Annotated in this window: 47 protein-coding genes, 1 tRNA gene and 1 pseudogene (1 of these 49 running past the window's edge); 20 read left to right on the top strand and 29 right to left on the bottom strand. The window is 62.7% G+C overall.

Features of this window, described 5'->3' with window-relative positions; all coding sequences use genetic code 11:
* Window positions 1-259, bottom strand: a 259-nt coding sequence (locus B8446_RS16425; RefSeq protein WP_048849526.1) for a hypothetical protein, incomplete at its 3' end; no start/stop codon positions are given.
* 88 nt (window positions 260-347) lie between these two features.
* Window positions 348-3,581: a glycosyltransferase gene (locus B8446_RS10955; RefSeq protein WP_241767748.1), complete on the bottom strand. Its 3,234-nt coding sequence runs from the start codon at window positions 3,579-3,581 to the stop codon at window positions 348-350.
* A gap of 360 nt (window positions 3,582-3,941) precedes the next feature.
* On the opposite strand from B8446_RS10955, the gene B8446_RS10950 reads away from it, so the two are divergent.
* Both B8446_RS10950 and B8446_RS10945 read left to right on the top strand, forming a co-directional pair.
* Window positions 3,942-5,258, top strand: coding sequence for a beta strand repeat-containing protein (locus tag B8446_RS10950; RefSeq protein WP_048849525.1), 1,317 nt, complete (start codon window positions 3,942-3,944; stop codon window positions 5,256-5,258).
* Window positions 5,259-5,467: 209 nt separating this feature from the next.
* Window positions 5,468-8,314, top strand: a complete 2,847-nt coding sequence (locus B8446_RS10945) for a glycosyltransferase (protein WP_084712273.1) — start codon at window positions 5,468-5,470, stop codon at window positions 8,312-8,314.
* On the opposite strand, the gene B8446_RS10940 is transcribed toward B8446_RS10945, so the two are convergent.
* The 3 genes from B8446_RS10940 to B8446_RS10935 all read right to left on the bottom strand — a co-directional run bounded on the left by B8446_RS10940 (window position 8,277) and on the right by B8446_RS10935 (window position 9,653).
* Window positions 8,277-8,552, bottom strand: coding sequence for a hypothetical protein (locus B8446_RS10940; protein WP_048849523.1), 276 nt, complete (start codon window positions 8,550-8,552; stop codon window positions 8,277-8,279). The two genes, B8446_RS10945 and B8446_RS10940, sit on opposite strands and share 38 nt — an antisense overlap.
* A 195-nt stretch (window positions 8,553-8,747) precedes the next feature.
* Window positions 8,748-8,879 (bottom strand): hypothetical protein, encoded by a 132-nt coding sequence (locus tag B8446_RS16725; protein ID WP_264921738.1) that lies wholly within the window; start codon window positions 8,877-8,879, stop codon window positions 8,748-8,750.
* 285 nt (window positions 8,880-9,164) lie between these two features.
* Window positions 9,165-9,653, bottom strand: a complete 489-nt coding sequence (locus B8446_RS10935) for a DUF2721 domain-containing protein (RefSeq protein WP_048849555.1) — start codon at window positions 9,651-9,653, stop codon at window positions 9,165-9,167.
* Between the two features lie 88 nt (window positions 9,654-9,741).
* Between B8446_RS10935 and B8446_RS10930 the strand changes: the two genes are divergently transcribed.
* Both B8446_RS10930 and B8446_RS10925 read left to right on the top strand, forming a co-directional pair.
* A complete protein-coding gene (locus B8446_RS10930; RefSeq protein ID WP_048849521.1) occupies window positions 9,742-10,536 on the top strand; it encodes a creatininase family protein in 795 nt (264 codons plus the stop codon).
* Between the two features lie 428 nt (window positions 10,537-10,964).
* Window positions 10,965-12,092 carry a YVTN family beta-propeller repeat protein gene (locus tag B8446_RS10925; RefSeq protein ID WP_048849553.1) on the top strand — a complete coding sequence of 376 codons (1,128 nt, stop codon included), beginning with the start codon at window positions 10,965-10,967 and terminating at the stop codon, window positions 12,090-12,092.
* A gap of 599 nt (window positions 12,093-12,691) precedes the next feature.
* On the opposite strand, the gene B8446_RS10920 is transcribed toward B8446_RS10925, so the two are convergent.
* The 6 genes from B8446_RS10920 to B8446_RS10895 all read right to left on the bottom strand — a co-directional run bounded on the left by B8446_RS10920 (window position 12,692) and on the right by B8446_RS10895 (window position 17,557).
* Window positions 12,692-13,534 (bottom strand): NADPH-dependent oxidoreductase, encoded by an 843-nt coding sequence (locus tag B8446_RS10920; protein WP_048849520.1) that lies wholly within the window; start codon window positions 13,532-13,534, stop codon window positions 12,692-12,694.
* Entirely contained in the window at window positions 13,531-14,136 is a 606-nt protein-coding gene (locus tag B8446_RS10915) for a GNAT family N-acetyltransferase (RefSeq protein WP_048849517.1), read from the bottom strand. Before B8446_RS10915 ends, B8446_RS10920 begins: the two co-directional genes overlap by 4 nt.
* Before the next feature lie 7 nt (window positions 14,137-14,143).
* Window positions 14,144-14,671 carry an adenine phosphoribosyltransferase gene (locus B8446_RS10910; protein ID WP_048849551.1) on the bottom strand — a complete coding sequence of 176 codons (528 nt, stop codon included), beginning with the start codon at window positions 14,669-14,671 and terminating at the stop codon, window positions 14,144-14,146.
* Between the two features lie 169 nt (window positions 14,672-14,840).
* A complete protein-coding gene (locus B8446_RS10905) occupies window positions 14,841-15,233 on the bottom strand; it encodes a response regulator (RefSeq protein WP_048849550.1) in 393 nt (130 codons plus the stop codon).
* A 29-nt stretch (window positions 15,234-15,262) separates the two neighbouring features.
* Window positions 15,263-16,726, bottom strand: a complete 1,464-nt coding sequence (locus B8446_RS10900; protein ID WP_241767747.1) for a multidrug effflux MFS transporter — start codon at window positions 16,724-16,726, stop codon at window positions 15,263-15,265.
* A 174-nt stretch (window positions 16,727-16,900) separates the two neighbouring features.
* A complete protein-coding gene (locus tag B8446_RS10895) occupies window positions 16,901-17,557 on the bottom strand; it encodes a TVP38/TMEM64 family protein (RefSeq protein ID WP_048849515.1) in 657 nt (218 codons plus the stop codon).
* Window positions 17,558-17,669: 112 nt separating this feature from the next.
* Here B8446_RS10895 and B8446_RS16265 point away from each other — a divergent pair, with 112 nt between their 5' ends.
* Window positions 17,670-17,957, top strand: a complete 288-nt coding sequence (locus B8446_RS16265) for a putative quinol monooxygenase (RefSeq protein WP_048849513.1) — start codon at window positions 17,670-17,672, stop codon at window positions 17,955-17,957.
* Window positions 17,958-17,968: 11 nt separating this feature from the next.
* Here the strand turns inward: B8446_RS16265 and treF are convergent, their stop codons facing one another.
* Window positions 17,969-19,927 (bottom strand): alpha,alpha-trehalase TreF, encoded by a 1,959-nt coding sequence (treF, locus tag B8446_RS10885; RefSeq protein ID WP_373277147.1) that lies wholly within the window; start codon window positions 19,925-19,927, stop codon window positions 17,969-17,971.
* Here treF and B8446_RS16620 point away from each other — a divergent pair.
* The 3 genes from B8446_RS16620 to B8446_RS10870 all read left to right on the top strand — a co-directional run bounded on the left by B8446_RS16620 (window position 19,872) and on the right by B8446_RS10870 (window position 22,841).
* On the top strand, window positions 19,872-20,459 hold the full coding sequence (locus tag B8446_RS16620) for a hypothetical protein (RefSeq protein ID WP_241767751.1): 588 nt from the start codon (window positions 19,872-19,874) through the stop codon (window positions 20,457-20,459). The genes treF and B8446_RS16620 overlap by 56 nt on opposite strands.
* 728 nt (window positions 20,460-21,187) lie before the next feature.
* Window positions 21,188-22,639 carry a metalloprotease TldD gene (gene tldD, locus B8446_RS10875; RefSeq protein ID WP_048849507.1) on the top strand — a complete coding sequence of 484 codons (1,452 nt, stop codon included), beginning with the start codon at window positions 21,188-21,190 and terminating at the stop codon, window positions 22,637-22,639.
* Window positions 22,629-22,841, top strand: coding sequence for a hypothetical protein (locus B8446_RS10870; RefSeq protein WP_048849505.1), 213 nt, complete (start codon window positions 22,629-22,631; stop codon window positions 22,839-22,841). The genes tldD and B8446_RS10870 overlap by 11 nt, the downstream gene beginning before the upstream one ends.
* A 10-nt stretch (window positions 22,842-22,851) precedes the next feature.
* On the opposite strand, the gene B8446_RS10865 is transcribed toward B8446_RS10870, so the two are convergent.
* Window positions 22,852-23,805: a metallophosphoesterase family protein gene (locus tag B8446_RS10865; protein WP_048849502.1), complete on the bottom strand. Its 954-nt coding sequence runs from the start codon at window positions 23,803-23,805 to the stop codon at window positions 22,852-22,854.
* 57 nt (window positions 23,806-23,862) lie between these two features.
* Window positions 23,863-24,171, bottom strand: a complete 309-nt coding sequence (locus B8446_RS10860; protein WP_241767746.1) for a YggT family protein — start codon at window positions 24,169-24,171, stop codon at window positions 23,863-23,865.
* A gap of 165 nt (window positions 24,172-24,336) precedes the next feature.
* Between B8446_RS10860 and B8446_RS10855 the strand changes: the two genes are divergently transcribed.
* The 3 genes and pseudogenes from B8446_RS10855 (at window position 24,337) to B8446_RS10850 (ending at window position 26,340) form a co-directional block, all read left to right on the top strand.
* Window positions 24,337-24,412: transfer RNA gene (locus B8446_RS10855), tRNA-Ala, on the top strand.
* Between the two features lie 101 nt (window positions 24,413-24,513).
* Window positions 24,514-24,705, top strand: a pseudogene (locus tag B8446_RS16780) (DUF6538 domain-containing protein); the annotation flags it as partial.
* Window positions 24,706-24,723: 18 nt separating this feature from the next.
* Window positions 24,724-26,340 carry a site-specific integrase gene (locus tag B8446_RS10850; protein ID WP_048849497.1) on the top strand — a complete coding sequence of 539 codons (1,617 nt, stop codon included), beginning with the start codon at window positions 24,724-24,726 and terminating at the stop codon, window positions 26,338-26,340.
* An 86-nt stretch (window positions 26,341-26,426) separates the two neighbouring features.
* Here the strand turns inward: B8446_RS10850 and B8446_RS10845 are convergent, their stop codons facing one another.
* The 10 genes from B8446_RS10845 to B8446_RS10800 form a co-directional block, all read right to left on the bottom strand.
* Window positions 26,427-26,705 carry a hypothetical protein gene (locus B8446_RS10845; RefSeq protein WP_048849495.1) on the bottom strand — a complete coding sequence of 93 codons (279 nt, stop codon included), beginning with the start codon at window positions 26,703-26,705 and terminating at the stop codon, window positions 26,427-26,429.
* A gap of 40 nt (window positions 26,706-26,745) precedes the next feature.
* Window positions 26,746-26,931, bottom strand: a complete 186-nt coding sequence (locus B8446_RS10840; RefSeq protein ID WP_158507576.1) for a hypothetical protein — start codon at window positions 26,929-26,931, stop codon at window positions 26,746-26,748.
* Window positions 26,932-26,986: 55 nt separating this feature from the next.
* Window positions 26,987-27,811, bottom strand: a complete 825-nt coding sequence (locus tag B8446_RS10835) for a hypothetical protein (RefSeq protein WP_048849491.1) — start codon at window positions 27,809-27,811, stop codon at window positions 26,987-26,989.
* Window positions 27,811-28,140 carry a hypothetical protein gene (locus B8446_RS10830; protein WP_148505953.1) on the bottom strand — a complete coding sequence of 110 codons (330 nt, stop codon included), beginning with the start codon at window positions 28,138-28,140 and terminating at the stop codon, window positions 27,811-27,813. The genes B8446_RS10835 and B8446_RS10830 overlap by 1 nt, the downstream gene beginning before the upstream one ends.
* Before the next feature lie 184 nt (window positions 28,141-28,324).
* Window positions 28,325-28,582, bottom strand: coding sequence for a hypothetical protein (locus tag B8446_RS10825; protein WP_048849488.1), 258 nt, complete (start codon window positions 28,580-28,582; stop codon window positions 28,325-28,327).
* The gene (locus tag B8446_RS10820) at window positions 28,579-28,791 is read right to left on the bottom strand and encodes a hypothetical protein (RefSeq protein WP_048849486.1); all 213 of its coding nucleotides are present in this window, start codon (window positions 28,789-28,791) and stop codon (window positions 28,579-28,581) included. The genes B8446_RS10825 and B8446_RS10820 overlap by 4 nt, the downstream gene beginning before the upstream one ends.
* A gap of 193 nt (window positions 28,792-28,984) precedes the next feature.
* Window positions 28,985-29,323: a hypothetical protein gene (locus tag B8446_RS10815; RefSeq protein WP_148505952.1), complete on the bottom strand. Its 339-nt coding sequence runs from the start codon at window positions 29,321-29,323 to the stop codon at window positions 28,985-28,987.
* A 155-nt stretch (window positions 29,324-29,478) separates the two neighbouring features.
* Window positions 29,479-30,738 carry a hypothetical protein gene (locus B8446_RS10810; RefSeq protein ID WP_048849481.1) on the bottom strand — a complete coding sequence of 420 codons (1,260 nt, stop codon included), beginning with the start codon at window positions 30,736-30,738 and terminating at the stop codon, window positions 29,479-29,481.
* A 278-nt stretch (window positions 30,739-31,016) separates the two neighbouring features.
* Complete coding sequence (locus B8446_RS16070) at window positions 31,017-31,415, bottom strand: hypothetical protein (RefSeq protein ID WP_148505951.1); 399 nt, start codon at window positions 31,413-31,415, stop codon at window positions 31,017-31,019.
* 513 nt (window positions 31,416-31,928) lie between these two features.
* Window positions 31,929-32,501 (bottom strand): recombinase family protein, encoded by a 573-nt coding sequence (locus B8446_RS10800; protein WP_048849477.1) that lies wholly within the window; start codon window positions 32,499-32,501, stop codon window positions 31,929-31,931.
* 204 nt (window positions 32,502-32,705) lie between these two features.
* On the opposite strand from B8446_RS10800, the gene B8446_RS10795 reads away from it, so the two are divergent.
* From B8446_RS10795 to B8446_RS10780, 4 genes are read left to right on the top strand one after another with little or no spacing between them, the layout of a single operon-like run.
* Window positions 32,706-34,550: a type I restriction-modification system subunit M gene (locus B8446_RS10795; RefSeq protein WP_241767745.1), complete on the top strand. Its 1,845-nt coding sequence runs from the start codon at window positions 32,706-32,708 to the stop codon at window positions 34,548-34,550.
* Window positions 34,547-35,866, top strand: coding sequence for a restriction endonuclease subunit S (locus tag B8446_RS10790; protein WP_084712269.1), 1,320 nt, complete (start codon window positions 34,547-34,549; stop codon window positions 35,864-35,866). Before B8446_RS10795 ends, B8446_RS10790 begins: the two co-directional genes overlap by 4 nt.
* Window positions 35,866-36,765, top strand: coding sequence for a GIY-YIG nuclease family protein (locus B8446_RS10785; protein ID WP_048849474.1), 900 nt, complete (start codon window positions 35,866-35,868; stop codon window positions 36,763-36,765). The genes B8446_RS10790 and B8446_RS10785 overlap by 1 nt, the downstream gene beginning before the upstream one ends.
* Window positions 36,762-39,863: a type I restriction endonuclease subunit R gene (locus tag B8446_RS10780; RefSeq protein WP_048849471.1), complete on the top strand. Its 3,102-nt coding sequence runs from the start codon at window positions 36,762-36,764 to the stop codon at window positions 39,861-39,863. Before B8446_RS10785 ends, B8446_RS10780 begins: the two co-directional genes overlap by 4 nt.
* A gap of 355 nt (window positions 39,864-40,218) precedes the next feature.
* Here the strand turns inward: B8446_RS10780 and B8446_RS10775 are convergent, their stop codons facing one another.
* The 4 genes from B8446_RS10775 to B8446_RS16260 form a co-directional block, all read right to left on the bottom strand.
* Window positions 40,219-40,560, bottom strand: coding sequence for a DUF1488 family protein (locus B8446_RS10775; protein ID WP_084712268.1), 342 nt, complete (start codon window positions 40,558-40,560; stop codon window positions 40,219-40,221).
* A 608-nt stretch (window positions 40,561-41,168) separates the two neighbouring features.
* Window positions 41,169-42,716, bottom strand: a complete 1,548-nt coding sequence (locus B8446_RS10770; protein ID WP_048849468.1) for an ABC transporter permease — start codon at window positions 42,714-42,716, stop codon at window positions 41,169-41,171.
* The gene (locus tag B8446_RS10765) at window positions 42,713-43,495 is read right to left on the bottom strand and encodes an ABC transporter ATP-binding protein (protein WP_048849466.1); all 783 of its coding nucleotides are present in this window, start codon (window positions 43,493-43,495) and stop codon (window positions 42,713-42,715) included. Before B8446_RS10765 ends, B8446_RS10770 begins: the two co-directional genes overlap by 4 nt.
* Before the next feature lie 3 nt (window positions 43,496-43,498).
* Window positions 43,499-44,476, bottom strand: a complete 978-nt coding sequence (locus B8446_RS16260) for an ABC transporter substrate-binding protein (protein ID WP_206742560.1) — start codon at window positions 44,474-44,476, stop codon at window positions 43,499-43,501.
* A 339-nt stretch (window positions 44,477-44,815) separates the two neighbouring features.
* Here B8446_RS16260 and B8446_RS16255 point away from each other — a divergent pair, with 339 nt between their 5' ends.
* The 5 genes from B8446_RS16255 (at window position 44,816) to B8446_RS10740 (ending at window position 51,851) form a co-directional block, all read left to right on the top strand.
* Entirely contained in the window at window positions 44,816-45,043 is a 228-nt protein-coding gene (locus B8446_RS16255) for a hypothetical protein (RefSeq protein WP_048849462.1), read from the top strand.
* A gap of 97 nt (window positions 45,044-45,140) precedes the next feature.
* Window positions 45,141-45,992, top strand: coding sequence for a shikimate dehydrogenase (gene aroE, locus B8446_RS10755; RefSeq protein WP_048849460.1), 852 nt, complete (start codon window positions 45,141-45,143; stop codon window positions 45,990-45,992).
* Between the two features lie 320 nt (window positions 45,993-46,312).
* Window positions 46,313-47,500: a TolC family protein gene (locus B8446_RS10750; protein WP_053053823.1), complete on the top strand. Its 1,188-nt coding sequence runs from the start codon at window positions 46,313-46,315 to the stop codon at window positions 47,498-47,500.
* A gap of 125 nt (window positions 47,501-47,625) precedes the next feature.
* The gene (locus B8446_RS10745) at window positions 47,626-48,726 is read left to right on the top strand and encodes an efflux RND transporter periplasmic adaptor subunit (RefSeq protein WP_206742559.1); all 1,101 of its coding nucleotides are present in this window, start codon (window positions 47,626-47,628) and stop codon (window positions 48,724-48,726) included.
* A gap of 11 nt (window positions 48,727-48,737) precedes the next feature.
* Window positions 48,738-51,851, top strand: a complete 3,114-nt coding sequence (locus B8446_RS10740; protein WP_048849543.1) for an efflux RND transporter permease subunit — start codon at window positions 48,738-48,740, stop codon at window positions 51,849-51,851.
* 35 nt (window positions 51,852-51,886) lie between these two features.
* Here the strand turns inward: B8446_RS10740 and B8446_RS10735 are convergent, their stop codons facing one another.
* Window positions 51,887-52,036 carry the final stretch of a hypothetical protein gene (locus tag B8446_RS10735; protein ID WP_048849457.1) on the bottom strand. 921 nt of this gene lie beyond the right edge of the window, so 150 of the gene's 1,071 nt are visible here — the last part of the coding sequence; its start codon lies off the right edge, out of view; the stop codon is at window positions 51,887-51,889.

The following is a 52,036-nucleotide window of genomic DNA, read 5'->3' as shown; positions in this document are numbered from 1 at the left end:
GCCAGCCCGGGCCGCCCCATCCGGGACCGCGCCAGCCGCCCGGGCCGCCACCCCAGCCGCCGCCACGGAAACCGCCGCCACCAAAGCCACCGCCGCCGTGGAAGCCGCCACCGCCGAAGCCGCCACCACCACCATGGAAGCCACCGCCGCCGAAACCACCGCCACCGCCGCCATGAAAGCCGCCACCGGGTGCGGCCAGAGCCGTGCTGCTGCCCGCAAGGGCCGCCATCAAACCGAAAACATGCAAGGACCGACGCATCGGAGGCTCCTCCTGAAAATCTTTGTCATGATCGTCGCCGATTGCGGCGGCTTCGCGGCGTTAATGCAACGCACCAGATGCCCATTTGTCACATCGGCGCCGACCCGGAATCAGCCGGTCCGGCCGCCACTCTCAGTCGCGCCTCGGCCGCAACCAACCGCGTCCAAGGATGGCGACGCTCGATCAGGGCCACGACACGCGCCTTGTGTCCGCTGCGTTCCGTCACGGCATTGGTCATCGAACCTGCATGCATCCGGTACTCCGCAAGAACCTCATCGACATGATGTCCGAGCAGGCCCCGCTCGGCGAAGCTGCACCACAGATCGTAATCCTCCCAGCCCATCGCATCGCGCGCGACATAATAGCCGCCCACCGCGGCCCATGCCCATTTCGCGACCAGAGCCATGGCATCAACATGGTTTCCGGACACCATGTTCAAAGGGTGGAACGCCAGATCGCCGATCGGTGCGCGAGACGCCGCCGCCTGTCCGTCCGCCTGCCGCCCTGAAGCATCGAAGGCCTGCAGCGTCGGATAGACGAACGCCGTCTCGATGGTCGTGGCAGCCAGAAGCCGCTCACATGCGGGGGGCAACAGCCGGTTGTCGGCATCGAGCTGCATCGCGAACGGGGTCTCGACAGCGTCCATGCCGATGTTGCGGGCCCCGCCCAGACCGGCATTTCTGACCGACCGCACAAGCAGCAGCCGATTGAACCGATCGGCATGCAGTTCCATCCAGCGCCGTACCCGCTCGACCGACCCGTCTGTCGATCCGTCATCGACGACGATCAGATCGAGCTCATCCAGCGTCTGCGCCTGGACCGAGTCGAGCGCGTCCAGAACGTAATCGGCATAATTGAAACAGGTAATGACGACGGTGACGCGGGCTTCGCCGAACCGGTCCTGAAAGAACAGCCTCTCGCTGTCCGGGACGACAGGGATCGCGCATCGGGGGCGGGCCGCCCGGGCGATCGTGATCTCCCCGGCATCGGCTGCTCCGGTGTCGTTCTGCAGGCCGCCGAGAATGGTGCGCATCCGCTGCGCCTGCATCCAGGGGCCGAACGGGCCCAGGATGTCGTGATAGGCATCGCGTCCCATCCTGGCCCGACGATCCGGATCGTCGATCAGCATCAGCAGTGCCGCAGCCCAGTCATCCGTGGAGCTCGCCAGTATGCCGGTCTCGCCATCGCGGACGCTTCGGCGGAACGGGCCGGTGGGCGAGACGATACTCGGCACGCTGGCGAGCGCTGCCTCGAAATATTTGATTTCGCTCTTGGCCTCGCAGAACACGTTCCCGGTTTCGAGCGGCGCGATGGCAATGTCCACGCGTGCATATTCCGCAGGCAGGCGCGCCAGAGAGACCATGTCACGCCACTCGATACGGTCGGCGACGGGGATGAGTGCTGGAAACTCGTCCATGATCAGGACGGGACGATCCGTCCCCGCCTCACGGAACAGCACGAGACGCGCCTGCGGCCGGGCCTGCAGGACGCTGGCCAGAACCGGGGCAAGCTGGGCGAAATCGCGCTGATGCGTGCGGGATCCGGTGGCATAGATGATCCGGACCAGCGGATCGCCCGCCGGACGCTGGCGTCGCTCGGATCGCGCCAGCGCCAGCGACGCTTCATCGAATGTATTGGGAACGAGGTGAACGAGGGGATGGCTCAGGTGCATGGCCTGCACCAGTTCGCGCGTCGTCGTGAATCCCATGTCGCACCGCATCATCGTGCGGCGCATGTCGGCAAAGCAGCGCTCGATCCGCTCCTCGGTCGCGCCGATCGACCGGATGCCATCAATGATGTCGACCCGCGCCAGATGCGGCATGAACACGATGTCGTCCGCATCGAACACGGTCACCGCGTCGCGTTCTTCCGCCAGTCGCAGCAGCGTGTCGACATGTCCCGAGAACTCGACGCGCCAGAGGACTACGATCTGGGCCCAGTCCATATCGTCGCCATTGACCAGGGCGCACGGTATGACACGCGCTTCGTATCCCGCATCGCGCGCGGCGGCGGCATTGCGATCGCACCGATAGGCAACACCCGGCGTATCGGGCTCGCCTGCAATGAACAGGATGTTGCGCCGTGAAGCATTGCTGCCGGACAGCGCGGGTTCCGGTGCGGCCACCGCGGGAGCCTGATCTGGCGCCGCATCAAGGGCGTGAAACCACGTATCCCAGATATTCTGGTCATCGTGATCGGGAAGCGGGCGCCGCACGGCAGGGACCGGGCAGAGGGGGAGGGCATCAGTCTCCGGCAGCGGCGGCGTGTCCGGAATGAAGGGCACGAATGGTGCACGCAATGCCCGTGCCACCCGGCGTGCCCGGCTGGCAGGTGTGTTGACGAACGTGCGCAGTGCGTCCAGCGCCTGTTCATGATGTCGCATCACGTCGACATAGGCCATGCGAGCCGCCTCACGTCTGGCGGTTTCGGCCGTGACGGCATCGGCCCAGCTCCGCAGGGCCGCGAGCTCGTCATTGGCCTGGAGAAGCTCGGCTTCGGCGGCCAGACGCCGATGCCGCTCTGCACGGGCGGCGGCCACGACATCCCGGATCAGGGTCCGACTGCGACCTGCCACGTCGCCCTCTGACGTGCGGGCGACCTTCAGTTCGGCTTCGAGCGATCTGACGCGGGATGCGAGCGCACGATTGCTGACGAGTTCAGTATTCGCACGTGTGAAGATTTCGTTACGATCGGATTGGGCTTCCTTACATTTCGAGTACTGTCGCCAATACAGAAGAGTACGACCCAACAGATGCCGGTAGCTGGCGCGAACCGGATTACCATTCGTCGGGCTGTCGGTGCTGCAGAGAGGCGCAAACGGCGGCGGCGGGGAAGATCCCACGGCCACGATTGCAAGATCGTCGGAGACGATGAACACTCTTTCCTCGACATCCAGAATGTCGGCTGCAAGCGTTAACGGTCCTGTCACGATCATCAGGCCGTTCTTGCTCATCGAGTCGCGGCGTGCGCGCCAGATGGCGTAATATCCGGGAATTTTGAGGTCGCGGGCGCTGACCCAGAACAATGTGAGTGGTTTGGTGGTCCGGTCCGTGACGATCTCGCAGCGCCGGTCGAGGATTGGCTGTTCGAGCAGGTCCGGCAGTGCCTGCATAAGCGCCTGAATGTCGGGTGTTCCAGCAATTACAACAGGTTGTGCGGTTAGGGACTGTCTCGCGATCCAGTTGACGACCGGCAGGTACTCGTGCCCGTGGCGACCTGTGACTGCTTCGGGCAGGTCCCCGAAGAGCGGCAGGAGGTCGGTGACAGGCTCGATCGAGTCTGCCTGATGGGACATTTCGACCCCGGAAATACGACTGGACATATCTTTCCGCTAAAAAATCGTTATTATCGACCTGCGCTGCGGATGCGGCGCCTTCACATGAGGCGTCAATATAGCCCCGCTGTCGATGGGTGGCGGGGAACTTTGACCCCCGGCGGCGGTTTGCCGTCTCGCGGACTCGTGCAACAAGTGCTTTTGCTGAGTTCTTCAATGCCAATTGTTTCAGTGCACATGGGTTGCCCCGGGTACTGGAAAGAAAAACGATTGTTCTGCCGGTACTGAGCAGAAGAAAGATTGCCAATCGTCGAGGCGGTTTGGTAAGGGTGATGAAACCCTCGATCAGGTGGGTGGTCGTAGCGGCCGCCTGTGCGGGACCGTAAGCAAGATTAAGGAGCGCATAGTATGGCTGTTGTGACTGTGGTTGGTGCCTCTGGCCTGACCGTGCAAGTTACCGTATCGGGCGGGCAGGCGGAAAGCCTCGCAAGTTCGTTCTCGGCGTCCATCCAGAACGCGATGACATCGTCGTCGCTCACCAGCGTCGGCCTCACGTCCGGTGCCAACTCGAGCATGACGGGCGCCAGCGGCACCGTTCAGGGCGTCGTCACCGTCGGTGGTACGTACTCGATCTCGGGCGACTACAATGCGCTCGTCGTCGGTTCGGCCGACACGATCAATGGCGCGGCATCGGGTTCGACGGTCATCAATGCGACCGGCGTGACGGCAAGCTCGATCGACGTGCTCGCGGCTGCTTCGGGCGGCACCGTCTTCCTGGCGGGCAACCAGAGCGGTTCGTTCGCTGCCACGACGGGCGACAACACCTTCGTCGGTGGCAACACCACGGGTGACTGGACGATCGCCACGGCCGGCGGAAACGACACCATCTATGGTACGGCCGGCACCAATCACATCTCTGATCAGGGTGGCAGCAGCCTGATCTATCTCGGCAACGGCACGAATTTCGTGAATTTGACCGGCCAGGACACGATCGACGGTACCGGCGGCGTGGACAGCGTCAATCTGTCCGGCACCAACTCGCTCGTCTCGCTCGGTGACAAGGCGTTCGTCTCGGATACGGGTTCGAACAACACGATCTCCGTCGGTAACAGCGGCGTCGTCGCTGCGGGCACGAACGACACGATTTCGGCTGCTGGCAACCTTCAGGTCATTCACGGCCAGAACAGCGACATCAGCGTCAGCGGCTCGATGAGCTTCCTGAACGGTTCGGGCACCTCGACGATCACGGCCGGCAACTCCACGATCTTCGGCGCTTCGGGCCTGGATCTGATGCTGAACTCGACGTCGGCTTCCAGCCTGTTCGTCGCGGACGGCACCAACGAGACCGTCAACGGTGCGTCCTCGCTGCATTCCTTCCAGGCGTTCGCGAACTCCGGCAACATCACGATGATCGGTGGTTCGGGCTACGACACCCTCGTCGGTGGCACGGGCAGCGACACGATGACCGGTGGTTCGGGCGGTGCGATGTTCGCCATCACCGACGGTCATGCCGGCGGCAGCTACACGATCACCGACTTCGGCAGTGCGGCTGGCAACCTGATGGCCCTGTATGACTACGGCCTGCAGAACAACAACGGTCTGCAGTCCGTGCTGAACAGCGCGACGGTTGCGGGTGGCAACACCACCCTCCAGCTGGCTGACAACTCCAAGATCACCTTCGTCGGCGTAACCGACCTGAAGGCCTCGGACTTCACGCTGAGCTGATCGCTCTGGCATCGGCATATTGCCGCCTGCCCGCGAGGAGCCGGACTCGAAAGAGTCCGGCTTTTTTCGTTCTGGTTTGTGGCTGTCCGGAGCGTCAGACGATATGTCGCGATTGATGGACACCTGTTCCGCCAGACTCTCTTTCAGACACCTGCCGAAATGCGGTAGATCCCACCCATGTGTGAGCTTGATGTCCGCCCGGTGCAGTGATGGCTGATTTTCCGGAACTGACCACGACGTCCGAATCGCCTGATGACGTGTCCCGCAGCGAAGTCGATCGTCTGAATGCGTTGGTTGACAGCTATCGCAGCGCAGCACGCCTTCACGGCATGCGATCGGATGGGTTGCAGGGCGAGATCGCGCATCTCCGGTATCTCATGTCACTGCGAGAGAAGTCGCTGTCCTGGCGGATCACCTTTCCGCTAAGGGGTATCCGGGCATTATCGCTCGGCAGGCTGCCGGATGGGCAACCCTTCAGTGCGCTTCCGGAGCGGCTGAAGACCGCCTGGCGGCGGGAAGGCATGCTTTTGCCGCTGCACATGATGCGCCGGCGCCTGGCCAAGCGCCCATCATTACCGGCCAAGGCGAGACCCATCGAACGACCGTCGACGGTTCCGGGTCCGATCGGCGCAGAGGCGCCTGCTTCTGGTGCCGTTCCGATCCGAAAAGCGAGAACCAGTTACGACGAGGCTGTCTATGATGACACCCCGCAGACCATTCCCGTCGGATCCGCTCGCCAGTTCCTGATCATTGCCGAGCTGTCGCTGCGACAATGCGCGAAATACCGCGTCTGGCAGAAGCGGGAGATGCTCGAACGACTCGGGTGGCGGGTGCAGGTCGTCGACTGGCGCGATACCGACGCTGCGATGTCCGCCCTGCAGTGGTGTGCACAGGTCATTTTCTACCGGACCCCGGGTTTCGAGTCCGTCATGGGACTGGTGCAGGAGGCGCATCGCCTGAAGCTGCGTCCCTGGTGGGAAGTGGATGACCTGATCTTCGATGCCGACCAGTATCGGCAGAACGGTAATCTTGTGTCGCTTCCCAGATCGGAGCAGGCGACACTGCTGTTCGGCGTCAAGATCTTCCGGGCATGCATGCTGGCCTGCGGTCGTGCGATCGCGTCAACGGACGCTCTTGCCGATGCCATGCGACAGGCAGGCGTGGACGATGTGCAGGTGATCGAGAACGCGCTCGACGGCGAGACGCTGTCGGCGGCCGATGACATCCGCGCGACGATCCGACCGCGTGACGATGGCCGGATCGTCATGTTGTACGGCTCGGGCACCAATACGCATGACGCTGATTTCCGGCAGGCTGCCGAGGGACTCGTCGCTGCCATGCAGGCGGAGCCGCGGCTGTGCCTGCGTATCGTCGGCGAGCTGACCGTGCCCAGGGAGCTGGCCATTTTCGGCGACCGGATCGAGACGATCGCCGGCATGAGCTACCGGGCTTATCTCGCCTTGCTGGCGGATGCCGACATCGCGCTGGCGCCTCTGGAACCGACGCTCTTCAACGATGCGAAGAGCAACATCAAATATCTCGAGGCCGCAAGCGTCGACGTCGCATCCGTCTGTTCGCCGCGGGCGGCGTTCAGGGTCATCATGTGCGACGGAACGAACGGCATGATGGCGGATACGCCCGCGCAATGGCGCGATGCCGTGCTCGCGCTTGCACGGGATTCGGACAGACGCGCGGCAATCGGGCGTGAAGCACGGATCGACGTTCTGGCGCGCTATGCGCCCGAGGCCGTTGCCGTGGATCAGGTGCGCCCGGCGCTTGGCGTTCCGCCGGCCGGAGATCGAAAAGACGTCTTTCGCGCGCTGATGGCCAATGTCTATTTTGCGCCCCGTTCGTTCGGCGGTGCGACGCTGGTCGTCGAGGAAATGTGCCGCCGGTTGCAGGCACGCGGTCTGGACATCGGCGTTTTCACGTCGCGGCCGCATCTGCACGGCCGGGCCAATGGCACGCTGCGTTATGACGTGGACGGCATATCCGTCCTCTCGGCGATCATCCCGCCCGATTACGATCAGGTCGCCTATCTCGACAATCCGAAACTCGCTGAATATTTCGGGGCCTGGCTCGACGCGTTCCAGCCGGACATCGTGCATATCCATGCCCTGCAGGGTCTGGGCACGGCTCTTCTTCGTCTGTGTCAGGAACGGTCGGTGCCGTATGCGATCACGCTGCACGATGCGTGGTGGCTGTGCGACCGGCAGTTCATGGTGCGTGGCGACGGGAAGTACTGTTTCCAGACGAGGATCGACCTGCGCGTCTGCCAGGAATGCCTGCCGGGCGCGCGTCATCTGCAGGACCGCGCGACGCTCATGCGACAGGCGCTGATGGGCGCATCGCTTCTGATCAGCCCGTCCGAGTCCCATCGGGCGCTCTATCTCGCCAATGGCGTTGCGCCCGAGCGGATCGTCGTCAATCGCAACGGGTTCACGTGGCCTGCTCGGCCGCGTGCGCCGCGGCCGGCCGGCGCGCCACTGCGTTTCGGCTTTGTCGGTGGCACCGAGGCGGTCAAGGGATATCCGCTGATCCGCAAGGCATTCGAACGACTGGAGCGCGCGGACTGGGAACTCGTGCTTGTCGACAATAAGCTCAACCTTGGTTTCCATTCCATTGACGTCGCGGCCTGGTCAGTCAAAGGAAAGATCCGTGTCGTGCCCGCTTATACCAGCGAGACGATGGACGATTTCTTCGACAGTATCGATGTGATGCTGTTCCCGTCGCAATGGAAAGAGAGCTACGGCCTGACGGTGCGAGAAGCTCTCGCGCGAGACGTATGGGTTGTGACGACGGCGCCAGGCGGACAAGCGGAAGATGTCCGCGACGGTATCAACGGGACGCATATACCGCTCGCGGCGTCCGAGCCGGCATTCTTCCAGGCGATCGAGGCCCTGCTCGACGATCGGGAGCGTTTTGTTGCCGGTTACGTAAATCCCCACAAGGATGATCTGCCGGATTTCGATACGCAGGCTGAGGAACTTGAGCGTCTTCTGAAGATGGCGGCGCAGCTTACCCCACAAGCGAAGATGGCGCCGCTGACGTGCTGACATAACCGGGCAGGCTGGTCCTGATCCGGCGTGGCGCACGTCGGAGCAACAGGTCTCTCTGCCGGCTGTCGAGCGCGTTCCACACTGCATTGGGTGTACGTGTCTGCTGGGGAAGCCAGTCGGGGCGGCCGAGCAGGAGCGCGACCATGATCCGTTCGCGCGGTGTGGCGATTTCCCACAGGCTTTCGACGGTCATGCGACCTGTCGAAATCATCCGTGCTGCTTCAATGACACGCATCGCCAGTCTCTCTTCTGTGCCTTCCGAGGCGGGAAGATCACCGAAGTCCGGATGGCCGGGATGCCGGTCTGCAGAGGCAACGGTGATGACACCGTTATGCAGGCGAAAAGTTTAGAAGTTCTTAATTACAGGACGCCGATCAGCGTCCGCACCGGACCAGAGGCCATTTCATGGCCCGTGGTCCCATATCCGGCATCAGGCCGTGCGGTCGGCTGCGACGAGTGCGACGAGAAGCGTGGCAATTGCCGGCAGGAACAGGAACATTGCGCATTCCGAGAGAAAGTCGACGGGCTGCGCAAGAAGCGAAGTGAAAAGCGTAGTCATCATGGTCTCGGTCCTTGGTTTTCGATTTGCGGCGTATAGACTGCAAATCAGGACGCGCTGCAACAACAGTCGCAAAGACTCAGCCACGCAAAAAGCGCATAAATAAATTAGAAACCTATTTCGACGCCTTCATTTTAGGCATTCGCAATATTTCGCATCAGTCGATTCCACGCCGCATCAATATAGTGACCAAGTATTGGGCAAAGGCCCGAACAACATCGCCAACCCTTCATCGACCTGACATGATCCTGCCGCAATGCCTAAAAATTAGGCAAAGGTGCATTGCGTCTAGTGTTTGGCTGATATGCGCGGCAATGAGCCTTCACTGCGCAGACCATGCCATCCAAGCACGGAATCGATGAAGAATGCGGCCAGCGATCCGATCGTGCAGCACAGCGCGGCACCGAACAGCGTGACCAGGACGACGGCCAGGGAAGAATCGCGAAGGCTGCCCAGGAACAGCATGAACGCGGCGCCACAGGTCGAAGCGCCCCCGACGGCGCCCAGCAGGATTGCCGTATCCAGCGAAAAGACGCGGCGATGCAGCCGCTCCTGATGGCGGAGCAGGACATTGCGCGCATCGTCGGGTGGATCGTCGTCAAGACGGTGCGCGATCTCTTCCAGATGATCCGAAACGCGCGCGAGGCGCGTATTGAACAGGTTGAGCAGCGTGCCGATGCCAGAGAGCATGAAGACGGGGGTCAGCGCGGTCTGGATCAGATGAGCGATCGAGCCGACGGGATCGGTATCGGACAGGCCCGGAAGAGGAAGTGACATGGGGCCACGGTTAAGCATTTGTGCTGCATCCGTCGAGGGCGCCATCCGCAGGTGACGGCAGAACAGCGTCGGGATACAGGATCTGCCCATGACAAGACGCGCCCTTCTCCTGCTGTCCCTCATGCTTGCTGTCGGGACGGCGCAGGCTGAACCCGATGTTCGCTTCGCAGATTTCACATGGACCGAAATCGCTGGCGCGGTGAGCCATGGCACGGATACGATCATCATTCCCGTCGGCGGCACCGAACAGAGCGGACCGTATCTCGCCGTGGGAAAGCACGACTTCCGAGCCGAAATTCAGGCGGACCGCATCGCGCAGGCTCTCGGCCACGCAATGGTGGCGCCGGTCATCGCCTATGTTCCGGAAGGGGGCACCTCACCCCGCACGAGCCACATGCGCTTCCCAGGCACGATCTCAATCCCGCCCGATGCGTTCCGCGGGCTCGTGACCGGCGCTGCCGAAAGCTTCCACGTTCAGGGATTCCGGACAGTCGTGTTCCTGGCCGATCACGGCGGCTATATCCGTCAGCTCGAAGCGGCGACCGATGCGCTGAATCGCGCGTGGCGCGGGACGGGCGCACGGGCGCTCTATGTCGCGCCGTATTACGACGTCGTCTATGGCGCGTTTGCTGATCGCGTGCGCGGCATGGGCCTCGGGGCCGACATCGGAACGCATGCGGACCTGATCGATACCGCGCTGACCATGGCCCTGAAGCCCGATGCCGTGCGGAGCCGGGAACTCGCATCGGCGCCGCTTCCCGGCCCTCGGGATGGTGTTTATGGCGGCGATCCCCGTGCCGCGACGGCGCGGATCGGAACGATCGGTGCGGACATGCAGGTCAATGCTGCCGTCGCGGCCATTCGCGCCGCCCGCGGAAACTGAGGGCGGTCCGGGTTCAATCCCGAAAGCATGGGTGAAGCAGGCGAACTGCGGCTCGTGGATTGGACCGGCTGGCCGGAAAAACCCTGAACTTGCGAACAGCCTGGTATCGGCTGCGTGAAACATGAAGTTTGGACGGGCACGGATCGTCAGGTGGGCGTTTCACCTGAGTATTGTTTTTCAGGAACCCGGCCGTGTGGTCATCTGGCCTCGCAACAATTCGACCTCGAGCCATTTTGCGCCGTATTGAGATTTTTCTTCGATGGCAAAACCATCGTTTGATGGCCGCGAGGGGCGATGACCGGCCAGCGGCGGTGTGATAGGGCTCGCGCCGGAGCTATCGTAGAGTGCGCTGCCGGACGACTCCAACAGGTTCGGGGCCAAGTTTCTCAGGAGTGGGTATGACGTTCCCTCGCATGGCCTGTGCGGCAATGCTGACCGCGGGCCTCGGTCTTCACGCGGCGGCCGCCCAGACGGGCACAGCGGTCCAGACCATCCCCGGCATGCCGGCGGTGGTCGATCCGCACAACATCTACAGCGAGACGACGGCGGGCCATATCAGCCCCGCGATCGCATCCGATCCGGCACGGGTCTATGTGCCGAACCTGCGCGGCAACAGCGTCTCGGTGATCGATCCCGCGACATTCCGCGTCGTCGACACGTTCAAGGTCGGCCGCAGCCCGCAGCATGTCGTCCCGTCATGGGACCTGCGCACGCTGTGGGTCACGAACAATTCCGAAGGCCGCACCGACGGCAGCCTGACGCCGATCGACGCGCACACGGGCAGGCCCGGCCCAGCCGTCGCGGTTGACGATCCCTACAACATGTATTTCACGCCTGACGGGAAGTCCGCCATCACGGTCGCCGAAGCGCGCGAACGTCTCGATTTCCGCGACCCGCACACGATGGCGATGCAGGGCTCGGTCGAGGTGCCGCAGTGCAAGGGCGTCAACCACGCCGATTTCTCGATCGACGGACGCTACGCGATCTTCACCTGCGAATTCGGCGGCTATCTGGCGAAGGTCGACACCGTCAACCGCAAGCTGATCGGATACATGAAGCTGTCGAAGGGCGGCATGCCGCAGGACATCCTGACGGCGCCCGACGGCCACAAGTTCTACGTCGCCGACATGATGGCCGATGGCGTGTTCGTGGTCGACGGCGACAGCTTCAGGGAAACCGGCTTCATTCCGACCGGTATCGGAACGCACGGCCTGTATCCGAGCCGTGATGGCAAGGTGATGTACGTCGCCAATCGCGGTTCGCATCGCGTTCATGGCAGGCGCCACGGACCGGGCGGGATCTCCATCATCGATTTCGCGACCGATCGTGTGGTGAAGACCTGGCCGATCCCCGGCGGCGGCAGCCCGGACATGGGCAATGTCAGTGCGGACGGCAAGCTGCTGTGGCTGTCCGGCCGTTTCGATGACGTGGTCTATGCGATCGATACCGACAACGGGTCGATGCGCGAGATTCCGGTCGGTGCCGAGCCGCATGGCCTGACCGTCTGGCCGCAGCCCGGCCGTTATAGCGTGGGCCATACCGGCATCCTGCGGTAAGACCGGGCGCTCGGCGCTTTTGCAAGCAGCGGCGGGTTTCGACCCGGTCGCCAGCGCGGATCCTGCCCGATAACCGGGCGGGATCCGACGACATCCATGCAGCTCGAACCGAGCCGGCGCATCGAAATCGGCGCGGCCAACGGGTGACCGTGAAAACCACCCGGCATGACGCTGGCGGGTTTCCCCAAACTCTGATCCTGACTTTCAATGGCTGAACGCTGGCCTCTCATGACCGCCTCGCCGCGCATCATGACGATGTTCCGTCAGGTCCATTTCCGGGTCTGGTCGGCAAGGTCAGGAACTGATCGCGGCGTCCCAAATGCGGTAGACCCTCGTAGAGGCCTCAGCAATTCCCGGTCAGCACAGACACGGCAGAGCGTGCTCGATCAGACGCCCCGGACGGATTTCCGTTGGAAGAGGACGATACGTCTCGGCGCGCTTATCAGCGGCGAGCCTATGGAAGACAGCGCCTGGGCTACGAGACAAGCATCATCCAGCGCGATCAACGCCCGGAGAGCGCCTGGGCGCCCATGACACGCCAGAGCCATGGAAAGGGTGCGAATCAGCACCCCGTCATGGGGCCTCCGCATCGCGACGCGCTATTTCAGCGCAAAGCCCAGTCGCGCCAGAACGCTGCGCATCCTGTCCCGACCATGCAGCCCGGCCGCCGTTCCAATACGCATGATCATCGTTGTGGACCAGGCACGCGACGGCAGGCCCTGCTCGCGCTGGAACTCGTCGGCAGTCTCGTCATATTGCGCGATCAGGCCGGGCTCGGCACCCGCATGGTAGCGATCGCGATGCAGGACGGCTGCCTGAGGCAGGCGCGGCTTGATGTCCGCGCTGCGATCCGGATCGGGATGACCGACACACAGGCCGAACAAGCCGAATGCACCCTGCGGCAGATCCAGTTCGCGCGCCACGGCTTCGGGATCGTTGCGCAGGCCGCCGATATAGACGGTGCCGAGGCCCATGGATTCGAATGCCGCAACCGCGTTCTGGGCCGCGAGCGCCGTATCGACCGCGGTCACGATGAAGCTCTCGGTGTAATCCAGAGCCTCGTGCGGGTGTTCCGCACGCTCCGCCATGCGGCGCAGGCGGGAGAGATCCGCGATGAAGGCGAGGAATACGGGGGCCTGTTCGATGTGTCGCTGGTTGCCGCACAGGGCGGCAAACCGCGCGCGCCGGGCCGGATCCTCGATCGCGACCACGCTCCAGGCCTGCAGGTTCGAGGAGGTTGCCGCCGATTGCGCAGCGGCGATGGCGGCCTCGAGCGCGCCGGCGGGCAGCGCATCCGGCAGGAAGGCGCGTACGGAGGCATGGGCCAGAAGTGTCGCGATCGTCTCGTTGATAGCGGCCGGCGCGATTCCGGAGCCGGGCGGCGTGCGATAGCGTGCAGTCCACAAGGAGGCCCAGGCTTCGGGGGCGCGTCGTCCGGTCATGGAAGATCTTTCGCGTGGGCCGAAAGGCGCGCGTCCAGCAGGGTGCGGACAGCCGGCCATTCGATCTGGGTGATGCTGTAGACGCAGGTGTCGCGCAACGTGCCGTCAGGCATGCGCATGTGATGGCGCAGCACACCATCCAGACGCGCGCCCAGACGCTCGATCGCGCGGCGGGAACGCTGGTTCAGATGGTGGGTACGCAGTTCGACGGCAAGACAGTCCAGCGTCTCGAATGCGTGACCCAGGAGAAGGCGTTTGGCGCCCGGGTTGAGCGATGTGCCCTGAACGCTTTTCGCATACCACGTCGCCCCGATTTCAACGCGCGGGGTTACGGCATCGATATTGAGATAGGTCGTCATGCCGGCGATCCGGCCGTCCGGCGTCAGGACGGTGAACGGCAGCATCATGCCGCTGGCCTGAAGAGCCAGCCGCCGGTCGATTTCCGCGTCCATGTCTTCCGGACGTGGCACCCAGGTGAACGGCGTGTCCCAGATCGCGCCGTCCCGCACGGCCGCCCGCAGCCCGTCCGCGTGGGCGGCGGCAAGCGGTTCGAGGGTGGCATAGTCGGAGGCCAGACGGACGGGGCGGATCTCGACCGGCATCGGCGTGTCAGCTTTCGTAGGAGATCAGGGTATGCAGCGGCACGTCGATCTTGCGGCGGCCGCCCAGATTTTCGAGCTCGATCAGGACCGACGCGCCGACGACTTCGGCGCCGACCTTGCGCAGGAGCTGCACCGATGCCGCAAGCGTGCCGCCGGTCGCCAGCAGGTCGTCCAGTACGACCACGCGCTGGCCCGGCTTGACCGCATCGGCCTGAATGGCGAGCGAGTCCGAGCCATATTCGAGGTCGTAGGTCAGCGTCACGGTTTCGCCCGGGAGCTTGCCCGGCTTGCGCAGCATGGTGAAGCCGCAGCCCAAACGGGTCGCGATCGGGGCGGCGGTGAGGAAGCCGCGGCTTTCGATGCCCGCGAGCAGGTCCGGCTGCCATGGTGCGATCGCGCGGGCGAGCCTGCCGGTCGCGACCTGCCAGGCATCGGCGTTCCGCAGCAGGGTGGAGATGTCGTAGAACAGGATCCCGGGCTTCGGGAAATCCGGGACGTGGCGGATATACCGCTTCAGGTCCAGTTCCTGCGTCATGGCGCCCACTGGCATCCCTGTCTCGGTCACATCGCTCACGGTTGTCTATCCTTGGAATGGCTTCGGGAACTGATCAGGACGCGCGGTCCCGTGCCGCGTCCGCGGCGTTCGCCGCTCCATACCAGAGACGGCCGCCGGAACACAGATGCCCGCCGATCGGATGATCGGCTCAGGCGGCAGGACGGCTGGCGAATGCCTCCTCGACAGCCGCCAGCAGGCGCGCGCGGCGGAACGGCTTGCCGATCAGGGCAGCCCCTGCTACGGCCCCGTCGGGCCCCGCATCGTCATCGATAGCGCCTGACATGTAGATCACGGCCAGATCCGGCTTCCGGTCGCGCAACCGATGCGACAGCGCGACCCCGCCAACGGCCCCCGGCAAGGTCAGATCGGCCACCAGAAGATCGGCGGGGGCCGCCTCGAGGGCCGCCTCGCCTGTTTCCCGAAGATCGATGGCAAAGCCCGCGGCACCGAGGATCGTCTCGACGATCAGCGCGATGGCCGGATCGTCTTCAACCACAAGGGCACGGCGCTGCGGGGACGAGGCGGAAGCTGTGTCAGGCATGTCCATCACGAGTTGTCAGGGGCGTGGTCTCAATGGGGCGTCGCAACCGACGGATCAGGCGTGGGCAGCGTTTCGGACTTCGGACGCAGGAAGGCGAAGAACAGCATCGCAAACGCGCCGAAGAGCATGAGGGCTGCCATCGGGACCGGTGTTTCCGCGGGCAGCATGCCGATGATCCCGCTGGCGAGCGAGCCCAGGGCATACTGCCATGTTCCGGCCAGCGCCGAAGCGGAGCCGGCATATTGCGACTGTTCGGAAAGCGCGCCCACCATGGCGTTCGGCCCGATCACGCCGGTTGGCCCCAGCGCCAGCATCATGCAGATGATGATCGGCAGCATCAGGATCGGCGCGAAATGACCGTGCCGCGTGACCTCGACCGAATAGATCGAGGCCGCCAGCAGGCACAGCGTGCCGAAGACGACGAAGCCCAGGGCATAGGTCAGCATCGTGGGCGCCTCGACGTGCCCGACCAGCATGCCATTGATCTGCGAGGCGCCGATCATGCAGACCGCGAACACGCCGAACAGGATGCCGTAGTGGAACGGCGAGAGATGGAAGATGTGCTCGAAGACCGTGGGCGCTGCCGTCAGATAGGTGAAGGACAGGAAGCCGCAAAAGCCCCAGATCAGGCCGTTGCTGAGGAAGCTGCGTGTCGTCGCGATGCCGAGATAGCGGTGAATGAGGTGGACCGGATGCAGCTCGCGCCGATTCTCGCGGCCCAGCGTCTCGGGAAAGATCGACCACAGCAGCACGCAGCACAGCAGGCCGTAGATCGCAGATGCCCAGAAGATCGCGCGCCAACTCACGACGCTCAGCGCAAGGCCACCCAGCATCGGCGCCAGGATCGGCACCACGCCCTGGATCAGGATGAGCTTGGACATCAGCTTGGCCGAAGCGTTCCCCGTCGAAAGATCGCGCACGCAGGCGCTCGGAATCACGATGCCGGACGAGGCGCTGATGGCCGCGATCAGGCGGAAGGCGCACATTTCCCAGATATTGGTCGAGATCGCGCAGCCGACCGAGCCGACCGTATAGCCGACCATGCCGAGCAGCATCGGAATGCGGCGTCCATACCGATCCGACAGCGGCCCCATGGTGATCTGTCCGAGCGCCAGCCCGATCATCCAGGCCGAGAGCGTCATGCTCGCGGAGCCCGTGCCGGAATGGAACGAGCGCTCCAGGTCGGGGAAGGCCGGCAGGTAGATGTCGGTCGAAACCGGTCCGACGGCCGTCAGGAAGCCAAGCAGAAGCGGCAGCCAGCCTTTGATCTGCGGGCCGCTCGGGGCGCTGCGGGGATGGGTTTCGGTACGATCCTGATCGTGGCCCGGCGGCGGGCCGGACGCGGAGAGGCCCGCGTCGGCCGGCGGGGGGGGCGGATGATCGGATGAGTCATCCGGGGCCATGCCGGGCGGGGTCATGCCGGGACGGATCGCGACGTCGGCAACCGCCGTCTCCCCGGGTGCACCAGGGGCGGTTCCAGCGGTAGAGGCCATGGGGCGCTCCTTGTGGACATCGCCGTATTCGATCCCGAGCAGCGTGCGACGTCAAGAAGTGGCGACATTGGGCCGACACCTGTCATCGCAGGGGTAAATGCCCGCGAACGACGGATAGCCCGGCCTCCGAGCGCAGTCAGATAGCCCAACGAGCCTCGATTTCAACTGGTTTCTTTACGACTTTCTTTCCTCTCCGCGCATGAGCGCCATGCCAAGGCCCAACGAGGCCACCGCAAGTGCTGCCGCCAGGGCGAGCTGCGTCGTCTGTCCGATCCGCGTACCGGCACCCAGCAGGACGAAGATGAGGCTCTGCGGGGCGCTGCCGATCAGGGTTGCCGCAACGAAGGGCCAGAAGCCGATCCGTGCCGCCCCGGAGGCGATATTCACCAGAAATGCCGATCCGACCGGCATCAGGCGCAACGTCAGAACGGCCCGGAACGGACGTGCGGCCAGTCGCGCCCGCAAGGCGCCGATGCGGCCCGTGCCGTGCCGGGGGCGGATGCCGAAGGCCGCGGCGCCGTAGGCGATCGCACTGCCGAGCACGGTCGCAATGCTGACCACGATCATCCCGATGGCGGTGCCGCAGGTCAGCCCGCAGGCAAGGCTCAAGGCCTGACGGGGCAGGCCGAGCGCGCAGTAGAGAATGCCGCCGGCAAGCAGCCAGCCCATCGGCAGATGCCCGGCCTCCGCCAGTTCGATCCAGTGCCGCACGCCGGGCAGGAACCGCACACCCCAGGCGAGCCCGGCCAGGACGATGATCAGTGCCAGCGGCCGCCAGAGGCGAGCCCGCGTCGGGGGCAGGGGGGCAACAGGGTCGGAACCGGATGTCATTGCACCGATCCTTGGCACAGTTCGCATCACGCGGCGACCGGGCATGCGCAACCGACATGGCTTCCGGTCGGTTCTTGCCGAGCATCAGCAACGAACGAGGCCGGGAGGCACCATGACCGTCGAACTCAATGCCGTCATCGAGGTGCCTGAAGAGCTGGCGGGGGAAGCGGAACTCGCGATCGTCCGCTCGGTCGCCCATGCGCGGACCCATCCCGGCTGTCAGTTCTACGCAGGATATCGCGACCGCGATCAGATGGGGCGTTTCGTCCTGATCGAGCGGTGGGCGTCCATCGAAATGCTGGACGCCCATGGGTTGACCGAACCCTCCCGTGCCTTCCGCCGAAGCCTGCGTGACTTCGGCGCCGTAACTCGGATCACGCGGCTCGATCCGATGGGCTAGCCATGTGAGGTCTAGTGTTGAGGCGCGGCGGATCCGTCCGACATTCCGGCAGGTGCGTTCGGCGTTGACGGCACGGCGTCGTGCGATGTGCCGGTCGTCCCCGATGGCGCAGCGGGTTCCGATGGTTTCGTGGCGTCGCCGGGCGTCCGGGGGGACGGGGCAGAAGGCGGGGCCGCTACCGCAGCAGCGGGCGCCGGCGCGTTTGCGGGCGCGGGCTTTGCATCTGCGGGCGGGGCGGCATTCGTGCCCTGTCCGCCGGATGTCTGCGCGGCCTTCCCCAGTGCGGCCTTCCCCGGCGCGGCCTTGTCTGCCGTGGCCTTCGCCTTGAGGGCGGCGGCATCGGCGGCGGCCTGTGCCTCGGGGCTTTTGGCGCCATAGGCATCGACCGGCGGAAGCGGCATGACCGGAGCCTCGTTGGCGATCGGGTTGCGGCGCAGCACGGCGTCCGCATCCTTCGGGAAGCGGTTCATCAGGCCCAGCAGCGTGCCGTTGGTCCAGCCGAAGCCGATCTGCATCGGGTATTCGCCGCCGCCCTTGCCGCCTGTGGGACTGACGACCGGGCTGACGACGTCGTATTTTTCAAGCAGCACGCCCGACTTCTCGTAGGTCGCGATCACACGGGTCATCCAGCGCTTCGCGATGTCTTCGGCAAGCGTATCGTTGCCGTAGTTCTCGAAGCCCTTCACGGCCATCCACTCTTCCGGTGCCCAGCCATTGGGCGAGTCCCACTGCTGGCCGGAGATATGGTCGGTCGCGGTCAGGCCGCCCGCATGAAGCAGGCGGTCCTGCACGGTCTGCGCGACCTGTCTGGCCTGGTCGGGCGTTGCCATGCGCAGGAACAGCGGCATGACCGTGGCGCTCGACAGGACGTCGGTCAGATGTCCGGCCTTCCAGTCGTAATCATAGAAGGCGCGTCGCTTCTCGTCCCAGAACACGCGCTGGATGACGGCGATCCGGGCCTGTGCGGTTGCGAGATAAAGATCGGCGCGGCTGCCGTCTCCCTTGAGGTCGTAGGCGTGGGCCAGCGTCTGGTCGAGATGGGCGATCAGGCAGTTCAGCTCGATCGTGGCGAGATCCGTCGTATGGATCGAGGCGAGGTCGTGCCCGTCCGCGAGCCAGCGGGAGGAGAAGTCCCAGCCCGTCTCGGACCCGGCCCGCAGGTCGCGGTAGACCGTCTTGACCGGCCGTCCGGACCGCGCGGCGGTCGCGATATCCTGCGGATAGCTTTCGTCGCGCGGGCTGTCCATGTCGTCCCAGTGACGGTTGAGCAGCGTTCCGTCCGACAGGCGCACGACATGGCGATAGGCATGGCCCGGTGCGACGTCACCCGCGCCGTCCATCCAGTAGTCGTGCTCGCGCTGGAGCTCGGGCAGATAGGTCGTGTAGGTCGCCTGTCCGTCATGCTGGGCGAGCAGGTCGACCATCAGGGCGAAGAACGCGGGCTCCGAGCGGCTCAGATAATAGGTGCGGGTGCCATTCGGGATATGACCATAGCGGTCGATCAGCGACGCCATGTCCTTTACCATGCCGCGCATGAGATCGACGCGCTGGCTCTCATACAGCCCGATCATGGTGAAATAGCTGTCCCAGTAATACAGCTCGGAGAAGCGCCCGCCCGGCACGACATAAGGGTAGGGCAGCGGCAACAGCGACGAATAGGCGACAGGCGTATCCGGCTGGCGCGTCAGCACGTCCCACATGCCGGAGATGTAGTCGAAGATGCTTTCGTCGGCCTTGTGGCGATAGGAGACCGACTTCGTCGGCGCGATCGCCAGATGCTGCTTGACGAACTCCGACAGGCTGAAATGCGGGTTCTCCTTCTGGGTGTTCCAGTCGCGCACGAGATCCGACGGCGCCTCGTCAGGGATCGCATCCGCAGCGGTCTTGGCATCGGGAAACAGACGATCCGCGCCGATGGCATCGAACAGGCCGCCAAGCGCGATCGAAGGCGGCCGCAGATCCTGCGGCACGTCAGCTTGCGAGACCGTCCTGGAAGGCGGCTGCTGCAACACGCTGGCCGAAGACGTGGACGTCGCAGCACCCGGTTCTGAAGTGCCCCGGCTCGATGCATGGGCAGGCGCCGTGTTCGGAGCACCGTTCGTGGGAGATCCCGGAGACGCGGTTGACGGCTGCGGCGGTGCGGCGGACGTCTGTCCCGCAGGAGGCGAAGGTGGTTGGGTCGATGTCGGACCTGCTGGCGACTGCGGCGCTGCCTGCTCTGCCGTCGGCTGGCCGGCGGGCTCGGTGGCCGAGGTGCTTCCCTGGGGCGACCCATCAGGAGCAGGCGATGCCGGAGCTGTCGGTGCAGCAGATGGGGAAGGCTGCTCCGTGGAAGGCGGCGGCGTCGGGCCCGTCGGGTTTGCAGCCGGCCTGCCGGACGTCGCGCTGCCAGTCGTCGGAGCACCGGAATCCGGAGTGCCAGAATCCGGGGCGCCAGAATGTGTGCTGCCCGAGCTCGAGGTGCCGGAAGCGGGCGCGTTGGGTTGGCTGGCCGGCGGCTGAGATGGCCGGGCTGTCTGACCGGGTTGTGCCGGATTCGAGGCGGGGGATGCGCCTTGTGACGTGCCGCCGTTCGTCTGTGCCTGGCTGGCCTTCGCTCGGGCCAGTGCCTCGGCTTCAGCGTGAGCCTGTGCAGCCGCCGCACGTTCGCGCAGGCCCGCTTCCTGCTCCGGGGTCAACGGTTGGGCGGGATGCGCAGTGCTGGCGTGTGCCGCGGACGTGGTGCTGTCGGCGGCAGCCGGCGGGGTCGTGGCCTGCGTCTGGGACGTCGATGCGGCGGTCGTGACGGGCGATGGGGAACCGGCGCCCTGCTGCGCCGGCGGCGAAGCCGTTGCCTGGGCGGGGATCGGGGCGGTCTGGGCGATAGCCGCGACATTGAACGCGAACAGGCCCAGGGCCGTCGCTGTCAGCCAGACAGCGCGTGGTGTGCGGCGACAGAGAGTGCGGGATGCGGGGTCGGACAGGGTGCGGACAGGCGTATTCGGGGTCTCGGATCGTTCGGTCGTGTTCAAAGCCAGCCCGCCTCGTCGTGTCGTCATCATGCCGCTTCAACAGTTCAGGGCGCCGCATGGTTGTCTCGTCATAACGGTCATGCCGTACTTTTCGAACCCGACCCGCTGGCGTGCGCGCGGCCGAACGCCCATGTTGGACGGAGATTTCGCCCATATGCGCGTCCGGGGCTGCCGCCTGCATGGCCGCCCCCAGCACAGGTTTGACGACAGGATTTGCCGATGACCGATCCGATCAGTGCGCTTTCGCTGACCGACCGTCTGTTTTTCGAGCGTGACGGCGGGCGCCTGTCGCGTGATGCCGCCGAGCGTCTGGTCGCATCCGGCCTTGCCGGCACGGATGATGGCGAGCTGTTCCTCGAACATTGCGAGAGCGAGGCCCTGTCGCTCGACGACGGCGTGATCCGTTCGGCGAGCTTCAACGCCAGTTCGGGTTTCGGCCTGCGCGGTGTCCTCGGCGAAGAGACGGCCTTCGCCCATGCCGACGAACTCAGCGAAGCTGCTCTGGCCCGGGCCGTGCAGGCCATCTCGCCGCTGCGGCAGGGCCGCTCCGGCACCTGGTCGGCGGCACCGGCCGCAACCAATCAGCGTCTTTATGCCGATGCGAATCCACTGGGCGATACGGAATTCGCGGCGCGTGCCTCGACCCTGAGCGAGATCGATGCCTATGCGCGGGGTCTGGATTCCCGCGTCGTGCAGGTCAGCGCGAGCCTGATCGCGGAATGGCAGGCTGTGCAGATCATGCGTGCGGGGTCGCGGGTTGCGGACCTGCGACCGCTGGTGCGGCTGAACGTTTCCATCACGGTCGAGCACAACGGCCGCCGGGAAAGCGGCGGCCACGGCATGGGTGGGCGGTATGCGCTCTCTCGCCTGCTGGATCGCACGGTCTGGACGTCCGCGGTCGATGAGGCCCTGCGCATGGCGCTCGTCAATCTGGAGGCGGCCCCGGCGCCCGCGGGCGAGATGGACGTGGTTCTGGGCGCGGGCTGGCCGGGCATCCTGCTGCATGAGGCTGTCGGCCACGGGCTTGAGGGCGATTTCAACCGCAAGGGCACGTCGTCCTATGCGCACATGATCGGCAAGCGTGTGGCCTCTCCGGGCGTCACGGTGATCGACGACGGCACGTTGCCCGAGCGGCGCGGCTCCCTCAGCATCGACGACGAAGGCACGCCGACGGGCCGGACGGTGATGATCGAGGACGGGATCCTTACGGGTTATATTCAGGATCGTCTGAATGCCCGGCTGATGGGCGTGCGGCCGACTGGCAACGGACGTCGCGAGTCCTATGCCCATGCGCCGATGCCGCGCATGACCAATACGCTGATGCTCGGCGGCGATGCCACGACCGAGGAAATGATCCGTTCGACGAAACGCGGTCTCTATGCCGTGAATTTCGGCGGCGGCCAGGTGGATATCACGTCAGGCAAGTTCGTCTTTGCGGCATCGGAAGCCTATCTGATCGAGGATGGGCGGGTGACGACGCCGGTCCGCGGCGCGACACTGATCGGCAACGGCGCGGATGCGATGAACCGGATTTCCATGATCGGCGGCGATGTCGCGCTCGATCCGGGCATCGGAACCTGCGGCAAGGCCGGCCAGGGTGTGCCGGTCGGCGTCGGACAGCCGACGCTCAAGCTCGCGGGGCTGACGGTGGGAGGCGTTGTTGGGGCATAATTACGCAAAGCCATTGACGGCCGAGGCGCGTCTCGCCCGGATTCTGCAGCGCCTGCCCGAGGACTGGTCGGTGTCCATCGACCGCCCGGCGGGCGGGTTATGGCAGGTCACGGTCGAGAAGCCGAACGGCGAGCCGTATACCGGCTCCGAGCAGCCGACCCTCGTCGATGCGCTTGAGGAGGCCTGGCGCCAGGCACGTTGAGAGTTGTGCGTCAGGTATCGTGAGGATCGACGCTTCTGAAACCGTAGGTGCGGTATTCGGTCGTGACCCTGTTATCGGCGACCGACACCATCGTGTAGCCTTCCGGCGTCCCGAGATGGACACCTTTCCACCAGTTGCCGCTGACGGCCCCGCCGGTGATGAACGGGATGCCGAAGCAGGTCACCACCTCGTTGACATGCGTGTGCCCCTGCAGGACTGCCAGCACGTTGTAGCCGCGCAGAAGATGCACGATCTCCGCGGCATTCACGACGCTGAGGTTGTTGTGGGGTGTCGGTTTTTCGAGCACTCCGCTGTAGCAGGCGAACCCCGTCACGAGCGGGATATGGCTGGTCACGATGATCGGCGTGCCGGCAGGCTGGCGTTCGAGATCCCGGGTCAGCCATGCGATCTGGTCGGCGTCGATCCGCCCTTCATATGACCGGTCGGCCGTCACGCCGATGGAATCGAGGGTGATGAAATGCACGCCCTTGTGATCGAAGCTGTAATAGGTGGGGCCGAAATGGTCCCGGTAATAGGCCTTGCCGTATTGCAGGTCGCCGGGCGTGGCGCCGCTCTTTGTGTAAATCCCGTACAGGTCGTGATTGCCGATCGTATGATGGACCTTCTTGCCGATGACCTGCTCGGTCATGGTGTAGAGATCCATCAGGGACTGCGCGCGGTCATGATTGACGCCCAGTGCGTCGAAGACATGATCGCCGCCCTGGATCACGAAATCGGCGGTCTCATGGGCCACGCGCCGGAAGCACATCCGCGTGCCGGCCGCCGCGTTCAGTTCCGGCTCGATATGGGCGTCCGTGACGAAGGCGAAGCGGAACGGCGCGTGAGGGCGCGGCGCCGCCAGGGGTGTTGCCGCGCGTGCGCCGATCGTCGCAAGCGCGCCGAGTGCCGCGGGGCCCGAGAGAACTGCGCGTCGGGTGATCTGGGGCAGGAATCGTCTGGCCATGGCGCCACCCTGATACGGCTGGCGGCGCAACAACAGTGACGGATTGATGACAGCCCGTCAGGCGTGGCCCAACGATGCGACGGCGATGAAGATCTGGGTAATCAGCGGGACCGCGAGATATTGCAGGATCAGCAACAGGGCCAGCGGGCTGAAGTCGATGTTGCCGACCGTCGGCAGGATGCGCCGGATCGGTCCGAGAACCGGCTCCGTCACCCGGTTCAGGAACACGCCGATCTCGTAGACGAAGCGGTTGCGCGGATCGAGCACGCCAAAGGCGAACAGCATGCTGAAGACGCACGAGGCGATCACGACATAGGTGTAGATCTGGATCAGCCGGATGACGATCTGGTAGACGATGATCAGCAAGAGCGAAATAACCTCTGGAGGCGCCAAAAGCGCGGTCGCCCGGGCGCTGCGCGCCATGGCAGGCCTTGAACGTGGACAGAAGCACGATCTTAGCGAGGCGCGGTGGTCCTCACAACCAAGCGCTTGACACGGCCGTTCATCTTAGTATGTATCGCGCCGCACCGTGGGGCTGTAGCTCAGTTGGGAGAGCGCCTCGTTCGCAATGAGGAGGTCAGGGGTTCGATTCCCCTCAGCTCCACCATGGTGTTTTTCCTCAGAATAACATGTTGTTTTCGTTGAGAAAATTTCCCCATTTGGTGGAGATTTTGGTGGGTTTGCGGCGACTCCACAACGGACTCCACAATGCCGACTTTGCGCGCTGGCGGGACGTATCTGCGCCGATCCCGAACGGGCGGCTATCTGTTTCGTGTTCGCGTGCCTACATCGCTCGCATCCCGGCTCGACCGATACGAAATTACGCGATCTCTTGGCACTGCCGATGGCCGTCTTGCTCGTCTGCTGGCGGCTGCTATTGGTCTTGGCATGCCGGACCTATGGAGGCGAGCCAAGGCGATGGAGCGTCAGAACGAGATCGAGCGGCTGTTACAGGCTTGGTTTCGCGAGCAACTTGACGCCGCTTGGCGCATGTTCCGCGAACACGTCGTGGTTCCGAACGACGTGGACCAGCGGTATTTGCAGCGGGACCTTGCAGAGTCGAGACGCGAGGCATTAGCCGATGATTGGCGCGCCGGTCGTTACCATCGAGTGCCGCCAGACCTGCTAGGCAAGCTCGACTGTCCGCCAGACATGGACTCACGCGCCTATGCTCTGCTTGCCAGTCAGGCCATGCAGGCAAGGGCGCACGTTCTGGACGCCATCGGTCAATGGTCCGATGGCCAACACGATTACAAACCGTCGTGGCGTCCTGAACTCGACCCCGATACGTTCCCTGGCGTGACAGCAATCAACCATGCCGCACCTGTCGATCGACCATCCCCGTCGGCAACGATTGTGCCTGCATCGCACGCCGCCGTCGCCTCCGTCATGCCCCATGACGATACGCCCTCGATTGCGGAGGCTGTCGAAGATCATCTTCGAATGGTCAAACGCGACCGGAAGCCGACGGAGAAGGATTATAAACAAACCGTGTCGAACCTGCGCCAGTTTGTCGAGGCAATGGGTTCGAACAGGACGGTCGCGAGCATATCGCGGCGCGACGCCAGTCGGTTTTTCAAGGCGTTGCAGGAGGTTCCGACACATGCAGAACGCCAAGAGCGGTTCCGGGGCCTTACGGTCTTTCAGATAGCGGAAAGGGCGCGTTCGTTGGATCTCACGCCGATCAGCGCGCTTACGGTCAACGGCAGGATTGGTGACGTTCGTGTCGTGTTCGCAGGACTTGTGCGGGATGGCACGCTAGAGGCAAACCCCTTCGATGGCTTGCGCGCGCGTGAAGCGGGTTTTCAAGAGAGCGAGCGGGGTTGGTCGTTCGACCAGCTAAGCAAGATTTTTCGTAACCCCATTATGACCGGATGCGCGGGGCCAAAATCGGTCTTCGAGCCGGGGAGTCACCTTGTCGCTGATTGGCGATTCTGGGCTATCCTGATCGCTGCGACCAGTGGGGCGCGGATTGGTGAGATCGCGCAGCTTTGGCCGTCCGATATCATGCAAAACGAAGGCGTATGGGTTTTGAATATCTCGCGGGATGGCGACAAACGGGCGAAAAACCGTGCTTCGATCCGACGCACTCCGATTCATAGCGAGGTGATCAGGATTGGCTTGATAGAGCTGGCGCGGGAACGCGACCGGCTCGGAGAAAAGCTCTTACTACCGGGTGTTCCGGCTCCCGTGCAGGGAAGTGCAAGCCACGGGCTCACGAAATGGATGAGCGAGAAGGCCCGCGACCGGCTGGCACCGGACGCGATTAAGGGGCAAGGCTGGCATAGTTTTCGGCATACGTTGCAGGAATTGTCACGCGAAGCTGAAAATCTGGATAGCGTTTCGGACCGGCTCGCGGGGCGTAAGCCCGCTGGGGCTGGCGGTTCTTATGGGCGATACCGCGCACCGTTGCTTCAAAAAGCGTTGGAAAAGATTATATTTCCTGCCTCATTGCGAGCCATACCGGCCCGCTTCCCGGCTACACAACACCACCGCGATCACGGCGACGGTGACCAAGGTGACGATCACCTGTAAACCGATGACGATCGCTGTGATCGCGATGGCGTTCATAATCTGAATCACGGCGATCGTCGCGATGGTGGCTATCAGGATCGTGCGGCTCATACCGGCAACCTTTCCTTGTCGGTCCTGAAGCGGAGCGGTGTATAGGGATTCGGGAATACGTCCCCCAATAGATCATGATCTGCTGCATGTCCGTTCGTCAGGATCAAGACGGGCGTATCCGTGTGGATGAAGAGCACGGGAATACCCGTATCCGGCTCCCTTCCCATGCCAATCATCGGGCCGTCATCTTCGTTCGAGAGAACCTTCCAGTCATCGATCGAGTCAGGGAGATCGGCGACGTTTTTGTTTTCGACGCGGCGAATATATGCGGTCATTTTGGTCTCTCCATGTTTGCGAGGGGAATCTGGTCGGCTGTCATGCCGCAAGCGCGAGTGTAGGGATTGCTCCGCCCCACTGGTCGGCCATAGCTTCCGCGATCCCGGCGAACGTCCGGCTTCGCTCACGCCATCGGTCCGGACCCAGCGACATCATATGGACGCGCGCAATGAACGCATTGCGCACGGTGCCGCTGTATTCGCAGGCAATCAGGACGCGCATCACGGTGCCCCCGTGCCGAGGGCGTTGCGGAGATCGCCGGGGCGGGTTGCGTGCTTGATCAAGACAGGCGCACTCTTTGCGCGAAGTCAGGCTTGTCCCACGCGGGAATGCCGCCCTCGAAAGGATAACGGCCGTGTTGCGCGAAATAACTTTTCGCGTCTGCCAAGATTGCAGCGGGAGACATGTCCAGCATCTGCGGCACCGTGTCGAAAGCGATGACCGTATGGATTTGGCCGCCTCGCTCCCCGATCGGGAACGTCTGGTCGGCCGGGACCGCACATGAGGCAATCACCGGCACACCGCATTCGCCCTTTTGCGGATCATCCCAAGCCCGTTGCACGGCATGTAGAGCGGCATATCGGCGGTCAGGCGACCAGAAGACGCCAACCTTGCCCTCCTTCGAAATCGAGCGTGTCACGTTGGATAGATGATCGTAGGAGCCACGAAAAAGCGTGAGGATCTCGCACGATGGATGCGTGCCATCGAACGCGTATTGAAACAGGGCTCTACTCGACGTGCCTTGCTGTGCCGCAACCATATCGATCACGGGATAGATAAGCGTGTAGCCAGTCTTCAGAAGCTCCCTGACGGCATCGCGCCTGTGACCGTAGTGGACGGCTAAAATTAGTGCGGGGGCTATCAGACGGCCTTTATGGCCGGGCGCATTGGCTTTCTGCCCAATCTGAGAAAGCCAGATGGCCAGCGTCTTTGCCGCCGCGATATCTCCGGCTTCAACAAACCTGCGGAAATGCGACCGAACGTCAGCCGGCGCGCGTGACAATAGCCAGTCGTGTAGCTTGTGACGATCAGAAGGGGTTGGCAGTCGTGTCGCCGCGCCGATAATGTCGAGGTAATCTTGCAGCGGATGCCGGAGGTCAAGCATCAGGCGACGACCCTCTCGTCCGTGTGCAAAACACGGACCGAAGCCTTGCCGGACCGGCAGGATCCAATGGTGCGGCGCTGGTAATCTGTGTTGATGGCTGATCTGATCCGGACCGCGAATTTGGCCGCTGTGGAATCGGCCAGTGCGTTGATTCGCGCCCAAAAGGCTTCGGCACTATAAACGTGAATGTCGTCACCCTGCCGGATCGCCCAACCAGTGCCCTTGAACCGGCGATAGATGTTGATCAGGACCAAATCACCGCAAGAAACTTCCCGAATAACTTGGAAGTCGCCCTGCTTGACGGCGGACAGAAATTCCGTGTGCGTCATTGCAGCGACGAAATCCCCGTGAACTATCTGTGTTTTTCTTTTCATGATGGGCATAATTATAGCATGCCCACCTATCAAATATCCTGAAATACTTGTGCAACTAGTGGCCATAAAATACAGCCACGAAATGCGAAAAAAGGCCACGTATTGCGTGAGCGTGGCCTTTTTGACGCGGAAACGACGATTACTCTGTATGTAGGCGGATGATGTCTTTAATCATGGCGTCGAGAAGGTCGCCTTCCATTGTGTCTTGATCGGGCCATGAGTCGTGACTGTTGAATAGCCGCTTGAGAACAGTCGCCTTTACATACACCTCCTCGTGGTTCTCCGCAGGGGTGTCCACAAGCTCGGCTACTGACTCCAAGATGGCGTCATCAGCTTTAAAGAACCGAGCGCCTGTAGCCAGAATGGACGGCCTGTCGTTTTCGACATCGCCGCTCATTGGTGGCTCGTCCCGACGGCGCTCTCGGCCAGGGCATATTGGCCACTCGCCCCGACCGCGACCAGCCTGAACGGGATGCCGTCGCGCTGGCCGCGCATGACAACGTTGCGGCCATCGAAGCAGTTGTCTGTCGGGTCGCTGGATTCGAAGTAGGGAGCGGCAGCGTCCTCGGAAAGGAGGCGCGCAATGACGTTTGCCTTGGTATTCACTGAAGGTCATCCGCGCTCAAGACGGGTGATTCCGCTCGAGTCGTAGTGTTTATGTCTTAATGGCGCGGTAACGTCAATGGAGACGATGTATCGGACAATAATATGCTCTTCGCTTACTTAACGTTCATTCAATTTCCTCATTTTGTTACTGATCGTTCAATTATATAAGAGATTCTAAATTAGTTCGCCGCGATTAAGACTTAATCTTCTTCCGAATGGCGCGCGTCTGGGACTGTTCTGCACGGGCAAGTCTTTCCTGGTGCGCTTTGTCCATGTCGATCTCGCAAAGCAGTTCAAGCGCCAGTTCACCGAAGAACAGCGCCGCCCGTGCGACTTCGAGTTTGCCTTCGAGCACGGCGAGCTCCTGTTTGAGCGTGTCTCGATTCCAAGCGAAGCCGCCTTCCTGCCAGACACCTTGCACCTTGCGAACATGGCCAAGGACGTGTGGGGCGCCTTCAATTGTGCATTCCACGATATCGATCTCGCCCCACACGTCGCTTGTGGTCCGGCGCACCTTTACGTCGGACGCCATGTGCATGATCGAAGGCCATTGATACGGCGCGATGAAGTAAACGTCATCCGCGCATGTAGGACTCAACGTCCAAGGACTCGCATGTTCGATCGGTATGCATGGCTTCATGGCTATATCCCCTTCACGAGATTATAGCATATTTGCCGATATTACGCTTATTCTTCAATAAAAAACAGCGGTGGATAAACGATATTAACAGGATCCGGTGGCATCGTCTGGCGTGACTGCTGGGATCGTCGTATTTCTTTGAGCAGCACGCTACATTCTCGGTATGTTTTATCGATAATCCGGTCCATGAGCATGCTGTTCAGAATGGCTTGCTGGTCACGTGCGAGGCTGACGGTGGCGGCAACACGCCGCGCGCCCTTGCTGATCCAAACGGGATTCTTTGGGCGGCCTGCGGCCTGCTTCTGAAGTGCGACCCTGTCCCCGAATGACTCGACAGTCCGGCTGACGCCGTTCGGGAGAGTGATAATATGGTCGGGGTCTATCGACTTCGAGACGTAGCGCCCGAGCCGAATGCGCATCTCGTGAGTCCCTATCGGCTCCCGCCCCGCGATCCAAAACGGGACGTCCTTCGGGTATGTGGCAGCAAGGCGGCGATACAAGGATACGGCCGTCTCCCGCGTCTTGAAGCGAAGCCCTTTTATGGTCGCCAGCTTCCGAAGTCTTTTGGCATAGCGCTTGGCGAGGGCGCTCTCGATACCCTGCGTGACGACGGCGAAGTCAGACTTCGGGATGTGAAGCCCAACATGACGATGCAGACCCTCGCCGCCCTTAAAGTCATTCTCTGCCATCCCTGCGGCGCATGGGTCGGTGACGCCGACGTCTCGAAGCTGATCTAGGATCAGTTTGCGGATGCGCCGGTCCAGGTCGATCGGCTCGTCAGTCTCGGTCAGCTTGTAGCAGATCAGTTGGTTGAACGGCTGACCGGTTTGGGCAAGGGAGTCGAAGATATGCAGAAGATCTTCGAGACGCTCATGCTGGGTATAGTGACTCGGTTCCGGTTTGGATGTGGTTTTGGCCTTCTTTGCCGTCTTGGGCTCTGAAGGCATTGATACGGGAATGAGGGATCGGTGAATCTCTGGTGGGGACTCTGTGTTGAGAGTCTCTTTACCCCTATCTTCTATTTTAAGCCTACCCGCTTTGACATCCTCGGAGGGCGCAAACGGGAGAGCGATGTTATCTGCAAGAGCCTTGAGCGACTGCGGAAAAAAGCCCGGATTGCCGCCAGTCGCCAGGATGGATCGACCGTCGGAATTAACGTCAATTTCTGCATGGCACGGCAGCGAGACGGCATTAGTTGCAACGTCAATTTCTGCATCCTGGGGGACCGTCACGGCATTCCGCGTATCGTTTCCAGCATGGTGCGCGATCCCGGCGATTACAGTTTGGAGATAGGTTGCGGCATCCATGAGCGTCTTTCGATAAGCATTGCTTCCCGTCTGCGCCTCGGAGGGCGCTGGGAAGCGGCTCGCTTGTCCTGTCAGCCCGCAATGGGGGCTGGGTGTCGAGCGAGCCGCTGTGCAACGCCTGCGCCGTGGTGCAGACCGCTACATTGTAACACAAGCGTAGGAAGAACCCGCAATAAATAACCGGCCGAATGCGTGATTTCCAAATTGGCGGCCGTTAGATTCGGCTATGGGCAGCGCGTTCTCGAAAAGTTCTAAGACTTCGCTTTATCCGGCCGTCGTCATGCCGCGACCGGCTCTTCGTCGCCCTCTTCGACAATTTCAGACGGCACATCGCTGTCCGCCCCGATCGCCTCACGCATAGCGAGAAGATCGGCAGGGTCGAGGTCGCCGGTTTCCTGAAGCTGCTTCCGACGAATCTCTGATACCTCGACCAGCGTTAGCTCGCGCACGATAAGCTCCGGCAGTTCGATGTCGGCCGCAGCTTTGTCTACGTCGAGCACGTTCCGGCCGATTGCGATCAGATGCTTTAAGGCTTCGGCTCCGGCACCCAACGCACGGATGGCCTTGGCATCAGGCGCAGGGTTCGTGAGTTCCTGACGAAGACGGGCTTGTAGCGCTTGCGTGTCAGCCCACGCCCCCTGCCGCCAGTGTTTCGTCGCGGCCTCGCGATCGGCCACGTCAGGTATCGAGGCGATCGAGATTGACGGCACGGGGCATGTGGCCGCACTGCCGGTCGCGGATGCAGCGATGGCAGCACGGCGGCGTTCAAGGGCTGGTGGAAGGTGTGTTGCGACCGCACGGACGGACACGCCAAGAGTTTTCGCGATCTCTTCGTATGACGCGCCCCTGCTATTCTGCTCGGCAGCCTCGTCCCACTGGCTTTCGGTCAATCGTGCATAGCTGCGCTTGGTCATCTCGTGTCCGTCTCATGCAATCGTGGTGGGGTAGTTACTTTATTATACCACGTTGGGAGAACGGTTTGGCTGGATTGCATGATCCGGCGGTGATGGATGGCGCGTGTCGTGCATCTGGTGCTGTATCCTCAACCGAGATCGGTGCGACGTATCGCTGATCCCCGCTGCGAACGTTGTCTCGGTATCGTCCAGGCGCTCACGTTGAATGAAGCATGGCGCATACGACAGGGACCGGCACTGTGGCCGGTGTTTCATTCTGCGATGTCATGACGATCATCAGGCGGCTGCTGACACCTTCGCCGCTTCGGCGATCTCTTTGGCGATCCGGTGAACGGTCATGCGGGAAATGCCAAGAGTGTCGGCGATGGCGGACTGCCCTTCTCCCGCTGCGAGGCGGCGTGCGACTTCTGCGCGATCGACAGATGGCTTGCGGCCTTTGTAGACGCCTTTGACCTTCGCGGCGGCGATGCCTTCGAGTTGACGCTCCCTGCGGAGATTGGTTTCAAACTCGGCGAACACACCCAGCATATCGAGGAACGCCTTGCCTGCGGCGGTTGAAGTATCAACCGGCTGTTCCGTGCAACGAAGGGCGATGCCTTTGTGCTTCAGTTGGCTGATGATCGTTTGAAGGTCGCCGATCGAGCGGGCCAGACGGTCAATGCGCGTGACGGTGATTGTGTCGCCATCGCGGGCAAAGTCGATCGCTTCCTGAAGCGCGGTTCTGCCTTCGATCTTCGTGCCGGTCTTCTGGTCAGTGAATACACGCTCACATCCCGCCGCTTCGAGCGCGGCAATCTGGATAGCGGGGTTCTGATCGGTGGTGCTGACGCGTGCGTAGCCGATGATCATGACGGGACGGGTCTTTCGGGTGTGCGGTGTAACTTTTAACTCTAGACCTGATCCTTGTGGCGTAACTTAATGAGATTAGAAACCCTAATGTGACGAAAAAACTGAGGATTATCCGTGAAGCGTGTTACGCCACATATGGGTATACCCTATTGTCTGGCGCAGTCTGACTTTGCGAAGCCGGCTTGATCTGCAACAAAACGAAGCATGAGCCAGACGCAGACTACCTCGCTTTCGTCCATGATCTGGCAGGTCGCTGACCTGCTGCGTGGAGATTTCAAACCCGCCGAATATGGGCGCATTATCCTGCCCTTCACGGTGCTGGCGCGCCTGGATGCCGTGCTGGCGCCAAGCCGGGAGGCGGTTCTTGCCGCAAAGGCACAGTGGGAAGCGAAGAATATCGACCCCATGCCGTTCATGGAGAAGGCGGCCGGGCTTAAGTTCGTCAACACATCACGGCTGACGCTCAAGAAAATCGCCGGCGCGCCTGCGGATCTGGTCACGAACCTCAACGGCTTTGTGGCGGCCTTCTCGCCTGCTGCCCGTGACATCTTCGATCACTTCAATTTCGCCGTGCAGGTCGATCGTCTGGCCAAGGCCAATCTTCTCAACCTCGTGCTGGAGGCCTTCACGAGCTTCAACCTCAGTCCCTCGACCGTCGATAACCACCAGATGGGGCTCATCTTCGAAGAACTGATCCGCAAGTTCTCCGAGGCCTCCAACGAGACCGCCGGTGAACATTTCACGCCACGTGAAGTCATCAAGCTGATGGTCAATCTGATCTTCGCGGAAGACAACGACGTGCTGACCCCCGGCAAGGCCGCTGTCCGCACGATCTACGATCCGACCGCAGGCACCGGCGGCATGCTCTCGGTCGCGTCCGAGTTCCTGCTGGAGCACAACCCGTCCGGACGCCTGACCATGTTCGGCCAGGAGCTGAACCCTGAATCCTATGCCATCTGCAAGGCGGACATGCTGATCAAAGGGCAGGATGTCGGCAACATCAAGCTTGGCAACACCCTCTCGACCGACGAACTGGCCGACCGCAAGTTTGACTACATGCTGTCGAACCCGCCGTTCGGCGTCGAGTGGAAGAAGGTCCAGAAAGAAGTCACGCGCGAGCATGAGGTGCGTGGCTACGAGGGGCGCTTCGGACCCGGCCTGCCGCGCATCTCCGATGGCTCCATGCTGTTCCTGCTACACCTCGTCTCCAAGATGCGTCCGGCCAAGGATGGCGGTAGCCGGTTCGGCATCGTTCTGAACGGATCGCCGCTGTTCACTGGTGCCGCCGGGTCAGGCGAGAGCGAAATCCGCCGCCATGTGTTGGAACAGGATCTGGTCGAGGCCATCATAGCCCTCCCCACTGACATGTTCTTCAACACAGGGATCGCCACCTATGTGTGGATCCTGACCAACCACAAGCCCGCCAACCGTCGCGGGAAGGTGCAGTTGATCGACGCCTCCTCCTTCTGGCGCAAGATGCGCAAGAGCCTCGGCTCCAAACGCAAGGAGATGAGCGAGGAGCAGATCGCGCAGGTGACGACGCTCTTTGCCCGCGCAGAGGAAGCACAGCTTGCGACCATCACGCAGGCGGACGGCACCAGCGCCACCGAGATCGTCTGGCAGGGTGAGAGGACACCCGATGCTCCCACAGGCGGCAAGGTCAAGTTAGCGCCCCTGTCGCGGATCTTCCGCAACGAGGATTTCGGCTATCGCACGATCACGGTCGAGCGGCCGGAGCTAGATGAACACGGCAAGCCGGTTCTGGGCCAGCGGGGCAAGATGAAGGGCAAGATCATGCCCGACAGCAGCAAACGCGATACCGAAAACGTGCCGCTGCATGAGGATGTTCATGCCTATTTCGAGCGTGAAGTGCTGCCGCACGCGCCGGATGCGTGGATCGACGAGGACAAGATGAAGATCGGCTACGAAATCCCGTTCAACCGGCATTTCTACGTTTTCGAACCGCCGCGCGCGCTTGAGGAGATCGACGCGGAGCTACGCGACGTGACGGCGCGGATCATGACGATGCTCGGGGAGCTTTCGGTATGAGCTTGCCGCAGTATCCGGAGTATCGGGCGAGTGGGGTTGAATGGCTTGGGGATGTGCCAGCGCACTGGCCGTGTATCAGTGGTCGGCGGCTATTTCAGGAAAGCCGTATCTCCGCCTTAGAAGATGATGAACAGCTTTCAGCAACTCAAAAATATGGTGTTATTCCACAATATCTTTTCATGAAACTAGAAGACCAAAAAGTCATGCTCGCCATAGCGGGAACCGGTAATTTTAAACGCGTCTTCAGAGGTGACTTTGTAATTAGCCTTAGAAGTTTTCAGGGTGGCATAGAATACTCTTCGTATGATGGCTGCGTAAGTCCGGCCTATACAGTATTAAGAAATACACAAAATATATTTCATGGCTTCTATATATACTATATGAAATCCAAGGTATTTATTGACGAAATAAACTCTTCTTCCGAAGGTGTCCGGGATGGAAGGACTATTCGATACGCTCAGTTCGGAAACACCGTCTTTGCAGTGCCCCCACTCTCCGAACAACGTGCCATCGCCGCCTTCCTCGACCGGGAGTGCGGCAAGATTGATGCGCTGATTGCCGAGCAGGAGCGGTTGATCGCGCTGCTTGAGGAAAAGCGGCACGCCGTGATCTCCCATGCCGTCACCAAAGGCCTCGACTCGAAGGCCCCCATGAAGGACTCCGGTATCCCATGGATCGGGATGGTGCCGGAGGGATGGTCGGTTCGACGCCTTTCATTTATTTTTGATATGATAGGGAGCGGGACGACACCGGCTAGTGATTGCGAATATTACTATGGGGGCGACGTATATTGGGTCACCACCTCGGAACTACGGGAGCGAGGCATATGCGAAACCACAAAAACCATTACTAATCGCGCTTTAAAAGAAATATCATCTTTATTTGTTTATGAGCCGGGAACCATCTTGTTCGCAATGTATGGTGCAACAATAGGTCGTTTCGGCTGGCTTGAGACCTATGCGGCCGTAAACCAAGCATGTTGCGCGTTCTCACGCCCAATGGGTGCGGACAGAGATTTCGTATGTTATGCGTTGGCAGCAGCAAAGAGTTTCATAATATTACAAGCTTCAGGCGGTGGTCAACCGAACATCAATCAGGAAAAACTGCGATCATTTAGGATACCGCTTCCGAGTCTGAATGATCAAAGAGAAATAGTAATCGAAATAAAAAAGCAATTGACAGAGTTCGATAGAATAATTTGTTCGACAACAAATTCTTTGGAGATACTTCGTGAACGCCGCGCCGCCCTCATCTCCGCCGCCGTCACCGGCAAGATCGACGTGCGCGGTCTCGTCGCGCTTGAGGAAGCGGCCTGATGGCGTATCCGCAGACCATCCAGATCTTTCTGCCCTCCGGCGATCCGCAGGGAATCCGGGTGGCGGCGATCACGACCCGCATCGTGCAAGTGATCGAGGTGCCGCGCGCACGGCTCGACGAGTTCCTCAGAATGCCGGAAGCGGCCTATGTCGGCCTCTATGTGCTGTTTGGTGAGGATGACGAGACAGGGGCATCGCGCGCCTATATCGGCCAGACTGGCAATTTCGGCGTCCGCCTGAAGCAGCATAATGAGAAAAAAGAGTTCTGGAACCGTGCCTTGATCGCGTTGTCCCTCACGCGCAGCCTGACGGTCACGCACGCGCATTTCCTGGAGTGGCTCGCCATTGGCCGTGCAACCGAGGCGCAGCGGTTTGCTCTGGAAAACGGCACGGCCGGAAGCAAGCCGCACACCCCGGCGCCAATGGAAGCCGAATGTCTCGAAGTGTTCGAGACGGTCGATGTGCTGCTGACGACCCTGGGCTATCCCCTATTCGAACCGTTGATCAAGCGATCGCTAACGGTCGAAGGAACGACTCCAAATCGACCGGACGGGGTCGATCTCTTCCTGCACGGTGACGGCGTGGATGGGCGAGGCCGCTATACGGAGGAGGGGCTTGTCGTGCTGGCGAACTCGCTGGGCAAGGCGGAGGCTTCGCCGTCCTTCGAGAAATTCGGCTCCGAAGCCAAGCGTCGTCGGCTGATCGAGGCGGGCAGCCTCTTGCGTGAAGGGGCGCGGTTGCGTGTGGTCAAGGACATGCTGTTCTCGTCGCCAAGCGCGGCAGCGGCCACGCTGTTCGGCCGTTCCTCCAACGGCTGGATAGAGTGGAAGGACGCGAGCGGGCGCACCCTGTCGGACGTCATGGGGCGCAATAAGGCGACGGAAGGTGCCGAGGGATGAGAGATCTGCATAAGGAGCATCATCTGGAGTCTGAAATCTGCGCGGAATTGGCTGCATCAGGCTGGATCTACGAGGCTGGCGCGAATGACGCTGGTTACGATAAGGCCCTGGCACTGTTTCCGGCCGACCTGCTGGCATGGGTGCGCGTGCAGGAGCCTGATGCTTGGGCGCAGCTGGAACGAGCGCAGGGCGCAAAGGCGGCGGACGTGTTGGCGCTGCGTGTGCGAGAAGCATTGAACCGGCGTGGGGTGGTGACGGTTCTGCGCGAGGGAATTGAGATCATCGGGTTAAAGCGGACGTTGCCGCTGTGCCAGTTCCGGCCGGCCCTCGGCATGAACGAGGTGTTGCAGGCCCGATACGCCGCGAACCGCCTGCGGGTGCTGCGGCAGGTGCGTTATGCGCAGAGTGGCGGGAATGCGATTGATCTGGTGCTGTTCCTGAACGGCATTCCGGTCGCGACGGCGGAGTTGAAGTCTGATTTCACGCAGAGCGTTCAGGACGCCATCGAGCAGTATCAGGTTGATCGTGTGCCCAAGGGGGAGCCGCTCCTGTCCGTGCCGGGTGGGGCGGTGGTGCATTTCGCTGTGAGCAACAGCGAGGTGCGGATGTGCACGAGGCTCGACGGCTTGAAAAGCATGTTCCTGCCGTTCAATCGGGGCAACAAGGGCGGTGCCGGGAACGAGCCGAATCCGAACGGTGCCGCGACGGCCTACCTGTGGGAGGAAATCTGGCAGCCGGATTCATGGCTGGATATCCTCGGCCGTTACATCATCGCCCGACGGGATGCGAAAAAGCAGATTACGGGCTGGATTTTCCCGCGCTTTCATCAGCTCAGCGCGACCCGCAAGCTGGTGCGAGCTATTCTAGACGAAGGGGTAGGGCACCGCTATCTGATCCAGCACTCGGCGGGGTCGGGTAAGACGAACTCGATCGCTTGGACGGCGCATTTTCTGTCGGATCTGCATGATGCAGAGCATCACAAGGTGTTTGATTCGGTGCTGGTCGTGTCCGACCGCACCGTGCTGGACCGGCAGCTTGCTGAAACGATCGAGAGCTTCGAGCGCATCAAGGGTGTTGTAGCGTCGATCTCTGGTAACAGCGGTAGCAAAAGCGAGGAACTGGCAAGCGCGCTGAAGGGCGGCAAGAAGATCGTGATTTGCACGATTCAGACGTTTCCTTTTGCGCTGGCGGCAATCCGTGCGCTGGCCGCCGATGAGAAGAAGCATTTTGCCGTAATCGCCGATGAGGCACATTCATCCCAGACTGGCACGGCGGCCAGCAAGCTGAAGCTCGCATTGTCAGCGGAAGAGGTTGCCGCGCTGGCCGATGGCGGCGAAATCGGGACTGAGGACGTTCTGGCGGCGGAAATGGCCGCCAAGGCCGCAGGCGATAGCAACATCTCCTACATCGCATTCACCGCAACGCCGAAAAGCAAGACGCTGGAGTTATTTGGTCGTCTACCGAAACCACACGAGCCGTCGGGGCCGGATAATCTGCCGATACCGTTCGACCTTTACACGATGCGGCAGGCGATCGACGAGGAGTTCATCCTCGACGTTCTAAAGAACTACCTCTCGTATAAGCAGGCTTTCCGGTTAAGTCAGGACGGCCGAGAACTTGACGAGCGTGAGGTGGATGCGTCGGCAGCAAAGAAGGCGTTGATGCAGTGGGTGCGTCTGCATCCCGAGAACATCGCGGCCCGTGTGCAGATTACGATCGAGCATTTTCGGGAGAACGTGCAGCCTTTGTTGAGTGGCCGTGCGCGGGCGATGGTCGTGACCGCCAGCCGGCGGGAGGCCGTGCGGTGGAAGCTGGCGATGGAAGCGTATGTCAAGGCACGTGGTTATTCGATCGGGCTTTTAGCTGCGTTCTCTGGCGAAGTCGACGATCCGGAGGTGGGCACGGAACCGTTCACGGAAGTCAATATCAACCCGGACCTCAAGGGGCGTGACCTGCGGGAAGTCTTTGCTGAAGATCCGTATCGGTTGTTGATCGTGGCGAACAAGTTTCAGACAGGATTTGATCAGCCTCTGTTGTGCGGGATGTATGTTGATCGGAGGCTTGGCGGTCTCCAGGCGGTTCAGACGCTGTCGCGACTCAATCGGAGCTATCCTGGTAAGGACATCACCTATGTCGTGGATTTCGTAAACGAGTCGGCAGACATTTTGGCGGCGTTTCAGGAGTATTACGAGACGGCGTCGCTTCTGGATGTGAGCAATCCCCAACTGGTCGTGGATCTTCGGTATAAGCTGGATGACGCCGATCTCTATGACCTGAGCGAGGTTGAACGGGTGGTCCAGGCGGCTTTGGCCTCGGGTGGAACGCAAGGCCGTCTCGACGCCGCGATTGAGCCGGTTCGCTCGCGCATTGTGACGCGTCATCGTGAGGCGCGGGCAGAGTGGCTGGCCGAGCCGGAAGGTAGCCGTGCGCGAGAGGTAGCCAAGGGGGCGATGGATTCGCTTGAGCAGTTCCGGGGTGATCTGGGCGCGTATGTCCGCCTCTATGAGTTCTTCAGTCAGATGCTGGATTACGGCAACACGGCTTTCGAGAAGCTGTATGTTTTTGCGAAGCTGCTAACGCCGCTGCTGAAATTTGAGCGGGAGCGTGAGACGGTCGATCTAGCCGCGCTACAGTTGACGCACCATCGGATGAAGGATCTGGGCAAGCAGAAGCTCGCGTTAAAGGCAGACGGCGCTGGCGGGCTTGAGCCGATCAGCGATGCGGGATCAGGAAAACCGCAGGACAAGCAGAAGACGCAACTTGCCGCGATTATCGCGGCGATGAACGATCTTTTCGAGGGAGATTTCACTCACGGCGAATCAGGCGCCTTCGCCGTCGGCACGACAAGCCAGATGGTGAAGGATGGCCGCTTGGTTGACCAAGCTGCGGCCAACACAAAGGACCAGTTCGCCAACTCACCTGATCTCAAAGATGCGATGCATGACGCTGTGATCTCGTCGATGGACGTGCATGGGGCAATAGGACAACGGCTGCTTGCTGATCGCACGCTGCTGGAAGCGTTCGCATTGGCGATGGTTCAAAAGGGCGGGCTTTACGAGGCTTTGCGGGCAGCAAAAGGTCAGACCGCGACGAGCTGAGCAAGTCGGGTTTCTACTCGATTGACGGGAGTGCCGTCAAAGTCCACATTGAACTCCACCAACTGTTTGGATTTCTAAAAAATATAACGAATACAGATAGTTGGCGTGACTTTATCAATCTGTTCGACCGATTCCCCTCAGCTCCACCATGGTGCACTGAACATTCCGTGAAATCGTTGGTTTGATCGCGTGCTTCGGGCGGCTGTCTGAAGCATCCGGCGTGGATTCATTGCGCTGCAGCCTGTTTGGGTACAGGTCTTACCAATCGACGGCCATCCTGCATCTGCAGTCCGGCTAGCGCAGATTCCTGGGTCGTCTGTTCCCGATCTCACATAGGCTGTTTGTCCGGCGTGTTTTACAGCTGTCGGGGTGTGGCAGGCGTGTAGTGCGTTTTCTGCGTGCCGAAGAGGGGAACGCCCGCTTCTGCCGGCATGACCCGTAGGTCCTCACATTCCAGCGTCAGGTGGTCACCGGTTTTCAGCGGGTTCCGGGCCAGTTTAGCCTTGGCCGCCGAATTGATCAGCATCCGGAAGCGATTGAACGAAAGCTGCCGCGAGGACGGTGTCGAGGGAAGAGCAAGGCCTGCCGCCCCTTCGAGCGCTTCACGTGAAACAAAGCACCGGACGCGGCGAATGCCGTCCTGAACTTCGAACCCAATAGAGCCTTCATTGCATTCGGTCATAATGGATTCTTCCATGCTGAGGGCTGGAATATTTATTATAGATATTCACTTACAAATTTATATTAACTCCATTATATAAAATAAATCAACAGGAGGCTGAAATGGCCCTAGGGATTTCTTCATATAATCCGTATCTCTCGCTGTACTCTTTATTGCAGGAAAGAAAGAGGATTCTTCCCATTTATTCTGCTGCCAATGACGTCATTGATGATCCGGCACCCACGCGGCCAGTGCGAAACCCGAAACGCAGGCGCGGAAACAGGTCGATCGGAGATGCCTTCATTGTTGCCGTATCGAAATTCGGCCCGGAATGGCAGCGGGGATACGCATAAGCGTAGCAGCTCGTCTCTGTTTCGAACTCCGCTTACTGTCGGAAGTGGGTGCTGGCGTGCGTGTTCCGGTCGGGGCGTCGGAATTGCGCCGGGTTCTGCCTGAGCAAGGCAGGGCGGGCATGGAAGCGGCGCGGTCTGGAGACCGTTTTACTTGCCCGCGCGTGGTCCTGGTCCCCATGTCGAGTTTTTTGCGATGGCAGGCCGATGTGTTTTCGCGATCGTCGCGCTGCGGGTCCATCATCGAAGCGGACCGTGATCCCTGGTGGAACAGGTGGGCTCGTCCGCCTGCTTTTAGCGCGTCCCGCCGGGCGTTGAACGCGCGCTGACGCCATCCAGAAGGTGATAGATCGCGGCCGAAAGCGCCATGCTGAGTGCGGCACACGCCCAGACGGTGTCTTCATCCAGTTCACCCCGGGCCTCGTTCATCAGGTTGCCGAGCCCTGTCCCGGTTACCAGCCATTCCGCGACCATGACGCCCAGAAGGGCCTGTGGCATGGCGAGTTTCATCGCTGTGAACACCGATGCGCGCGCGCCAGGCAGGCGCACGAGCCAGAATGCGCGGGCGGCCGAGCCGCCATAGGCTTCCACCAGATCGAGGGCCGGCCGGGGCGCGTGACGCAATCCGTGCGAGATCATGACATAGGCTGGAAAGAATGTGACCAGAACGGCGATCGTGACGGCACTGGCCTGACCTCGTCCCGCAATCCCGATGATCAGCGGCACGAGAGCGATGACAGGCATGTTCTGGGCCAGGAGTGCCGCGGGAAAGACGATGCGCGCCACGACAGGCGTCATGGCTTCGACGGCTGCGAGCAGGCACGCGACACCGGTCCCGCCGATAAGCCCCAAACCCACGAGCGGAAGTGTCTGCTCGAGCGCATGCGCGATCGCGGCCCGGCGGTCGCCCGCATCCGGATCGAAAAACAGCGCGCGGGCGATATGAAGCGGGCCGGGCGCCACGATCGGGTTGAGGCGAAGCGCGTGAAGGCCCCCGATCCAGAGAATGAGCGGCAGGCCTATGGATATGAGACGCGCAATACGGGGCGTCCATCCGGGAGCGCGTTCGAACACCTCTTCATCGATGGCCATCGTGACCGGTCGCTCACTGTGGGCCAGCGTCCTGCCGAAAGAAGCGAAAACCGCATGTCCGGCAAGGGAGAAGAACGACAGGACAAGGCCGATACCCCACAAACGCGCGCTGTCGGCCTGTCCGAGGGCCGTCAGCAGAAAAGCCCCCATGCCGTCATCCGTGCCGGCGCCGAATTCGCCCAGGACCGCACCTGTCATGGCCACGGGAAAAGCCATCGCAAGTCCCGACAGGGCGACCGTCAGGCAGGCGCGCATCCGCACATGCGCGAAGACGGCCAGAGGGCTCCCGCCATAGGAAGCGATGACGTCAGCCCATCTCGGGTCGATGCCCCGCAATCCCTGCAATGTCGCGGCCATGCAAGGAAAATAGGATAGCAGGGCGGCCAGCAGGATCTGCGGCGTATTGCCGCTGAAGCAAAGCGCCAGCAGCGGGCTCAGGACGATGGCCGGCATCGTCAGGATCACGATGTTCGTCTCGCGCGCGACGTCCTCCGCACGCGGTGCCAGGCAGAACAGGGCAGCGGCGGCAAACCCCGTGAACGCGCCGATCGCAAATCCCGGAAGGGCCCGATGCAGGGTTGCTGCTGCGTGAATCCTGTAGAGTGGCCAGTCGGTGATGAGCTGTCGCAGGACGGCCAGTGGCGCGGGAACAAGCGAATGGCCCGACTGCCCGATGATCTGACACAGGCCCACAAGCAGGAAAATCGCAATCAGGGCAAGAAACTGTCGGGAGCGACCCTGCGCGATCACGGGCCGGGTGCCTGCATCGCATGCATCAGATGTTCACAGAACGCGGTGAAATCGGGGTGTCCGAAAAGCGCCGGATCGCGCGGGCGCGGGAAGGGGACATCGACGATCCGGGCGATGCGGCCCGGGCGCGCATGCATGACGACGATCCTGTCGGCCAGGAAGGCGGCTTCGTCGATGCCGTGCGTCATCAGGACGGTCGTGATGCGTTGCGATGACCAGATCCGCTGCAGTTCGATATTGAGCATCCGCCGCGTGATCTGATCGAGTGCGCCGAAAGGCTCATCCAGCAGGAGAACGGACGGGTCGGTGACAAGGGCGCGGGCGAGGGCTGCCCGCTGGCGCATGCCGCCGGAAAGCTGTCCCGGCAGCGCATCCTCGTATCCGTCCAGGCCGACACGTTTCAACAGGGTGCGAATGGCCTGGTCGGCGGGTCGCACGCGGCGCCCGAGAACCTGAAGCGGCAGGGCCAGATTGCGCGCCACGCTGCGCCAGGGCAGGAGGGCCGGATCCTGAAATGCGATCCCCAGCGCGCCCGTGCGCCGGAATGTCCGAGGTGACTGGCCGCGCAATCGAATAGTGCCGACATCGGGCTGATCGAGCCCGGTCATCAGGCGCAGCAGCGTCGATTTTCCACATCCCGACGGGCCCAGAAACGCTACGAATTCATGGCGTGCGACCGAGAGGTCGATGTCGCGCAGTGCGTCGGTCGTCCGGCTCCGTCCGCGATAGGACCGGCCGACGCCCGTGATGTCGATGTCCGGCGGGACCACGGCCGTCATCGTTCAGCCGGCGAGCAGGGAGGGATCGAACAGCGCCGACGTGGCTGGAAGCCCCAGAAGACGCAGGGTCGCGATATTCTGGGCGACATCCTCGGGCGCGAGGGCAAAATAGCCGTGGCGTCCGCTCATGAGTGGCTGCTGCGCGCGATTTTGCGCAACGAGCGCCGCGAGCGACAGTCCGCTGCGGCGAAACCATGTCTGCGCGTACCGCTTGGGGTAGACTGTCGGGTCCTGAAAGTTGCGCGTCCATGTCGTGCGCGACACGGAGAGAAGGGCTTCGATCTCATGGCGGCGTGCGGCCAGCGTGTCGCCGGTCGTCACGAGCACGTTCGAGTAGAGCGGCAGGCCCGCATCCGAAATCATGAAATAATGCGCGGGCTTTCCGCCCGTGTTTTCAATGACCCACGGCAGCGACGTCATGTAGTCGACGATCGCGTCGATCTCGCCGTTGATGAGCGGCGTCGGATCGAACGTGTAGGGGACGATCCGCACCGCGTCGGCGGCAATGCCGGCGTGCCTGAGCAGGGCGCGGAACGTCAGCAGGCTGAGCGGCGGACAGGCGACGGTCCGACCTTTCAGATCGGCGGGCCCGTTGATGCGGGACTGGGCCAGCGAGATGACCGCATCGGGGTTCTTCTGGTACTGCGCGCCCACGATCCGGAAATCGGCACCCTTGCGATAGACGGCCTGGGCGGCATTGATCATCGACAGCATGGCGATGTCGGATCGGCCGCCGAGCAGCGATCCTTCCGGAATGAGCTCCGGACCGCCCGGCAGATACGCAAGGTCGACCCCTACGCGCGCGTAGTCGCCCTCGTCGATCCCGATGAAGTAGCCGATCGATTCCGGATCGTTGGTCCAGATCCCCTGCAGGCGCAGCGGCGATGTGGCGGCCCGTGCGCGCGGCGTGCGGATGGCCATGCCTGCCGCGGCGGTGCCGAGTAGGGTCCGTCGTGTCAGGCGGCGCGCTGGCGCAGGCATCGGCACCGGAGACTTTCGGAAAGATGGGATCATCGGACGGTTCGCTCTGGAGGGGGGGGCAAGGCGGCAGGACATTGAACAACAGGTGATCAACGGGGCGGTTGGCGCCGCGGCCCACTGGTCCGGGCGGTTTACACCGCAACACCCGGGTGCGACGACCCGTGATCGAAGTGCGTCCGTGACATGATCTGTCTGCCACGAGGTTCGGGATGACAGCGTGTCTGTGCCGGCTATTGCGCCGAAAGCAGGAAGACTGCTGTTCTGTCGTCGCAGGTTCTGCCTCGCGCCTGGGTTCCCAAGGCGATTTCCATCAGGTTTTTTCTGGTCTAGGGTTTCACCATGACTGACAGGCAATGGCTCGAAGAACGTGATGCGGTCGATCCCGCCGACGAGGATGCGGATGCGATCGAACGGTTCAACGGCATCGGCGACCCCGATCGATCCGAGGTGCGCGGGCTGATCCGGAGCTTCGTCACCGGGCTGGTACTGCCGTTGTGCCTGGTGGGCGCGCTGCTGATCGTGGCCATGTGGATGCTGATCGCGAAGTTCAATCTGCTCGCCATGTAAAGGCATGCTGGCGCGATTGTGTTCGCGCCGGGTCATCACGAATGTTGCAAAGTGCGGCATGATCGGCCGCGATTTTTGCAGCGGAGAATGACGACCCATGACCAAGCGTAACTTCAACGCCATCCTCACAGGCTCGTTTTCGACCCCGTCCGGCGGCAATCCGACTGTCGCGATGATGGAAGCGGCCTATCAGGAGGCCGGGATGAATGCGCGCTTCATCAACTGCGACGTCAAGCCGGACGGGCTGGCGGACGCAGTGCGCGGGGCCCGGGCCATGGGCTGGATCGGGTTCAACTGCTCGCTGCCGCACAAGGTCGCCGTGATCGAACTGCTCGACGAACTGGCGGATTCGGCCGCGATCATCGGGGCCGTGAACTGCGTGCAGATCAAGGATGGCCGTTTCATCGGCAACAACACCGACGGCAAGGGCTTCCTCGCCTCGCTGCGCACGGTGACCGATCCGAAGGGCAAGCGCGCCGTCCTGTTCGGCGCGGGCGGCGCGGCCCGGGCGATCGCGGTTGAACTGGCGCTGGCCGGGGCCGAGCACGTCACGATCGTCAATCGCAACCACGGCAAGGCGAACGCCATCGCCCGTCTGGTCACCGAGAACAGCGATGCCAGCGCGTCCGCGATCCGCTGGGAAGGGGACGCTGCCGTGCCGGAAGGCGCTGACATTGCGATCAACGCGACCTCGGTCGGGTTGGGCGATGCGGAGGCCATGCCCGCGATCGATCCCGCTTCGTTGCACGACGGGCTCGTCGTGGCGGATGTCATTCCCAATCCGCCGCAGACGCGCCTGCTGAGGATGGCCCGTGAGCGCGGATGCACCACGCTCGACGGCCTCGGAATGCTGGTCAATCAGGGGATCGTCGGTGCGCAGATCCTGTTCGGCCGGACACTCGACGAAAAGGTCATGCACAAGACACTGGCCGATATCTTCGGCGTCTGAGGCGCCAAGGATAGTCTGGCCTGTCCGCGTTACGCATGACAGGCCGGAACGATCTGCGTCGATACCCGGGAATAGGGGGGGGCATCATCACGGACACGGGATGTCGAAGATGAAGTACGACAAGCGCGGAATGAGATTTCGCCAGTAGAAATCGGCCGGCTGCAAATCGGGCACTGCATGCTTGGTGTTTCATTGCGGCCATTTTAAGGTCGTGACAAGATTTGTTATTCCTGGCGCATGAGAAGTCCTTATGAACATGGCTCATGGTTGTGAGTGCGAGGCTGTGGACACGAATCTGGCTGACAGGACGTGTTGCGTGTTTGGTCGGTCTGTCGTTCGCACAGGGCACGCGCGCCGAGACGCTCCACGATGCCATCCAGGCGGCCTGGGCGCTCGATCCGAACAGCCGGTCCGCCGAAATCGACATGCAGGCGGCCCATCGCACCGCAAACGCGCTTGATTCCTGGTTTCCGGCCGGTCCGACCCTGTCGGGCGAATATTTCGACGATCATTTCATCGGAAGCCATGTCGGCTACACGACGTATCAGGGCGGCATCAGTGTGCCGCTGTGGTTGCCCGGGCAGGGGAGCGCCTCGGTCCGCAATGCGCTCGCGGACGAAGCCGTGGCCCGTGCGCGGGTCAAGGTAGAGCGGTTGGCGACAGCCGTGCGCGTGCTCGATCTGGCCAGCACGGCGACGGCCCTGACGCGGGAAATCGACAATCTCAATGCCGTGCGCGGGATGCTGTCGAAGGTCATGACCGACACGCGGCGCGCCCTGCGCGCGGGCGAGATCGCCTCCGCCGATCAGGACGCCGTGGTCGCCGAGACGGAGGATCTGGACAGCCGTCGCGCCGAGCGGCAGCAGCGGCTCGAGACGGCCTGTGCGGAACTCGAGACCCTGACCGGGCATGACGCGATCCCCGATCTGATGGCGCTCGACGGCCATGTCCTGTCATCGGCGGGGCTCGTGCTCGATCCTGCGCGCGATCCGCGCATCGTCATGGCGGATGCGATCTCGCGCGGCGCCGGCGCGTCCTACGAACTCGCGCGGCGTTCCTATATGCCCGATCCCAATGTCGGGGTGCAGGTGTCGCGCCAGGAACAGTATGGAAGCCCGTGGGATACCCAGATCGGGGTCGTCCTGAACGTGCCGTTGCCGAGTGCCGCCCGCAATACGCCCATGCTGATGAAGGAAGTGCGGGCCATGGGCGCTGCCGAGCGCGATGCGACACTGGCGCGCCGCAAGGTAACGGTCGAATACCGGCAGACCCGGTCCCAGCTTGCGGCAGCGCTCGACATCCTGCGCCATTCCCGCGCGACGGAGGCGGCGCTGGATGACCGCGCAGCCCATCTCAAACAGGCATGGCGCGTCGGTGAGACGCCAATCATCGAGTATCTACGCGCCCGCCGGGCCGCCCTCGATGCGCGGCAGCGGGCTTCCCAGGCGGACGTCATCTGGCATGCCTCGATGGTCCGCATGATGCTGATGGCAGGACAGACCCCATGACATCGATACTGCGCATGGGGCGTTCCTCGCTCTGCGAAGCGCCACTGTGCGGGCCACTGCTCATGATTTGCCTCGCGATGGGCGGTCTTGGGCCGGCTTGTGCGCAGGAGCGCTGGCCGGCCGGCATGATCGCGATCTCTGACGCTGCCCTGGCGACCGAGGGCATCGAGACGGCACAAGCGCGAACCGGCGCCTTACCGGGCCATATCGATGCGTCGGCCTATGTGGCACTGGACGAGCGGCGGACGACGCGTATTCGCCCCGTGGGGCTGGGACGCGTGGTTGCGGTTCTGGTCAGCCCGGGCGAGACGGTCCGACGCGGCCAGACGCTGTTCACCTACGACGATTTCAGCCTCAGCGACGAGACGCAGCAGCTTGCTTCCGCACAAGCGGCGTTGCAGCAGGCGCAGGCGATGGAGCGCGACGCGGCGCTGGCCGATCAGCGCGGGCGCGAACTGACCGGCGGTGCGGTTTCGGCGGGCGAGGCCGCGCGACGCCATGCGCGCCTGCAGGATGCGCGCGGCCTCGTCGCGCAACGCCTGGCCGTGGTGCGCAACGAGCGCGAGCGCATGGCGCGCTTCTCATCCCCGACCGAGCTGGCGCGTGGGATCCGGTCTTCGGTCGTCTCCCCGATCGACGGCATCGTGCGGCATGTCTCGATCGCGGCGGGCGAGGAGGTCACGGGCGGGACGCTGGTGCCGGTTGAAGTGGACGATCTGACGAAAGTCTGGGTGATCTCGCAGGTCGACGAGGCGGATGTGGGCGATCTTGCGACCGGCAACCGGCAGCTTACGTGGATCCGTCCCGATCGGCCGCCGAGCGAATCCCGGATCGACATCATTGAAGGCAGCGTCGATCCAGCGACCCGGCATGTGCTGGTGCGTAGCCTGCTGTCCAACGCTGGTCACCGCCTGCGGCCGGACATGCTGGTGCGGACGCGGCTGTTCGAAGGGCAGCCGGTTTCGGGCGTGCTGGTGCCGTCGGCCGCTGTCCAGACCATCGCCGATGCGCCCTGCGTGTTCGTGCGCGTGGCGCCGGAGCGCTATCAGGCCCGGCACGTGGCTATCGGTCCGGCACTGGATGGCCAGACCGTCGTGACGTCCGGGGTCTCGGCGGGAGAGACGGTCGTGACGCGAGGCAGCTTCATGCTCAAGTCGCAGGCCATGCTCAATCCGGAGCCGGATAAGCCTGCAAGCGCACCGCACGACACGGCCCGGGCCGGCTGAGCGTGGCGTTCATGTCCAGACTGCTTGCGGCACGAGGCATCATCCTCGGCGCGGTCGTGCTGCTGATGATCGCGGGCATCGCTGATTTGCGTAGTCTTGCGGTCGAGCCCGTTCCCGATATTTCTCCCCGTCAGGTGCTGGTCTCGATCCAGGCGCCGGGGCTGCCGACGCAGGAGGTCGAACGGCTCGTCACCACCCCGATCGAAAACGTCATGTCCGCTGTGGTAGGCGTGGCCAGCATGCGGTCCGTGTCCCGGACGGGTGTTGCCGTCATCTATCTCCAGTTTGCCGACGGGACCGACATCTATCGCGATCGGGAAATGGTGGCGCAGCGCCTCGACCAGGCGCGCGATGCCGTCTCGATCCATGGGCTGTCCATAGGCATGGGCCCGATGGCGACCGGCATGGGCGAGATCATGCAGTTTCAGGTGATGGGCGGCGGCCTGACCCCGGCCGCGCTGAACCGGATCATGACGTGGAACGTCGCGCCGAAGCTGCGCCTGATTCCCGGCGTCGTGGACATCAACGTCAATGGTGGCGCCACGCAGACGTTTGCGGTGGAACTCGATCCCGCCGCCCTGCGCCGGTACCGTGTCTCGGTCTCCGATGTGTTCCAGGCCATCGATCAGGACAACGAGGCGGCGGGCGGCGCATGGATCGAGCACAATGACGAGCAGCACGTCATCGTCGGCCGGTCGCTGATCGACAATCTGACCGAGTTGGGCGACGTCCAGGTCCGCAGCGGTCCGAACGGCGATGTGGTTCATGTGCGCGATGTGGGCCGCGTGCGGGAAGGGCAGCTGCCGCGTCTCGGCGCCGTGACGCGCGACGGACGCGGGGAAATCGTCAGCGCCGTCGTGCTGCTGCAGGAGGGCGCGAACGCCCGGGCGACGCTTGCCCGGATCAAGGCGCGATTGCCTGTCATCCAGAACGCGTTGCCGCCCGGCGTGCGCCTTGAACCGTATTTCAGCCGCGCCACGCTAACGAACGTCACCGTCATGACGGTGCGCGACAACCTGATCCTCGGCGCGGCCCTCGTGTTCACGGTCCTGCTGGTCGTGATCGGGGACTGGCGTGCGTCGCTCGTGATCATATCGGTGATTCCGTTCTCGCTGGTCTGCGCCATGGTCGGCATGAACCATCTGGGCATCTCGGCCAATCTGCTGAGTCTCGGCGCCATCGATTTCGGCATGATCGTCGACAGCGCGCTGGTGATCGTCGAAAGCGTCATCAGCAGCCCGGTGCGGCCCGGCGAAACCCTTCGGGAGCGGATCGCAGGCACTGTCGGCATGGTGGCGCAGCCCGTTACCTTCGCCATTCTCATCATCATTCTGGTCTATCTGCCGATCCTGACCCTGGAAGGCATCGAAGGGCGCATGTTCCGGCCGATGGCCGAGACGGTCATCCTGGCCCTGATCTCGTCGCTGATCTTCGCGCTGGTGGGCATTCCGGCGCTTTCCACCCTGCTCCTGCGCAAGTCGCACGCGACGCCGCCGCATCACGCGGGCGGGGCCGCCGGCGCCAGCCCTCAGGCCGATCCGCACGATACGCGCCTGATCGCGTTCCTGCGTCGCGGCTTCGCACCGGCCTCCCGGTACTGCATCGCCCATGTCGGTCGGATCAGCATCATCGCGATCGCGATCTTTGCCGTCTCGGTGGTCATGGCCACGCGGCTGGGCGGCGAGTTCATTCCCCAGCTTCAGGAGGGCGACCTGATCGTCACCTCCACCCGTCTGCCGGGGATCTCGCTCGATGCCTCGCTGCGGGCCGTCACGGCGATCGAGCGGACCCTGCGCGCCTTTCCCGACATCCGCACGATCGTCAGCAACACCGGCACGTCGTCGATCCCGACCGATCCGCAGGGCGGCGAACAGACCGACAGCTACATCCTGCTCAAGCCCCGTTCCCAGTGGAAGACGGCGAGCACGCAGGAAGGGCTGGTCCGTGCGTTCAATGCGGCCTTGCAGGAACACAATCCCGGCTCGCTCTACAACTGGAGCCAGCCGATCCAGATGCGCATGGACGACCTCCAGTCCGGCGTGCGGTCGCAGGTCGCCATTGGAATCTACGGCCCCGACATGGCGACGCTGTCGCGTCTGGCGGCCCGTGTTGCCCGCACGGTCAATGCCGTTCGAGGTGCAGCCGACGTGGCGCCGCAGGATGTCGGCACCATTCCCTATCTCCATATCGACGTGGACCGTACGGCCGCCGGACGTCTCAACGTCGATACGTCCGAGGTGCTGGACGTGGTGGAGGCCGTGGGCGGCCATGTCGGACCGCCCGTTGCGGTCAATGCGGCGCTGATCCCGACCGAGGTCCGTATCGCGCCGGGCGATCGGGACACGCTCGACGATATCCGTCACCTGCCGATCCTGACGCGGGACGATCACACCATCGATCTGGCGCAGGTGGCGCGCATCAAGCTCGAGGACGGGCCGGCCGCGATCCGACGGGATCAGGGCGAGCGCCGGATGATGGTGCAGGCCAATGTGCGCGGCCGCGATCTCGCGTCCTTCGTCGCGGCGGCGCAGACTGCCGTCGCACGGGATGTACCGCTCCCGCCGGGCTACCGCATCGTCTGGAGCGGCCAGTTCCGCAATCTCCAGACGGCCGTGGCACGGCTCGAGATCGTGGTGCCGATCACGCTGACGCTGATCTTCTGCCTGCTGATCGTGGCCCTTGGCGACGCGTGGCTGGCGGCTCTCGTGTTCGTCAATCTGCCGTTCGCGGCGACGGGCGGCATTATCGCGATCTTCATCCGGCAGATGCCGTTCAGCATCTCCGCGGGCATCGGCTTCATTGCCCTGTTCGGTGTCGCGACCCTGAACGGCGTCGTGCTGATTTCATATGTGCGGGAGAAGCGCCGGGCCGGCATCGATGCGGTCACGGCCGCGGTGGATGCGGCCCGCGAGCGTTTCCGGCCTGTCATGGCAACGGCACTTGTGGCCTGCCTCGGCTTCTTCCCCATGGCGTTTTCGACCAGCGAAGGGGCTGAGGTCGAAAAACCGCTGGCAACGGTCGTGATCGGCGGGCTCGTCTCGTCCACCATCCTAACACTGCTTGTTTTGCCCTCGCTCTATATCCGTCTCAGCCATTGGCGCGAGCGCCGCCGCCAGCGGATCTGACGGGGCGCTATGACGGGGCACTCCGGCGGAGCAGATCAGGCCTGGTGCGGGCTTTCCGCACGCCGGGTTGCCGCCAGCTGATAGGCCTCGCGGCAGAGGGCAAGCCATGGCTCGACCTCGATCGTCTCGACCACGCAGGCCGGATGGGCGAAGCGCGGCAGGGTCGCGCGCAGGAGGTTGGGGGC

This window comes from Tanticharoenia sakaeratensis NBRC 103193 (genome assembly GCF_000963885.1).
Taxonomy (GTDB): Bacteria; Pseudomonadota; Alphaproteobacteria; order Acetobacterales; family Acetobacteraceae; genus Tanticharoenia; species Tanticharoenia sakaeratensis.
Note: the sequence above shows the minus strand (reverse complement) of the source record. Positions and strands in the feature narration are given on the sequence as shown.

Bases quoted from the DNA above. Each gene is read 5' to 3' on its own strand.
- B8446_RS10955 (WP_241767748.1), bottom strand. From the start codon at position 3,581: ATGTCCAGTCGTATTTCCGGGGTCGAAATGTCCCATCAGGCAGACTCG.
- B8446_RS10950 (WP_048849525.1), top strand. From the start codon at position 3,942: ATGGCTGTTGTGACTGTGGTTGGTGCCTCTGGCCTGACCGTGCAAGTT.
- B8446_RS10945 (WP_084712273.1), top strand. From the start codon at position 5,468: ATGGCTGATTTTCCGGAACTGACCACGACGTCCGAATCGCCTGATGAC.
- B8446_RS10940 (WP_048849523.1), bottom strand. From the start codon at position 8,552: ATGCGTGTCATTGAAGCAGCACGGATGATTTCGACAGGTCGCATGACC.
- B8446_RS16725 (WP_264921738.1), bottom strand. From the start codon at position 8,879: ATGATGACTACGCTTTTCACTTCGCTTCTTGCGCAGCCCGTCGACTTT.
- B8446_RS10935 (WP_048849555.1), bottom strand. From the start codon at position 9,653: ATGTCACTTCCTCTTCCGGGCCTGTCCGATACCGATCCCGTCGGCTCG.
- B8446_RS10930 (WP_048849521.1), top strand. From the start codon at position 9,742: ATGACAAGACGCGCCCTTCTCCTGCTGTCCCTCATGCTTGCTGTCGGG.
- B8446_RS10925 (WP_048849553.1), top strand. From the start codon at position 10,965: ATGCTGACCGCGGGCCTCGGTCTTCACGCGGCGGCCGCCCAGACGGGC.
- B8446_RS10920 (WP_048849520.1), bottom strand. From the start codon at position 13,534: ATGACCGGACGACGCGCCCCCGAAGCCTGGGCCTCCTTGTGGACTGCA.
- B8446_RS10915 (WP_048849517.1), bottom strand. From the start codon at position 14,136: ATGCCGGTCGAGATCCGCCCCGTCCGTCTGGCCTCCGACTATGCCACC.
- B8446_RS10910 (WP_048849551.1), bottom strand. From the start codon at position 14,671: ATGACGCAGGAACTGGACCTGAAGCGGTATATCCGCCACGTCCCGGAT.
- B8446_RS10905 (WP_048849550.1), bottom strand. From the start codon at position 15,233: ATGCCTGACACAGCTTCCGCCTCGTCCCCGCAGCGCCGTGCCCTTGTG.
- B8446_RS10900 (WP_241767747.1), bottom strand. From the start codon at position 16,726: ATGGCCTCTACCGCTGGAACCGCCCCTGGTGCACCCGGGGAGACGGCG.
- B8446_RS10895 (WP_048849515.1), bottom strand. From the start codon at position 17,557: ATGACATCCGGTTCCGACCCTGTTGCCCCCCTGCCCCCGACGCGGGCT.
- B8446_RS16265 (WP_048849513.1), top strand. From the start codon at position 17,670: ATGACCGTCGAACTCAATGCCGTCATCGAGGTGCCTGAAGAGCTGGCG.
- B8446_RS16620 (WP_241767751.1), top strand. From the start codon at position 19,872: ATGGCATCGAACAGGCCGCCAAGCGCGATCGAAGGCGGCCGCAGATCC.
- tldD (WP_048849507.1), top strand. From the start codon at position 21,188: ATGACCGATCCGATCAGTGCGCTTTCGCTGACCGACCGTCTGTTTTTC.
- B8446_RS10865 (WP_048849502.1), bottom strand. From the start codon at position 23,805: ATGGCCAGACGATTCCTGCCCCAGATCACCCGACGCGCAGTTCTCTCG.
- B8446_RS10850 (WP_048849497.1), top strand. From the start codon at position 24,724: ATGGAGCGTCAGAACGAGATCGAGCGGCTGTTACAGGCTTGGTTTCGC.
- B8446_RS10845 (WP_048849495.1), bottom strand. From the start codon at position 26,705: ATGACCGCATATATTCGCCGCGTCGAAAACAAAAACGTCGCCGATCTC.
- B8446_RS10835 (WP_048849491.1), bottom strand. From the start codon at position 27,811: ATGCTTGACCTCCGGCATCCGCTGCAAGATTACCTCGACATTATCGGC.
- B8446_RS10830 (WP_148505953.1), bottom strand. From the start codon at position 28,140: ATGACGCACACGGAATTTCTGTCCGCCGTCAAGCAGGGCGACTTCCAA.
- B8446_RS10825 (WP_048849488.1), bottom strand. From the start codon at position 28,582: ATGAGCGGCGATGTCGAAAACGACAGGCCGTCCATTCTGGCTACAGGC.
- B8446_RS10815 (WP_148505952.1), bottom strand. From the start codon at position 29,323: ATGGCGTCCGACGTAAAGGTGCGCCGGACCACAAGCGACGTGTGGGGC.
- B8446_RS10810 (WP_048849481.1), bottom strand. From the start codon at position 30,738: ATGGATGCCGCAACCTATCTCCAAACTGTAATCGCCGGGATCGCGCAC.
- B8446_RS10800 (WP_048849477.1), bottom strand. From the start codon at position 32,501: ATGATCATCGGCTACGCACGCGTCAGCACCACCGATCAGAACCCCGCT.
- B8446_RS10795 (WP_241767745.1), top strand. From the start codon at position 32,706: ATGAGCCAGACGCAGACTACCTCGCTTTCGTCCATGATCTGGCAGGTC.
- B8446_RS10790 (WP_084712269.1), top strand. From the start codon at position 34,547: ATGAGCTTGCCGCAGTATCCGGAGTATCGGGCGAGTGGGGTTGAATGG.
- B8446_RS10785 (WP_048849474.1), top strand. From the start codon at position 35,866: ATGGCGTATCCGCAGACCATCCAGATCTTTCTGCCCTCCGGCGATCCG.
- B8446_RS10780 (WP_048849471.1), top strand. From the start codon at position 36,762: ATGAGAGATCTGCATAAGGAGCATCATCTGGAGTCTGAAATCTGCGCG.
- B8446_RS10775 (WP_084712268.1), bottom strand. From the start codon at position 40,560: ATGGAAGAATCCATTATGACCGAATGCAATGAAGGCTCTATTGGGTTC.
- B8446_RS10765 (WP_048849466.1), bottom strand. From the start codon at position 43,495: ATGACGGCCGTGGTCCCGCCGGACATCGACATCACGGGCGTCGGCCGG.
- B8446_RS16260 (WP_206742560.1), bottom strand. From the start codon at position 44,476: ATGCCTGCGCCAGCGCGCCGCCTGACACGACGGACCCTACTCGGCACC.
- B8446_RS16255 (WP_048849462.1), top strand. From the start codon at position 44,816: ATGACTGACAGGCAATGGCTCGAAGAACGTGATGCGGTCGATCCCGCC.
- aroE (WP_048849460.1), top strand. From the start codon at position 45,141: ATGACCAAGCGTAACTTCAACGCCATCCTCACAGGCTCGTTTTCGACC.
- B8446_RS10745 (WP_206742559.1), top strand. From the start codon at position 47,626: ATGATCGCGATCTCTGACGCTGCCCTGGCGACCGAGGGCATCGAGACG.
- B8446_RS10740 (WP_048849543.1), top strand. From the start codon at position 48,738: ATGTCCAGACTGCTTGCGGCACGAGGCATCATCCTCGGCGCGGTCGTG.